Annotated in this window: 52 protein-coding genes; 18 read left to right on the top strand and 34 right to left on the bottom strand. The window is 70.7% G+C overall.

Annotated elements, in window-relative coordinates:
• The first annotated feature begins 41 nt into the window (after positions 1-41).
• Entirely contained in the window at positions 42-983 is a 942-nt protein-coding gene (locus AB0H62_RS24830; RefSeq protein WP_360588439.1) for a D-2-hydroxyacid dehydrogenase family protein, read from the top strand.
• A gap of 2 nt (positions 984-985) precedes the next feature.
• On the opposite strand, the gene AB0H62_RS24825 is transcribed toward AB0H62_RS24830, so the two are convergent.
• On the bottom strand, positions 986-1,867 hold the full coding sequence (locus tag AB0H62_RS24825) for a tryptophan 2,3-dioxygenase family protein (protein ID WP_360588437.1): 882 nt from the start codon (positions 1,865-1,867) through the stop codon (positions 986-988).
• Between the two features lie 67 nt (positions 1,868-1,934).
• On the opposite strand from AB0H62_RS24825, the gene AB0H62_RS24820 reads away from it, so the two are divergent.
• Positions 1,935-3,089 carry a TetR/AcrR family transcriptional regulator gene (locus AB0H62_RS24820; protein WP_220246746.1) on the top strand — a complete coding sequence of 385 codons (1,155 nt, stop codon included), beginning with the start codon at positions 1,935-1,937 and terminating at the stop codon, positions 3,087-3,089.
• Here the strand turns inward: AB0H62_RS24820 and AB0H62_RS24815 are convergent.
• Positions 3,050-3,628 carry a DUF6518 family protein gene (locus AB0H62_RS24815; RefSeq protein ID WP_360588434.1) on the bottom strand — a complete coding sequence of 193 codons (579 nt, stop codon included), beginning with the start codon at positions 3,626-3,628 and terminating at the stop codon, positions 3,050-3,052. The two genes, AB0H62_RS24820 and AB0H62_RS24815, sit on opposite strands and share 40 nt — an antisense overlap.
• On the bottom strand, positions 3,628-3,993 hold the full coding sequence (locus AB0H62_RS24810) for a glyoxalase (protein ID WP_220246743.1): 366 nt from the start codon (positions 3,991-3,993) through the stop codon (positions 3,628-3,630). Before AB0H62_RS24810 ends, AB0H62_RS24815 begins: the two co-directional genes overlap by 1 nt.
• A gap of 323 nt (positions 3,994-4,316) precedes the next feature.
• On the opposite strand from AB0H62_RS24810, the gene AB0H62_RS24805 reads away from it, so the two are divergent.
• Positions 4,317-5,321 carry a YdcF family protein gene (locus tag AB0H62_RS24805; protein ID WP_220246741.1) on the top strand — a complete coding sequence of 335 codons (1,005 nt, stop codon included), beginning with the start codon at positions 4,317-4,319 and terminating at the stop codon, positions 5,319-5,321.
• A gap of 61 nt (positions 5,322-5,382) precedes the next feature.
• Here the strand turns inward: AB0H62_RS24805 and AB0H62_RS24800 are convergent, their stop codons facing one another.
• Positions 5,383-6,009 (bottom strand): 3-oxoacid CoA-transferase subunit B, encoded by a 627-nt coding sequence (locus AB0H62_RS24800; RefSeq protein WP_220246740.1) that lies wholly within the window; start codon positions 6,007-6,009, stop codon positions 5,383-5,385.
• Positions 6,006-6,716, bottom strand: a complete 711-nt coding sequence (locus AB0H62_RS24795) for a CoA transferase subunit A (RefSeq protein ID WP_360588632.1) — start codon at positions 6,714-6,716, stop codon at positions 6,006-6,008. The genes AB0H62_RS24800 and AB0H62_RS24795 overlap by 4 nt, the downstream gene beginning before the upstream one ends.
• Before the next feature lie 151 nt (positions 6,717-6,867).
• On the opposite strand from AB0H62_RS24795, the gene AB0H62_RS24790 reads away from it, so the two are divergent.
• Together AB0H62_RS24790 and AB0H62_RS24785 are read left to right on the top strand one after the other, a co-directional pair.
• A complete protein-coding gene (locus AB0H62_RS24790) occupies positions 6,868-7,626 on the top strand; it encodes an IclR family transcriptional regulator (protein WP_360588431.1) in 759 nt (252 codons plus the stop codon).
• 52 nt (positions 7,627-7,678) lie between these two features.
• Complete coding sequence (locus AB0H62_RS24785; protein ID WP_360588429.1) at positions 7,679-8,728, top strand: class I SAM-dependent methyltransferase; 1,050 nt, start codon at positions 7,679-7,681, stop codon at positions 8,726-8,728.
• 3 nt (positions 8,729-8,731) lie between these two features.
• On the opposite strand, the gene AB0H62_RS24780 is transcribed toward AB0H62_RS24785, so the two are convergent.
• Both AB0H62_RS24780 and AB0H62_RS24775 read right to left on the bottom strand, forming a co-directional pair.
• Positions 8,732-9,871, bottom strand: coding sequence for a hypothetical protein (locus tag AB0H62_RS24780; protein ID WP_360588427.1), 1,140 nt, complete (start codon positions 9,869-9,871; stop codon positions 8,732-8,734).
• A gap of 275 nt (positions 9,872-10,146) precedes the next feature.
• A complete protein-coding gene (locus AB0H62_RS24775; protein WP_220246735.1) occupies positions 10,147-11,598 on the bottom strand; it encodes an aromatic amino acid ammonia-lyase in 1,452 nt (483 codons plus the stop codon).
• Between the two features lie 83 nt (positions 11,599-11,681).
• Here AB0H62_RS24775 and AB0H62_RS24770 point away from each other — a divergent pair, with 83 nt between their 5' ends.
• Positions 11,682-12,506 carry a MurR/RpiR family transcriptional regulator gene (locus tag AB0H62_RS24770; RefSeq protein ID WP_360588424.1) on the top strand — a complete coding sequence of 275 codons (825 nt, stop codon included), beginning with the start codon at positions 11,682-11,684 and terminating at the stop codon, positions 12,504-12,506.
• Positions 12,472-13,830 carry an MFS transporter gene (locus AB0H62_RS24765; RefSeq protein ID WP_360588422.1) on the top strand — a complete coding sequence of 453 codons (1,359 nt, stop codon included), beginning with the start codon at positions 12,472-12,474 and terminating at the stop codon, positions 13,828-13,830. The genes AB0H62_RS24770 and AB0H62_RS24765 overlap by 35 nt, the downstream gene beginning before the upstream one ends.
• A gap of 16 nt (positions 13,831-13,846) precedes the next feature.
• Here AB0H62_RS24765 and wrbA read toward each other — a convergent pair whose 3' ends face one another.
• Complete coding sequence (gene wrbA, locus AB0H62_RS24760) at positions 13,847-14,497, bottom strand: NAD(P)H:quinone oxidoreductase (protein WP_220246732.1); 651 nt, start codon at positions 14,495-14,497, stop codon at positions 13,847-13,849.
• A gap of 174 nt (positions 14,498-14,671) precedes the next feature.
• On the opposite strand from wrbA, the gene AB0H62_RS24755 reads away from it, so the two are divergent.
• Complete coding sequence (locus AB0H62_RS24755) at positions 14,672-15,127, top strand: hypothetical protein (protein ID WP_360588420.1); 456 nt, start codon at positions 14,672-14,674, stop codon at positions 15,125-15,127.
• On the opposite strand, the gene AB0H62_RS24750 is transcribed toward AB0H62_RS24755, so the two are convergent.
• Complete coding sequence (locus tag AB0H62_RS24750; RefSeq protein ID WP_220246730.1) at positions 15,119-15,592, bottom strand: nuclear transport factor 2 family protein; 474 nt, start codon at positions 15,590-15,592, stop codon at positions 15,119-15,121. The genes AB0H62_RS24755 and AB0H62_RS24750 overlap by 9 nt on opposite strands.
• A 64-nt stretch (positions 15,593-15,656) precedes the next feature.
• Here AB0H62_RS24750 and AB0H62_RS24745 point away from each other — a divergent pair, with 64 nt between their 5' ends.
• Positions 15,657-16,514 carry a sigma-70 family RNA polymerase sigma factor gene (locus tag AB0H62_RS24745; protein WP_360588417.1) on the top strand — a complete coding sequence of 286 codons (858 nt, stop codon included), beginning with the start codon at positions 15,657-15,659 and terminating at the stop codon, positions 16,512-16,514.
• A gap of 4 nt (positions 16,515-16,518) precedes the next feature.
• Here the strand turns inward: AB0H62_RS24745 and AB0H62_RS24740 are convergent, their stop codons facing one another.
• From AB0H62_RS24740 to AB0H62_RS24730, 3 genes are all read right to left on the bottom strand, one after another.
• Entirely contained in the window at positions 16,519-17,064 is a 546-nt protein-coding gene (locus AB0H62_RS24740; protein WP_360588415.1) for a type VII secretion system-associated protein, read from the bottom strand.
• A 44-nt stretch (positions 17,065-17,108) separates the two neighbouring features.
• Entirely contained in the window at positions 17,109-22,211 is a 5,103-nt protein-coding gene (locus AB0H62_RS24735; protein ID WP_360588413.1) for a DUF6531 domain-containing protein, read from the bottom strand.
• Between the two features lie 121 nt (positions 22,212-22,332).
• The gene (locus AB0H62_RS24730; RefSeq protein WP_255638709.1) at positions 22,333-23,646 is read right to left on the bottom strand and encodes a Bcr/CflA family multidrug efflux MFS transporter; all 1,314 of its coding nucleotides are present in this window, start codon (positions 23,644-23,646) and stop codon (positions 22,333-22,335) included.
• A gap of 224 nt (positions 23,647-23,870) precedes the next feature.
• Here AB0H62_RS24730 and AB0H62_RS24725 point away from each other — a divergent pair, with 224 nt between their 5' ends.
• Positions 23,871-25,004, top strand: a complete 1,134-nt coding sequence (locus AB0H62_RS24725) for a hypothetical protein (RefSeq protein ID WP_360588411.1) — start codon at positions 23,871-23,873, stop codon at positions 25,002-25,004.
• On the opposite strand, the gene AB0H62_RS24720 is transcribed toward AB0H62_RS24725, so the two are convergent.
• Entirely contained in the window at positions 24,970-25,848 is an 879-nt protein-coding gene (locus tag AB0H62_RS24720) for a helix-turn-helix domain-containing protein (RefSeq protein WP_360588409.1), read from the bottom strand. The two genes, AB0H62_RS24725 and AB0H62_RS24720, sit on opposite strands and share 35 nt — an antisense overlap.
• A 251-nt stretch (positions 25,849-26,099) precedes the next feature.
• Between AB0H62_RS24720 and AB0H62_RS24715 the strand changes: the two genes are divergently transcribed.
• The 4 genes from AB0H62_RS24715 (at position 26,100) to AB0H62_RS24700 (ending at position 29,030) form a co-directional block, all read left to right on the top strand.
• Complete coding sequence (locus AB0H62_RS24715; RefSeq protein ID WP_220246724.1) at positions 26,100-26,537, top strand: VOC family protein; 438 nt, start codon at positions 26,100-26,102, stop codon at positions 26,535-26,537.
• A 114-nt stretch (positions 26,538-26,651) separates the two neighbouring features.
• Positions 26,652-27,704, top strand: a complete 1,053-nt coding sequence (locus AB0H62_RS24710) for a zinc-binding dehydrogenase (protein WP_255638708.1) — start codon at positions 26,652-26,654, stop codon at positions 27,702-27,704.
• A gap of 34 nt (positions 27,705-27,738) precedes the next feature.
• On the top strand, positions 27,739-28,227 hold the full coding sequence (locus AB0H62_RS24705; RefSeq protein WP_255638707.1) for a VOC family protein: 489 nt from the start codon (positions 27,739-27,741) through the stop codon (positions 28,225-28,227).
• Between the two features lie 14 nt (positions 28,228-28,241).
• Positions 28,242-29,030: a MerR family transcriptional regulator gene (locus tag AB0H62_RS24700; RefSeq protein ID WP_220246723.1), complete on the top strand. Its 789-nt coding sequence runs from the start codon at positions 28,242-28,244 to the stop codon at positions 29,028-29,030.
• A 166-nt stretch (positions 29,031-29,196) separates the two neighbouring features.
• On the opposite strand, the gene AB0H62_RS24695 is transcribed toward AB0H62_RS24700, so the two are convergent.
• From AB0H62_RS24695 to AB0H62_RS24670, 6 genes are all read right to left on the bottom strand, one after another.
• Entirely contained in the window at positions 29,197-30,171 is a 975-nt protein-coding gene (locus AB0H62_RS24695) for an NmrA/HSCARG family protein (protein ID WP_360588405.1), read from the bottom strand.
• A 114-nt stretch (positions 30,172-30,285) separates the two neighbouring features.
• A complete protein-coding gene (locus AB0H62_RS24690; protein ID WP_220246722.1) occupies positions 30,286-30,894 on the bottom strand; it encodes a response regulator transcription factor in 609 nt (202 codons plus the stop codon).
• Positions 30,891-31,997, bottom strand: coding sequence for a sensor histidine kinase (locus AB0H62_RS24685; protein ID WP_255638705.1), 1,107 nt, complete (start codon positions 31,995-31,997; stop codon positions 30,891-30,893). Before AB0H62_RS24685 ends, AB0H62_RS24690 begins: the two co-directional genes overlap by 4 nt.
• 25 nt (positions 31,998-32,022) lie before the next feature.
• On the bottom strand, positions 32,023-32,457 hold the full coding sequence (locus AB0H62_RS24680) for a hypothetical protein (protein WP_255638704.1): 435 nt from the start codon (positions 32,455-32,457) through the stop codon (positions 32,023-32,025).
• A gap of 109 nt (positions 32,458-32,566) precedes the next feature.
• A complete protein-coding gene (locus AB0H62_RS24675) occupies positions 32,567-34,186 on the bottom strand; it encodes an ABC-F family ATP-binding cassette domain-containing protein (protein ID WP_266118319.1) in 1,620 nt (539 codons plus the stop codon).
• A gap of 305 nt (positions 34,187-34,491) precedes the next feature.
• Positions 34,492-35,979 carry an alkaline phosphatase family protein gene (locus AB0H62_RS24670; RefSeq protein WP_220246719.1) on the bottom strand — a complete coding sequence of 496 codons (1,488 nt, stop codon included), beginning with the start codon at positions 35,977-35,979 and terminating at the stop codon, positions 34,492-34,494.
• 227 nt (positions 35,980-36,206) lie between these two features.
• Between AB0H62_RS24670 and AB0H62_RS24665 the strand changes: the two genes are divergently transcribed.
• Positions 36,207-36,563 carry a hypothetical protein gene (locus AB0H62_RS24665; protein ID WP_360588401.1) on the top strand — a complete coding sequence of 119 codons (357 nt, stop codon included), beginning with the start codon at positions 36,207-36,209 and terminating at the stop codon, positions 36,561-36,563.
• A 186-nt stretch (positions 36,564-36,749) separates the two neighbouring features.
• On the opposite strand, the gene AB0H62_RS24660 is transcribed toward AB0H62_RS24665, so the two are convergent.
• From AB0H62_RS24660 to AB0H62_RS24640, 5 genes are read right to left on the bottom strand one after another with little or no spacing between them, the layout of a single operon-like run.
• A complete protein-coding gene (locus AB0H62_RS24660) occupies positions 36,750-37,727 on the bottom strand; it encodes a hypothetical protein (protein WP_360588399.1) in 978 nt (325 codons plus the stop codon).
• 42 nt (positions 37,728-37,769) lie between these two features.
• On the bottom strand, positions 37,770-39,068 hold the full coding sequence (locus AB0H62_RS24655) for an aldehyde dehydrogenase family protein (protein WP_220246716.1): 1,299 nt from the start codon (positions 39,066-39,068) through the stop codon (positions 37,770-37,772).
• A 2-nt stretch (positions 39,069-39,070) separates the two neighbouring features.
• Positions 39,071-40,585 carry a CoA transferase gene (locus tag AB0H62_RS24650; RefSeq protein ID WP_360588397.1) on the bottom strand — a complete coding sequence of 505 codons (1,515 nt, stop codon included), beginning with the start codon at positions 40,583-40,585 and terminating at the stop codon, positions 39,071-39,073.
• Positions 40,582-41,502 (bottom strand): 3-hydroxyacyl-CoA dehydrogenase NAD-binding domain-containing protein, encoded by a 921-nt coding sequence (locus AB0H62_RS24645; protein ID WP_360588395.1) that lies wholly within the window; start codon positions 41,500-41,502, stop codon positions 40,582-40,584. Before AB0H62_RS24645 ends, AB0H62_RS24650 begins: the two co-directional genes overlap by 4 nt.
• A gap of 9 nt (positions 41,503-41,511) precedes the next feature.
• Entirely contained in the window at positions 41,512-42,246 is a 735-nt protein-coding gene (locus AB0H62_RS24640) for an acetoacetate decarboxylase (protein WP_220246713.1), read from the bottom strand.
• A gap of 83 nt (positions 42,247-42,329) precedes the next feature.
• On the opposite strand from AB0H62_RS24640, the gene AB0H62_RS24635 reads away from it, so the two are divergent.
• Positions 42,330-43,100 (top strand): class I SAM-dependent methyltransferase, encoded by a 771-nt coding sequence (locus AB0H62_RS24635; protein ID WP_220246712.1) that lies wholly within the window; start codon positions 42,330-42,332, stop codon positions 43,098-43,100.
• Here AB0H62_RS24635 and AB0H62_RS24630 read toward each other — a convergent pair.
• The 6 genes from AB0H62_RS24630 to AB0H62_RS24605 form a co-directional block, all read right to left on the bottom strand.
• A complete protein-coding gene (locus AB0H62_RS24630; RefSeq protein ID WP_360588392.1) occupies positions 43,075-43,800 on the bottom strand; it encodes an alpha/beta hydrolase in 726 nt (241 codons plus the stop codon). The genes AB0H62_RS24635 and AB0H62_RS24630 overlap by 26 nt on opposite strands.
• A 177-nt stretch (positions 43,801-43,977) precedes the next feature.
• A complete protein-coding gene (locus AB0H62_RS24625; RefSeq protein ID WP_360588390.1) occupies positions 43,978-45,108 on the bottom strand; it encodes a S8 family serine peptidase in 1,131 nt (376 codons plus the stop codon).
• A gap of 14 nt (positions 45,109-45,122) precedes the next feature.
• The gene (locus AB0H62_RS24620; protein ID WP_360588388.1) at positions 45,123-47,270 is read right to left on the bottom strand and encodes a hypothetical protein; all 2,148 of its coding nucleotides are present in this window, start codon (positions 47,268-47,270) and stop codon (positions 45,123-45,125) included.
• A 96-nt stretch (positions 47,271-47,366) separates the two neighbouring features.
• Positions 47,367-48,821, bottom strand: coding sequence for an NAD(P)/FAD-dependent oxidoreductase (locus AB0H62_RS24615; RefSeq protein ID WP_220246708.1), 1,455 nt, complete (start codon positions 48,819-48,821; stop codon positions 47,367-47,369).
• On the bottom strand, positions 48,811-50,277 hold the full coding sequence (locus AB0H62_RS24610) for an AMP-binding protein (protein ID WP_360588386.1): 1,467 nt from the start codon (positions 50,275-50,277) through the stop codon (positions 48,811-48,813). Before AB0H62_RS24610 ends, AB0H62_RS24615 begins: the two co-directional genes overlap by 11 nt.
• 52 nt (positions 50,278-50,329) lie before the next feature.
• Positions 50,330-51,073, bottom strand: a complete 744-nt coding sequence (locus AB0H62_RS24605; protein WP_220246706.1) for an SDR family oxidoreductase — start codon at positions 51,071-51,073, stop codon at positions 50,330-50,332.
• 127 nt (positions 51,074-51,200) lie between these two features.
• Between AB0H62_RS24605 and AB0H62_RS24600 the strand changes: the two genes are divergently transcribed.
• Entirely contained in the window at positions 51,201-51,797 is a 597-nt protein-coding gene (locus AB0H62_RS24600) for a TetR/AcrR family transcriptional regulator (RefSeq protein ID WP_360588384.1), read from the top strand.
• A gap of 54 nt (positions 51,798-51,851) precedes the next feature.
• Here the strand turns inward: AB0H62_RS24600 and AB0H62_RS24595 are convergent, their stop codons facing one another.
• Positions 51,852-52,541 (bottom strand): alpha/beta hydrolase, encoded by a 690-nt coding sequence (locus tag AB0H62_RS24595; protein WP_255638793.1) that lies wholly within the window; start codon positions 52,539-52,541, stop codon positions 51,852-51,854.
• Positions 52,542-52,942: 401 nt separating this feature from the next.
• Here AB0H62_RS24595 and AB0H62_RS24590 point away from each other — a divergent pair, with 401 nt between their 5' ends.
• A complete protein-coding gene (locus AB0H62_RS24590; protein WP_360588382.1) occupies positions 52,943-54,517 on the top strand; it encodes a hypothetical protein in 1,575 nt (524 codons plus the stop codon).
• Positions 54,518-54,530: 13 nt separating this feature from the next.
• Here AB0H62_RS24590 and AB0H62_RS24585 read toward each other — a convergent pair whose 3' ends face one another.
• The 3 genes from AB0H62_RS24585 to AB0H62_RS24575 form a co-directional block, all read right to left on the bottom strand.
• The gene (locus tag AB0H62_RS24585; RefSeq protein ID WP_220246703.1) at positions 54,531-55,199 is read right to left on the bottom strand and encodes a response regulator transcription factor; all 669 of its coding nucleotides are present in this window, start codon (positions 55,197-55,199) and stop codon (positions 54,531-54,533) included.
• A complete protein-coding gene (locus AB0H62_RS24580) occupies positions 55,196-55,828 on the bottom strand; it encodes a HAMP domain-containing sensor histidine kinase (protein ID WP_220246702.1) in 633 nt (210 codons plus the stop codon). The genes AB0H62_RS24585 and AB0H62_RS24580 overlap by 4 nt, the downstream gene beginning before the upstream one ends.
• Before the next feature lie 103 nt (positions 55,829-55,931).
• Positions 55,932-56,564 carry a hypothetical protein gene (locus AB0H62_RS24575; RefSeq protein WP_360588379.1) on the bottom strand — a complete coding sequence of 211 codons (633 nt, stop codon included), beginning with the start codon at positions 56,562-56,564 and terminating at the stop codon, positions 55,932-55,934.
• Positions 56,565-56,838 lie beyond the last annotated feature (274 nt).

The following is a 56,838-nucleotide window of genomic DNA, read 5'->3' as shown; positions in this document are numbered from 1 at the left end:
GCTACGCCCTCTGCGCGCCGCACCCGATGAAGGAGAGCCCGATGAAGATCGCGATCCTCGACGACTACCAGCAGGTCGCGCTGACCTTCGCCGACTGGGACTCCCTCGGCGCAGAAGTGCGGGTCTTCACCCGGCCGTTCACCGGACCGGACGAGGTGGTGGCCGGCCTGGCCGGCTTCGACGTCGTGGTCGCGATGCGCGAGCGGACCCGGTTCCCCGCCGAGGTGCTCGACCGCCTGCCGGACCTGAAACTGCTGGTCAGCACCGGTCTGCGCAACGCCGCCATCGATCTCGCGGCGGCAGAGCGCAACGGCGTGGCCGTGTCCGGCACCGGCTACGACGGGCGTTCGACGGTGGAGCTGACCTGGGCGTTGATCCTCGCCGCCGCGCGCAACCTCCCCGCCGAGTTCCGCTCGACGCGCGAGGGCGGCTGGCAGGTCGGCGTCGGCACGACGCTGCAGGGCAAGACGCTCGGCGTACTCGGGCTCGGCGACGTCGGGTCGGCCGTCGCACGCATCGGCCAGGCGTTCGGCATGAAGATCCTCGCCTGGAGCCGCAGCCTCACGCCGGAGCGCGCCACGGCTCACGGCGCCACGGCCGTGACCAGGGAAGAGCTGCTCGAACGGGCTGACGTCCTGTCGATCCACGTGGTGCTCTCGCGGCAGACGCGCGGCCTCATCGGCGCCGGCGAACTGGCGCGGATGAAGCCGTCCGCGCTGCTGGTGAACACCTCGCGCGGCCCGATCGTCGACGAGGCTGCACTGCTCGACGCGTTGCGCCGCAAGGTGATCGCGGCCGCCGCGCTCGACGTGTTCGACCTCGAGCCGCTGCCCGCCGACCACCCGCTGCGCGGCCTCGACAACGCGATCCTCACGCCGCACATCGGATACGTCGCGAAGGAGCTGTATACGACGTTCTACCGCGACGCCGCGGAGGACATCGCCGCGTTCCAGGCCGGTGAGCCGATCCGGTTGATGGGCTGAGGTCATCCGACGGCCGCCCGGGCCGTCCAGAACTCCGGGAACGGCAGCTCGTCCAGCGTCGGCGACAACCACGTCACGCCGGGTTCGCCGTGGTACGCGGCGCGGTCGCCGAACGTCCGGCGCACGGACATGAGGTGCCGGTACTTCCAGTTCGTGAACTGCTCGGCGACGTCCGCCAGGGCCTCACCCAGCGCGAACAGGTCGCCGCGAGGTTTCTCGTAGACCTCGCGCCAGACCTCGACGACGGCCGCGTCGGGGACATACGGCTCGGCGAAGTCGCGCTGCTCATCCGGCACGGGATGGCCGCGGCGGGCGAGGTAAGCCAGCACGTCGTCGTACAGGCTGGGCTCACTGAGCGCGGCCCGCAGCTGGTGTTGACGGGTGGGCGTGGCGTCGAACGGTGTGAGGTCGTCGCGCGTCTTGAGGCCCAGCAGGAAGACCAGCCGGCGGTACATCCACGACTGCAGGGCGCTGTCCTTGCCGTGGCGTTCGGCGAGGCCGCGCAGCACGGGCAGGAGGTCGGCCGGCGTCAGCCAGGCGAGCGAGTCCCACATCCCGCTCAACGCGCGCAGGTGAGCGGCGGCGCGGCGGAGGGTGGCCAGCGTGCGGGTGAGGTCGTCGGCGCGCAGCTCGACCTGGGCGGTGCGCAGCTCGTGGACGACGAGACCGAAGTACAGCTCCATGACCTGCGCGTTCACCAGGAACGCGGGCTCGGCCGGACTGTCGCTGACCAGGTCCTGGAGGGTGTGCAGCTCCTCGTTGCGGACGTAGGCGGCGTACGGCGTGCGCTCGCCGGGCGCGTCCGGGCCCAGCTCGTTGAGCATCGCGTGTTTCCGTCCGACAGCGCCCATGACCAGCTCCTCGTCCCGGATTTCGCGGATCACCTGCGTATAGTGAATACGGAACCTAGCCGGGACCGGCGGGTATAGTCAAGGATTTGGACTAACAGCGATGTCTCAGGTAGTGCGGTCGCGCAACTACGACCTCGGCAAGCGCGCCGACGACGTGCTGGTTACCCGCACGCGCATCGCCGAGGCCGCGATGCAGCTGCACGGCAGCCTGGGCCCGGCCCGCACCACGATCTCCGCCGTCGCCGAGCTCGCCGGCGTCCGGCGAAACACGCTGTACCGCCACTTCCCCACCGAGGACGAGCTCTTCGCAGCGTGCTCCGAGCACTTCTGGTCGCTGCATCCGCTGCCCGACCCCGCACGGTGGCGCCAGGTCGATGAACCGCAGTGCCGGTTCGAGGAAGCCCTCAGCGCCGTGTACGCGTACTACGGCGAAACAGCCGACATGCTCGCGAACCTGACCCGCGACGCCGGGTTCATGCCGGTCGTCGAGCGCTCACTGGAGGAGTACCGGGCGCTGCTCGAGGACATCGCGCACATCGCGGGTGAAGACCAGCCGGCTCGTGCGACGGCTCGGCACGCGCTGGACTTCAGCACCTGGCGCTCACTGGTGCCGCGCGGCGGGCTGAGCGACGACGTCGCGGTGGAGCTGATGTCCGCGCTCGCGTTCGGCACCGCCGGACGCCGGGGCGTCGTGGCCGAACCGGCGCCGCAGCAGGGCAAGCGCGACGCCGTGGTGCGCGCGGCCTTCGCGGCGTTCGCCGAGCACGGGTTCCGCGTGAGCCTCGACGAGATCGCCGAGCGCGCCGGCGTGTCGAAAGTGACCATCTACAGCCATTTCACGAGCAAGGAAGCCCTGTTCCGCACGGTGATCACCGAGCAGCTCGACGAGGCAGTCGCGGCGGCGCGCAAGCTGTCGTCGGGCGAGTTCGATCTGCGCGCGCTGTGCGAAGCGTGCGTCGACGTGCTGACGTCACCCGCGATGGTCAACCTGCACTCCGTGCTGGAGGCGGAGGCAAAGCGGTTCCCCGACGACACCGCGGCGTGGCTCGGTCGCGTGCCGGCGGAGCTGCGGCGGGTGCTCGAAACCGCGGTGCGCGCGTTGCCGGGCATCCGGATTCCCGACCCGGCCGCGGCGGTGAGCCAGCTGTACGCGCTGTGCGTGCAGCCCGGTTCGCCAGACGTGATCGAGTCCGGGGTGGCGATGTTCCTGAAGTTCTACGAACCGCCGCCGAACACCAAGCCCAGCAAGGCGTAACCGCCGGCGCCGAGGGCCACGAGCGGCAGGGTGGCCGCGGCGGGCCGCCACGAGTGTCGGCTGAGGACGGCGAGCAGCACCGCGGCCACGACCAGCATCGTCACGCCCGCGCCGGGCGAGCCGAGGACCACGAGCCGGTACAGCCCGTCCACCGCGAAGAGCGCGACCAGCAGCGCGAGGCCGACGGCGCCGGGCCGGCTGTCCGGCCGGTGCCGCCACCACGCCGCGCCGAGGCCGAAGACGATCCCCGCGAGCACCGCACCGACCGCCCACACGGCGGCGGTGACCAGTGCACCGGCGGAGTAGAGGCCGTTCACGGCTTGGGCCACGCCGTACCAGACCACGAGCGCCAGCAGCAGCGAACCCACCGCCGCCGCGGCGACCCGCCACGACGGCCGCCCGCCGGCGCAGCCGACGAGGAAGGCGAGCGCGGACCAGGTCGCGATCGAGTTGGTCGTCCAGCCGAACGGCGTCAGCTGTGTCAGGTAAGTGCCGGCGCCCAGCACCACGCCACCGGCCAACGCGAAGATTTTCTGCATCAGCCTTCCAGGAACTCGAGACGGTTGCCCACCGCGTCGAACGTGTGGAACCGGCGCCGTCCGGGGATCTCCGCCGGATCCGCCCACACCACCCGGTGCCCGGCGGCCGCCACCGCCTCCGCCGTGGCGTCCACGTCGACCACGAACGCCGGGTGCGCCTTTCCCGCGGGCCGGAAGTCTTGTTCGACGCCGACGTGCAGCTCCCCGTCCGGCCCGCCGACCCCGGGCACGCGGAACCAGCACCCGCCGCGCCGGGCGAGCAGCGGCGGTTTCGGCAGCTCGGGCCACCCGAGCACCCCGGTGTAGAAGGCGCGCTGCGCGTCCTCCGCCCCGGCCGGGCAGGCCACTTGCACGTGGTGGATCACGGCATCGAGGCTACCCGGCAGCGAAGGCGACGACCATCGGCTTCAGGCCGGGCGTCGCCATGACCACCACGGCCTACGTTGATGCCCAGAACGGCGCGGGCGGCTACGACAGCGGCAATTTCTCCCACTACGCCAGCGACTACGTCTCCGCGCCGGGCTCGTTGTGTCATGTTCGGCGGCTACATCTACAGCCGTGCGAACAGCGGTGGCACCTACGCCTACGTCCACAGCGACTGGGGCTGGTGCGGCTGACCCGCCCGGTTCACTCGAACGGGAAGCCACTCGGGCCGCCTGCCCGGCCATGATCGCCTTATCTTCGGAGCGTGGCCTACCTGCTCACGTCGATCCCGTTCTTCGCCGGCTTCGCGATCAGCTTCCGCTTCGAGCGGCGGCGGCTGCTGAACGGCGTGTTGTTACTGGCCGGACTGTTGTTCCTCGCGATCGGCGTGATCTTCGCGCTGCTGGACATCCCCGCGGTACACGACGTGGTCGACGGCAGCGTGCTGGCGATCGCGTTCTTCCTCGTGGTCGCGGTGCTGCTGCCGGCGTTCCTGGTGCTCAACGGACTGCAGATGGTGCGCCGCGAGGGGCGGCGGCTGGGGAACCTGCTGTCGCTGCTCGCGGGGCTGGCGATGTTCGCCTTCGCGCCCGCGTTGCTGGTGCTGGGGAAGAACGCGGTGCCGCGCGCGGTGGAGGTGGTGATCATCAGTGTGTCCATTGTGCTCGGTTACCTCAGCCTCGCGTTCGCCGCGTTCGTGCTGTGTTCGGTGGGGTACGGGCTGCTGCGGCCGCCGAAGGGCGCGGACTTCATCGTGGTGCACGGGTCGCGGCTGATCCGCGGTGCGGTGCCGCCGCTGCTGGCCAGCCGGCTCGACCGGGGGCGGGCGTTGTACGACGCGGGAGTCGCGCGAGGAGCGGCGCCCACGCTCGTCACGTCCGGCGGTCAAGGTGCCGACGAGACGCAGCCGGAAGCCGAGGCGATGGCCGATTACCTGGTGGCGCAAGGCATTCCGCGCGAGGAGATCGTGCTGGAGGACCGTTCCACGACCACGCGCGAGAACCTGATCTACAGCCGCGAGCTCATGACCGAACGCAAACCCGGCTACCACTGCCTGCTCATCACCAACAACTTCCACGCCTTCCGCACCGCGATGCTGGCGCGACGCCTCAAGGTCAACGGCCAGGTCGTCGGCTCCCACACCGCCTGGTACTACGTGCCGAGCGCCACGATCCGCGAGTTCATCGGCATCCTGCGCGACTACCGGATCCTCAACGGCGTGGTGATCGTGCTCCTCGCGGGGGCATACCCGGTGTCGCTGGCCTTCTGAGCCGCTGGGACACCGGGTCGGCGCCGGGGAATCGGCCGCGATGAATCTGCCGAAGACACTCTCACACCACCGGGGCACCGGTCCGCGCCCGAACACCGGCCGCGTCCTCCCCTGGCGCCACTTCCACCAGCCGCAGGCCGTCCGGGGTGATGTCGAGGACGGCGAGGTCGGTGATGATGCGGTCGACCACGCCGGTACCGGTCAGTGGAAGCGTGCAGCGCGACACCAGCTTCGGCTCGCCGTCCTTCGTGACGTGATCGGTCAGCACGACCACGCGTTTCGTGCCGGCGACCAGGTCCATCGCGCCGCCCATGCCCTTGACCAGCGTGCCGGGGACGCTCCAGTTGGCGAGGTCCCCGTTGGCGGCGACCTGCAACGCACCCAGCAACGCCAGGTCGATGTGGCCGCCACGGATCATGGCGAACGACGTGGCCGAGTCGAAGAAGCTCGCGCCGGGGGCCACGGTGACGGTCTGCTTGCCGGCGTTGATGAGGTCGGCGTCCTCCTCGCCCTCGACCGGGAACGGGCCCAGGCCGAGGATGCCGTTTTCGCTCTGCAGCGTGACGTGGACGCCGTCGGGCACGTGGTTCGCGACCAGCGTCGGGATGCCGATGCCGAGGTTCACGTAGTCGCCGTCGCGTAGTTCGCGGGCGGCGATGGCGGCCATTTCGTCGCGGGTCCAGCTCATGCGCGGGCCACCTCCTTCGGGCGGACGGTGCGTTTCTCGATGGCCTTTTCCCGTTGCCTCGCAAGGACGAGCCGCTGGACGAACACGCCCGGCGTCATCACGCTTTCCGGGTCGACGAAGTCGTCCAGCAGGATCTCCGCTTCGGTGAGGCAGACCCGTCCGCAGGAAGCGACGAGCGGGTTGAAGTTGCGTGCCGCCAAGCGGTATGTGAGGTTGCCGGCGCGGTCGGCCGTGTGGGCGTGGACCAGCGACACGTCGGCGACGATGCCGCGTTCGAGCACGTAGGTCCGGCCGTCGAAGTCCGCGTGGGGCTTGCCGTCGGCCACCGGGGTGCCGACGCCCGTCGGCGTGTAGAACGCGGGAATGCCGGAGCCGCCGGCACGCAGGCGTTCGGCGAGGGTGCCCTGCGGGACGAGCTCCACGTCGAGCTCGCCGTCGAGGAACTGGCGGGCGAAAAGCTTGTTCTCACCGACGTAGGAAGCGACCACTTTGGACACTTGATGGTTCTCGAGCAGGATCCCGAGGCCCTGGCCGTCGACGCCCATGTTGTTGGACACCACGGTCAGGTCGCGCGCACCGGAGTCGCGCACGGCCTCGATGAGGTCCGTCGGGTTGCCGCTCAGGCCGAACCCGCCCACGGCGAGGGTCGCGCCGTCGGTGAGCACGCCGGCGAGTGCTTCGGCGGCGCTGGGGTAGATCGTCGGCAAGGTGTTCCTTCCGTCCACTGAATGATCGGACGGCGTCACTCAAGAGCATGGGTTTGCGCCTGGTCAACGACGTCGCCTGGGCCTCTCACTCGATGGTCGCCGGTCGAGAGCGGCGTTCACTCAGTGAACGCGTGAACGTATGCTGCAGAGCATGAGCAACGCCCCGGACCACCTCGTCGGCCGCGCGGCCGCGGTGCTGCGCGCGCTTTCTCACGGCCAGGGCTCCACGACCACCGAAGTCGCGCGCGCCGCCGGTCTGGCCCGCCCGACCGCGCACCGACTGCTTACCGCGCTGGGCGACGAGGGGTTCGTGGACCGTGACCAGCGCACCGGGCAGTGGCACCTGGGCCCGGAGCTGTACCTGCTCGGCGAGGTCGCCGCCCAGCGCTACGACGTGACCGAGCACGCGCGCGCGAGCGTCCACCGCCTGGCCGAGGCCACGGGCGAGAGCGCGTTCTTCTCCGCCCGCCGGGGCGACGAAACCGTGTGTCTCCTCCGCGAGGACGGCAGCTTCCCGATCCGCTCCTTCGTCCTGTACGAGGGCGCGCGCTTTCCCCTCGGCGTCGTCTCGGCGGGACTCGTCGTGCTGTCCTTCCTGCCCGACCGCGACATCGACGAGTACTTCGGCCGCGTCGACCTGACGCAGAAGTGGGGCGCGGCGCACAGCGCGGACGAGCTCCGCGCCCGCATCGCGCGCACCCGCGAGACGGGCTATTCGCTCAACCCGGGCCTCGTCGTCGAGGGCAGCTGGGGGTTGGCGGCCGCGGTGTTCGGCCGCTCGGGCGCGCCCGCGTGGGCGCTTTCGCTGACGGGCGTGCAGTTCCGCTTCCCGCCGGAGCGGCTCACCGAGCTGGGCGCGCTGCTGCTGCGTGAAGCCCATGCGCTGACCCGGAAACTGTCCTCGGCGTAGGCTCGCCACGAGACTTTCGTCCACAGTGGACCACGGCAAGAGGAGCGCAGCAGTGACCGAGACACCGGCCTTCGCCGAGCGCATGAAAACGATGCTCAACGAGGCGTGCCTCGCCCTGCAGGTGAGCGTCGGGCACCAGACCGGCCTGTTCGACGTGCTGGCCGGCCTGGCCCCGTCGACGAGCGAGCAGATCGCCGGGGCCGCCGCCCTGAACGAGCGTTATGTCCGGGAATGGCTCGCCGCGATGACAGTCAGCGGCATCGTCTCCTACGACCCTGAGACTCGTCGCTACACGCTGCCGGCCGAGCACGCCGCGTCGCTCACCCGCGCCGCGGGCCTGGGCAACCAGGCCTCGATGCTGCAGTACCTCGCGATGATGGGCGAGGTCGAGCAGCAGGTGGTGGCCGCGTTCAAGGACGGCGGCGGCGTGCCGTACTCGGCGTACCCGCGGTTCCAGAAGCTGCAGGGCGAAGAGTCCGCGCGCACCTTCGACGCCGAGCTGCTCACCACCGTCCTGCCGCTCGCGCCCGGCCTGGCAGAGCGGCTGACCCGCGGGATCGCGGTGCTCGACGTCGGCACCGGCCAGGGCCACGCCGTCAACCTACTGGCACGCGCGTTCCCCGCCAGCACCTTCACCGGCGTGGACGTCTCCGAAGCCGGCATCGCCGCCGCGCGGGAAGAAGCACGGGACTGGGGGCTGACGAACGCTTCGTTCGCCGTCTCCGACGCCACCCGTCTCGAAGGCGAGTACGACCTCGTCACCACCTTCGACGTGATCCACGACTCCGCGGCGCCCGACGACGTCCTCGCGGCCATCCACCGCGTGCTGCGCCCCGGCGGCACCTACCTCATGCAGGACACCGCGTGCTCGACGCGGCTCGAGGACAACATCGCGCACCCGCTCGCGCCCGCGTTGTACACGTTCTCCGTCTTCTACTGCATGAGCGTCTCCCTCGCCCAAGGCGGCGTCGGCCTCGGCACGATGTGGGGCGAGCAGGACGCGCTGGCGCGCCTCGCGAAGGCGGGCTTCACCGACGTGACCACCGGCAAGCGTCCCGACGACGTGATGGACCTCTACTACGTCGCGCGCAAACCCGCCTAGCTCTCAGTTCTTGCGCGCGAGCGGCCAGCGGCGGCCGATCGCGACGTGCAGGATCACCGACACGCCGATGGCGTTGAGGGTGACGTGGCCGACCCAGCCGATCGGCGTGCCGCGGTTCCAGTGCAGTTCTTCGGCCAGCGCCAGCAGGGCCACGTGCAGCACCGCGGCGAGGGCCAGCGTCAGGAGCAGGGACACGGTTCGTTCGAGCCATGCGGGCCAGCGCGCCGGCAGGGCGTCTTCGAAGAGCATGCCGACCACGAGCCCCGCGGCCACGAAGTCGCCGGCGAGCGCGGACAACGTCGGGACGGGCAACCATCGCAGCACCACGTAGGTGAGGATGCCGGCGCCAATCGTCGCGACGTTCGCGCAGACGAACCGCACCCACTGCTTGCGCACGTAGTGGAACGGCCAGCCGCGCCACATCACGAACAGCAGCACCTGCCACACGCCGATGAACGTGAGCACCGCGCCGAACACGCCGGGATCGAGCAGCCCCTGGCCGCCGCCCTTGAACGGGGTTCCGCCGAGCAGCAACACGTACAGCAGGATCGAGATCGCCCACGACAGCACCACCGCGCAGATCCCGCCCGGGATGGGCTTGAGCCACAGACGCAGCGGCCAGTGTTCGCTCACCAGCGTCAGTTCGAGCATCACCACGAACGCCGCGCCCGCGAGCGGCATCGTCACGGGGAACGTGCTCAGCTCGAGGTTCTCCGGCGTCGGGTCGAAGATCGCGGCGAACGACAGGTGGCCCACCACGGCCTCGCCGAAGAGCGTGAGCCCGATCCCGGCGACCACGATGAGCGCCGTGTCCGCCCACCCGGCCCAATCCGGCCCGAGCCGCGTGCCCGGCCAGTCCTCCCACCAGAACGCGATCATCGACACCACCGGCAGCGCGAACGTCACGATCGGCGCGAGCACCAGCAACGACGACTCCGCACCCCCGGCCCCGATGGCGATCAGCACCGCGACGACGACCACCGGCAGGAGGCCCGCCACGCCGAGCCCGGGCTGCCGCGCCCAGCGCGAGGTGCCGGGCCCGGTCGGGTCGGTTCGGCAGTGCCGTTCGCGACGGGTGATCGTAGGGTGGGGTGTCGGTTCCGTGGTCGCTGTTTGGTCGGCGCCTTCCGCTCTGCCGCTCACCGTGAGCCGTACCCTCCGTCGGTCACGAGCCCGCACGCCTGTCGCCTTGGCTGCAGTTCCATGCTCGTCCTCCGCGGTACCGCGCTTGTCCTCGACGTTCCAGTCCCAAGAACGCCGCACCGCGAACACCGACGGGCCGCCCACGTGACTCGGGTGCGGCCAGGCTAACCAGCGCCTCAGGTCATCTCAAGAACGCCGCTACCGGCGATGACGTTCGGGCATGAACCGGCCCCCGCGCCAACTCGCGACGGCAATGCCGTCCGGGAGGCGAAACATCACAGCACAGCGAGCCGGTCCAACAACCGCTCCGCCAGGCTGATCTCGGCGCTCAGCGGGTGGTCCTCCGCGAGGTACGGCAGGGTCCCCTCCGCGAGGCGGAAGGCTTCGCGCAGCGGGGTGTTCGGCAGGGCGACCCCGGAGAGGCGCAGGGCGCGCACGGCGGCGAGGAGTTCGCAGGCCAGGACGGTGCGGTAGGCGGCGGTCGCGGCGACCGTGCTGCGGACGGCGTGCGTGGAGAAGCTCGCGTGGTCCTCGAGGCCGCGGGAGATGACCGCGGTGCCGAGTGTCACGGGGGACGAGGCGTGGCGGAGGGTGCCCAGGGCGTCGTGGGCGACGTATTCCAGGATCATGATTCCGGAGCTTCCGGCGGGGCCCTGGGCGAGAAAAGGGGGCAAGCCGCTGAGATCCGGCTCGACCAGGTCGCCGAGGCGGGCGGTGGACAGCTCGGCGACGTGGTGCAGAGCGGCACGCAGGTGGTCGAAAGCCAGCGCGACGTGGGCCGTCGAGAACTGGCCGTGGTGGTAGGCCTGCTGGGTTTCCACGTCGATCAGCGGGTTCTCGGCCGCGGCGTTGATGTCGATGTCCAGGACGCGCTCCACCGAGGCCGCCGCGTCGAGGGCCGGGCCCTGGACCTGGGGGAAAGCGCGCAGGCCGAACGGGTCCTGCAGGCGGCGGCCCTCCACGACCTCGTCGCCTTCGAACAGCAGCCGGCGGAGTTCGGCGGCGCAGAACACGGCGCCGGGATGGGGGCGGGCGGCGTGGACGCGCGCCGAATAGGCCTCGGCAGAGCCGCCGAGAGCGCAGAAGGTCAGAGCCGTCACCACATGCGACGCGGACAGCAAGCGGCGCAGGTCGTGCCAGGCCAGGACGGCCTCGGCGAGAGTGGCGGCGTTGCTGGAGATGAACGCGAGCGCGTCGCCGGGGCTGATCGGCAGCGGGTCGAGGTCGCCGGCGGCCCACGGGAGCTCGCCGGCCAGCGTCAGGGCGACCTCGGCCAACGCGGTCAGGTCGCCGGTGCCGATGGCGCCGCGCGAGTGCACCAGGGGCAGAGCCCCGACCCGCAACGCCGTCTCCAAAGCACGCAGCAGCCGCGGGTGCACGCCGCTGCCGCCGGCCGCCAGCTGGTTGAGCCGGACCGCCATCACGGCGCGCACGACCTCGTCCGCCAGCGGCTCGCCCGTCCCGCCGGCGTGGCTGCGCAGCAAGCGCAACCCGTGGTGGTCAGCCGACTCCGGGTCGACGACCGTGTGCCGGTTCGCGCCGACGCCGGTCGTGCGGCCGTAGACCGCGCGCTTGGCGCCCAGCTCCACCGCCAGCTCGTAGCTCGCCGCGGCGCCGGTCACGGCTTCGGGCGCCAGCTCCGTCCACGCGCTGCGACGAGCCACGCGGACCACGTCGGCACAGCGGAGGCCGGACCCGCTGATCTCGATGCGGCTGGAGTCGGTCATCGCCACCCCTCTTGACAAGTTTTCATTCATTCCTATGGTGACATGAAACTATTCATTCGCTCCGCTGGCAAGGGAGGCCCGGGTTGTCCCGGTCGCTGCACGAGCTGCTCACCGCCCATCGGCTGACCCCGGCGCAGCGGCGCATCGCCAGCTACCTCACCGACCACGCCGCAGAGGCGGCAGCGCTCACCAGCGGCGAGCTCGCGGAGTACGCGCAGGTCAGCCAGCCGTCGGTCACGCGGTTCGTCGCGCTGCTCGGGTTCGACGGCTACGCCGGGTTCCGCCGCTACCTGCGCGAGGCCGCGGCCGAGCCCGAGCCCGAGTGCGGCGGCAACAAGTTCCAGGACGCCATCGACGCCGACCTGCGCAACCTCACCGCCCTGCGCGCGCAGCTGGCCGACGACACCCGCCTCAGAACGATCGCCGCGAACCTCATGGACTCCGTGCCGCTCGTCGTCGCCGGCTACCGCGTCTCGGCCGCGCAGGCCGCGTCGTTCGCCTACCTCGCCACCAAGATCCACCCGGACGTCCGCCTGCTCACGGACCCCGGCAGCGTCTTCGGCGACGCCCTGCGCCACGCCCACCGGTGTGGCGCTCGGACGCTCGTCCTCGTCTCGCTCCCCCGCTACCCCCGGGAGAGCGCCGCGGCCCTCGAGCAGGCTCGCGCACTGGGCCTGCGCACGCTCCTGATCACGGACCGGCCCGTCTCGGCGCTCACTCCGCTCGCCGACGACGTGCTGCACGCGGGCGTCGCCTCCGAGTTCGTGTTCGACTCCCACGCCGCGGTCACCTCCCTGACCGTGGCGCTCGTCGAGGCGATGGCCGACGCGGCCGGCGCCCTGGCCCGGCAACGACTGGAAGGCTTCGAAGACTATGCCGCAGAGCAAGACCTCTTCCTCCCCGAGTAAAGAGGGAGGAGGGTCCGCAGCGTCAAATTCTTCAGGGTTCGACGACGTCCCGCTCAACCGCTTCCACCTCCGCATCACCGCGCTGACCTTCTGCGCCAACTACTCCGACGGCTACGAGCTCGGCATCATCAGCATCGCCCTGCCGTTGATCGCGGCGCAGCTCGGATTCGGCACGGTGTGGGAGGGGCTACTCGGCGCGTCGGCGCTGATCGGGATCTTCCTCGGCAGCATCGTCGTCGGCTGGGCGGCGGACAAGATCGGCCGCCAGCGGCTATACACAGTGGACTTCCTGCTGATTGCTGTGGCGTCGGCCGCCGAGTTCTTCGTGACCAGCCCGACGCAGCTGTTCATCCTGAGACTGTTGATCGGCATCGGCATCGGCGCCGACTACGCGCTCGGGCCGACACTCGTCGCGGAGTTCGTGCCCCGCAAGTACCGCGGCGGGCTGCTGGCTTCGCTCACCGTGCTGTGGACGGTCGGTTACGTCGCGGCGTTCTTCCTCGGCAACTACGTCGTGAGCCTCGGCGGCGAGTCGTGGCGCTGGCTGCTCGCGTCGAGCAGCATCCCCGCGATCGCCGTGGTGCTGCTGCGCATCGGCGTGCCGGAGTCGCCGCGGTGGTTGCTGTCGCAGGGCCGCGTCGACCAGGCGCGGGCGGTCGTCGAGCGGCTGCGCGGCGACGTCGAGGCGTTCGAAGACCTGGTGCGCAACCACGTCTCGGCGCGGCGCGTGCGCTACCGCGAGCTGTTCGGCAAGAAGTACTGGCGCAACACGGCGTTCGGCACGATCTTCTACAACGCCCAGGTGGTGCCGTACTTCGCCATCTACACGTTCCTGCCGCTGGTCCTGCTGAAGATGGGCGTCGGCGAGGAGGACACGACCAGCGACGGCCTGCTGAACCTGTTCCTGCTCGCCGGCAGTCTCGGCGGTCTGTGGCTGGTGGCGAAGATGTCGCGGCGCGGGCTCACGATCTGGTCGTTCGTGGTCCTCATCGCGACGATGGCGCCGATGGCGATCTGGCCCGACGCGCCCACCGCGTTGGTCTTCCCGCTGTTCCTGGTCTTCACGTTCACCATGTCCGCCGCCGTGAACCTCGACCAGGTCTACCCGCCGGAGCTGTTCCCCACCGACCTGCGCAGCTCCGGCGTCGGCCTGCTCAACGGCCTCAGCCGCGTCGGCTCGGCCATCGGCACTTTCCTGCTGCCTCTGGCCCTCGACGGCATCGGCTTCTCCCCCACCATGCTGATCCTCACGCTGGTACTTGTGGGCGGCCTGGTCGTCTCGCTGCTGTGGGCGCCGGAGACGAAGAACTCGACGATGGATTGACCCACCGCGGACTGATCTACCGCGCAGCCTCGGCCGCGAGCCGGGGCTGCGCGAGGCCGGTTTTCAACGCCGCGGCCATCGTCGCCACGCGGTGGCCCTGTGCGCGGGCCGCGGCCAGCGCCGGTTCGTCGACCGCGATCGAGCCGTCCTCGCCCGTGCTGTGGCTTGCGCCGTAAGGGTTTCCGCCCGAGTCGTTGGCGTGGCCCTTGAAACCGGGCGGCACGAGCACGCCACCGAAGTGGTAAACGGAGTTGTACAGCGCGAGCAACGTCGTCTCCTGCCCGCCGTGGGCCGAGGCGCTCGAGGTGAACCCGCTGTAGACCTTGTCCACGAGCAGGTCGCGCGCCCACAGCCCGGTCAGCGTGTCGAAGAACTGCTTGAGCTGGCTGGCAACGTTGCCGAACCGCGCGGGCGTGCCGAACACGATCCCGTCGGCCCAGAGCAGATCTTCTTGCGTGGCAACGGGAACGTGCCCGGTCGCGGCCAGGTGCTCACGCCAGTCGCGGTTACGGGCGATCGCGCTCGCCGGCGCGATCTCCTCGACGCGCCGCAGCCGCACCTGGGCCCCCGCCGCCACCGCACCTTCGCGCACGGCCTCCGCCAGCGTGAACACGGTCCCGGTCGCGGAGTAGTAGACGACAGCGATCCTGCAGCACCCTTCGGACATGACCCGCTCCCCTCGCTGTTCCGGCACGCAAGATCGTATCATTAGATACAGTTGACACTTGAAACATTGACCGAAACTAACCAACGCGACGCCCACCTCATCCCGCACGGGCGAGGACTCCCACGCGTGGCCGGTCCACCGTGGGGCGACGGGAAACCGACGAGAGGCACCGCTATGTCTGACTACATCCGGATGCAGGGAACGGACCCGCGGGCGATGGACTCGACGCGGCCGGGCTTCGCCGAACCGCGCGCGGCGAACGGGTGGACCGCGTTCGCAGCCACGATCGCGATGCTCGCCGGCTTCTTCAACATCATCATCGGGCTCGTGGCGCTGTTCAAGAACAACTACTACGTGGCCGCGCCGGGCGGCTACCTCGTGCTGAACCTCACCGGCTGGGGCTGGCTGCACCTCATCGTCGGCGCGCTCGCGGCCGCCGCCGGCGCCGCCCTGTTCAGCGGCGCCGGCTGGGCCAAGGTCGTCGTGGTGGTGCTCGCCGGGTTCAACGCGCTGGCGATGCTCGCGTTCCTCTCGGCCGCCCCGGCGTGGGGGCTGATCGTGATCGTGCTCGACGTCCTCGTGATCTGGGCCGTGATCGCCCACTCCTCGCAACCCGAAACTTCAGTCTGAGAGCTTCCCGGGCAAGACCTCACCCAGCGCGGGTGAGGCCTTTCCCGTGAGCGGGGTGCTGTCGACGTAGTGCATCTCGTACGCGCGTTCGGTGAACTTCCAGCCGTCGGCCGTGCGCCGGTAGCTGTCGTGGTACACGGAGTGGTTGAGGTGTGAGGTGCCGTCGCGCAGCCGCCCGAACTCCACGATGTACGCGCGTCCGGTGGCGGTGTCGCCGTCGAGGCGGATCGAGCCCGGGTGCACGGTCTGCAGGAAGTACTCCCACATCTGCCGCGAGCGCTCGATCCCGTGGCGGATCCCGTCTCTACCGGCGAGCTCGATGCCGGCCTCGGGAATGCGCCAGATGCCGTCCTCGTCGAAGAGCGAGGCGAGGCGGTCGAAGTCGCGCATCATCCCGGCGTCGGTGAACTCCGCGCACAGCGCGCCGAGCTCGACGCGGTCGGCGATGGCCTGGAAGTCGGTCATGGTTCTCCTGTCACATCCTTCGTCCGTGGTCCGTCAACCCTCTGACGGACCACGACGGAGGAACATGACAGTGGACGCAGTTCTGGTGGAGCAGTTCGAAGCGCACCGCGACCACCTTCGTGGGGTCGCCTATCGGATGCTGGGCTCGGTGACCGAGGCCGAGGACGCCGTGCAGGAGGCCTGGCTGCGGCTTTCGCGCGCCGACACGAGCGGCGTGGCGAACCTCGGCGGCTGGCTGACCACGGTCGTCAGCCGCGTGTGCCTCGACGTACTGCGCTCGCGCAAGTCCCGTCGCGAGGAACCGCTGGAGACGCACGTGCCGGACACGATCGTCGCCGCGGCGGACCCGGATCCGGCGGACGAGGCTGTGCTCGCCGATTCCGTCGGGCTCGCGCTGCTCGTGGTGCTGGAGACGCTGTCGCCGGCCGAGCGGCTCGCGTTCGTGCTGCACGACCTGTTCGGTGTGCCCTTCGCGGACATCGCGCCGATCGTCGGCCGCACTCCCGCCACCGCGGCGCAGCTGGCCAGCCGCGCGCGCCGCCGCGTCCGGGGCGCTGCCCTGCCGGACGCCGACGTCGCCGCGCAACGCGAGGTGATCGACGCGTTCCTGGCCGCCTCCCGCTCGGGCGACTTCGACGCGCTGCTCGCGGTCCTCGACCCGGATGTCGTGCTCCGCGCCGACGCCGGCGTCGCCGGTGGCTCGCGGCTCGTTCGCGGTGCCGCCGCGGTGGCCAACCAGGCCGTGCTGTTCGAGCAGCTCGGCGCCGAAAGCCGGCCCGTGCTCGTCAACGGCGCGGCCGGCCTGGTCGCGCTCGTGGACGGCAAGCCGATGTCGGTGTTCTGCCCGACCGTGCGCGCCGGGCGGATCGTCGAGATCAACATCCTCGCCGACCCGGAACGGCTCGCGCAGCTGAACTTGTGACGCGTCAGCCGGCCAGGCTGGCTCCCGGCACCTGCACCTTGAGCGCGCTGCCCGGGTTGAGCAGCAGATCCCGGGTGGCCAGCTCGGCCGCGAGCTCACGCACCGCCACCGCGCGGAACTCCTGGCCGGGCCGCGGTTCGGGCAGGTAACCCTCGGACGTGAAGGCCGGCACGACCTCACCGTTCTCGGACGGCGTCGCGACCACCGGGCGGTCCGGTTCGGTCACCACGTAGACCGTGGCGTCGACCAGTGCCGAGTGGACGCCCGCGTTGTCGCCGGTGCCGGTGACGACCGCCTGCAGCGCGGCCTCGAGCTCGTTGGTGGGCTGGGGAATGCCCAGCGCCAGCGGGCTCGGGCGGTAGTCCGGGTTGGGGACGAACTCACCCGCGATCTCGCCGTGCTCGTCGACCCGGTAGGCGCCGGCGATCGCGGCGCCCGGCACGTTCTCGGCGCCCTCCATCGCGGGGTCCACCACGTAGAGCCAGCTGTCCGGCGACTGCCGCGCACGCTCACGCAGCTCCGCGGGCAGCGGGTCCGGGGCGGTATCCACAACTTTCTCCGATCCGTCGTCAGACTCAGGCTAGCTCGGTGTGCTCAGTCCTTGGGCGGCACGGGCGGAGGCGGCGTGTCCTTGGGCACCGGCCTCGGGACGAAGCCGGGATTCTCCTGGTACTGCAGCTGGGGCACGAGCTTGTGATCGTTCGGATAGATGATGTTCGGGTGCGCGCCCGGCTGCCCGGCGCCGACGTTGTAGTACCCGTCCACCTTGTACGCGCCGGAGATCTGCGAGCCCGGGATGTGGTCAACCGCGGCCCATTCGTTCTGACCGTCCATGGTGGGCACGTGGTCCGGGTGCGAGGGCAGGTGGACCATTTTTCCGGGATCGGTTTCGATCTCGTAGATGTAACCCTCGTGCTTGAAAAACATCGTGTCGTCGGACTTGCCCCAGAACCCGGTCTTGGTCGACTGCGTGATTTCCCCGCCGACCTTCTGCGGCACGAACTGGTATCCGGTCTCGACGTCGCCCGACGTGGACACGTACCCACTCCCGGAACCGTACGACCGGTGCTGGTGCCCGGCGATGTCGTAGTTCGGACCCTTCGGGCCCGCGCCTTGCCTGATCGCGTCGGACGTGAGGCCGTCCTTGAAGATGGTCTCCGGCGGCGCGCCCGAACCGTGGTAGACGTACTTCGGCGTCTTGTCCGGTCCCGGGTTGTGCGAAAAGTCCGGCGCGTCCTGGTGCTTCTTCCCGTCGGCCGCGGAGTTCGACGGACCGGCATCGGCCGAGGTGTCCGCGTCACCCGACTTGTGCGACGGCCCGGGCTCCGGCGACGGCTCGCGCGACGGGTTCGGCGTGCTGCCTGTGTCGCCGACGTGGGCGGGTTCGTCCGTGCTGCCCGCCCGGCTCGACGTGGTGCCGGTGCCGCCTCCCGACTTGCAGCTCGTCGGTGCCAGCCCCAGCGGGTCGGCGATGCGGAGCGGGTTGCTCACGTACGCCGCCGGGTTGGGCGCGGGCGCGAGGCCCAGCGGGTCCTGGCTGACGTAGCGGCCCGAAGCGGGGTCGTAGTAGCGGTAGAGGTTGTAGTGCAGCCCGGTTTCCGCGTCGAGGTACTGCCCAGGGAAACGCAGTGGGGTGGCCGTCGCGCCACCGTTGCCCGGCAGGTCGCGGCCCCACACCGTGGTGCGGCCCGACCAGACCGGCCGGCCCTCGGCGTCGAGCAGCTCGGCGGGCCGTCCGACGGGGTCGGTCACGATGGTGTGGAACAGCCGGACGCCGCCGGTGCTCTCGTGCTGGGCCACCGGGGCGTCGGTGTCCGGGTCGTAGTCCCACGTGCGCACGCGGGTGGTGCCGTCGGCGAGCCGATGCGACTCCTCCACGAGTTTCCCGCCGTCCCACACGAACTCGACCTGTTCGGCGATCTCGCCGCCCGGCCCGAACCGCTGCTTCGCGATGCGCCGGCCGACGGGGTCGTAGCGGTAGCGCCACCGCGTGCCGTCCGGAGTCGTCACGCCCGTCAGGCGGTCCTGACCATCCCAGCCGTAGCTCCACACGAGCTCGCCGACGCGGCGCTGGACGACCCGGCCCTGTGCGTCGTGGCGGTAGGAGATCGCGCCCGCCGAGGTGAGGGTGTTGCCCAGGTAGGCCCGCGGGCCGCTTTCGGGCGCCGCCTGTCCCGCCACGCCGCTGAAGACGATGTTGCCCGCCACGTCGTAGCGGAAGCCCTCACGCCGGTCGGCCGCGATCGCTTCGACGACGCGGCCGGCCGGGTCGAGCCGGAAGTCCGCGGTGCCGGAGAGGCTGTCGGAGGTGCGGACGAGGTGACCGTCGGCCCGGTAGTCGTAGCGCCGGCGCAGGCTCGGGCCCTCCTGCGCGGTGAGCCGCTGCTCGGCGTCGTACGCCTGGGTCAGCACGACCGTGCCGTCCAGCGAACGGCCCGTCTCCTTGCCCGCCGGGTCACGGTCGAAGGCGAGCACGTGTCCCCCGCCGGCGAGGCCGACCGGAGCGCCCCGCTCGCCGAACGACCACGAACTGTCCACTCCGGACGGTGTCCGCCGGGTGACCAGGGTGCCGTCCGGCGCGTAGGAGAACGTGGTGGTGCGGCCGTTGGTCGTCTGGGCGATGACGCGACCCCGGTCGTCGCGTTCGTACTCGATGACCGCGTCGGCGTTCTCCGCGCGGCGGAGCCGCCCGACCGGGTCGTAGGAGTACGTGGTGAGCCCGTGGGGCGCGCGCCGCGCGACGACGTTGCCCAGCGTGTCGTAGGTGAGCTCGGTGAGCTCGCCGAGGCCGTTGAACGCGCGGGCGAGCTGTCCGGCGGCGTCGTACTCGAACCGCAGCGTGCGGCCGTCGAAGTCGCGCTCTTCGGTGACGCGGCCCGCGTGGTCGTAGACGTAGCGCCAGGTCAGGCCGAGCGGGTTGGTCACTGCCAGCAGGCGCAGCTCGGTGTCGTACGCGTACGTCGTGCGCCCGCCGGCCTCGTCGACCTCGGCCACGACCACGTCGAATGGGCCGTACTCGCGCCGCGTGACGGCGCCCGTCTCGCTGACGTGGGCGACGTCGTTGCCTTCGCCGTCGTACGACCACTGCTCGCGTCCGCCGGCGGGGCCGGTGCGCGCGGCCCGCAGGCCCTCGACCGTCCAGTCGAGCCGCACCTGCCCGCCGGGCGTGTCGACGAGCGCCGGCCGGCCGAACAAGTCGGGGACGTAGCCCTTGGTGGTCCGCTCGGCCTCCGCGACCGCGTCGGGCAGCACGGCCGCGCTGCCGACACCCTCGGGACGGAACTCCCCCGCCACGCCGAGGCGCGCCGAGAACGGGTCAAGCGGTTCGTCGTACGTGCGGGTCCAGGTGCGCTCGCCGTCGCGAACGGCGATGGCCGCGACGAGTCCGCCGCGCAACGCGACCTGCACGACGCTGCCGTCGGGCCGGACCACGCGGCTCAGCGCGCCGGCGTCGTCGTACTCGAAGGACGTGGTGCGCCCGAGCTTGTCGCTGCGCATGAGCAGCCGGTCGTAACGGTCCCAAGTGGACTCCGTGGCGTGGCCCGCCGCGTCGACCTCCCGCACGACCTGGTTGGCCTCGTTGAGGTGGTACTCGGTGCGGTGGCCGAGCGAGTCGGAGTAGACGGTGACGAGGCGCTCGCGGTCGTAGGCGAAGGTGCCGTCGCGGAAACCCTTGTCCCCCACCGTCTTCACGCACCGGCCGGCCGCGTCGTAAACGTAGCGGTACCAGGTGCCGGTGCGGTCCTGCCAGCCCGTGACGCGGCCCTGGGTGTCGTAGTCGAACAGCATCGGGCGGCCCGAGGAGTTCACGACCTGGGTGAGCCGGCCGTCGGTGTCGTAGCCGTAGCGGGTGACCAGCACACTCTCACCCGAGGCGGGGTTCACGACCGACATCGCGGTGATCCGGTCGCGGGTCACGGTGAAGGCGACCTCGTACCCGTCGGAGTGGCGGATCCGCGCCGGGCGCCCCGTCCGGTCGTAGTCGACGTCGAAGCGCTGCCCGGCCCCGGCCACCGCCGTGAGCGGCAGCACGCCGGGAGCTTCTCCCACCACCGGGTCGAAGCGGAGACTGGTGCCACGCAACGGTTCTTCCAGCACGTAGCCGCCGTCGAGCCGCCGGGTCAGCGGTAGCCGCGGCCCCTCCACCGGCAGGCCCGTGGCGCCCGGCGCCGGCAGCGGGTACACGAGCACCATGCCGTCGGGCGAGAAGTAGCAGACGTCCTCGTCGTCGACCTCCAGGCGCTGGTCCACTGTGGACGCCCAGGAGCGGCCGAACCATCGCCCGGCGCGGTACGAGGAGACGTGCGTGCGCTCGAGCGAGAGCTCGAGGTCCAGCGGCAGCACCAGATCGGTCTGGTCGAGGATCATCTCGCCCGTGGCGACGTCGACGGGGTCCGACGCACAGAAGCGGCTGTCCTTGTCGACTGAGGTGTCGCGCGGGTTGTCCGGTTTGTTCGACGGCGGAGCGCTCTTGGGCGTGCCGCCCTTCGGGGTGCCGCCACCGCCGGCGCCCGCCGGCACCGGGTCCGGATCGGTCTTGAGCGGGGGCGGGTCGCTCTTCACCGGCGGCGGAGTTCCACCACCACCTCCGGAAGAGCCACCGCCGCCCGAGCTTGATGCGTGGGTGGAGTCGTCGCCACCCTTCGACGCCGGCGGCGGGGTGTAGTCCTTGGCGTCGCCGCTGAAGCCCGAGGCCGACGTGCTGTCGTCGCCGCTGGATTTGCCGGGCGGCGGCGTGTAGTCCTTCGGCGTGCCCTCGTAGCCGGAGCTTTTCGTGGAGTCGTCCGCACCGGACTTGCCCGGGGGTGGGGTGTAGTCCTTCGGCGTGCCCTCGTAGCCGCCGCCCTTGGGCGTGCCGCCACCGTCGCCGCCGGGGGTCTTCACCGGCGGGGCCTTCGGGGTGCCGGAGAGGTCCTTCGTCTTCGGCGGCGGAGTGACCTTGCCGCCCTTGAGGCCCTTGAACGCCTTGCCCGCGTCCTCGAACAGCGTCCCGGCCTTCTTCAGCAACGGCACCAGCGCCTTGAGCGCCTTCACCAGCTTCGTCACGAGGCCGGTGATCTGCGACGCCGTCTTCGCCACCGCGCTCACGACCTGCGGCACCACCCAGGCCAGACCGATGCCCAGGGTGAACACGACCTGCAGCGCCCAGCTGATCATGTGCCCGATCAGCTCGGAAATGATGTCGCGCACCAGCGTGCGGACCGCGGCCACCACCTCGCCCGCGGTCTTCACCCCGGACGAGGCGCCTTCACAGCCCTTCTGCGCCGCCTGCAACGACGTCGCCAGATCCTGCCCCCGCTGCCGGTACGCGTCCGACGCCGAACCGGACCACGACTGCAGATCCGCGTTGATCGCGTCGTTGAGGTCGGAGGCGACGCTGCCCAGCTCCTTGGCGACGTTGCCCCACGTCTCCGACTGCGCCTTGATCTGATCCGCGTTGCCGGTCAACCCGTTGAGCGCGTCCTTGAGCGGACCGACGTGCTCCATCAACCACGACACACCGGCCGCCAGGATCGCGCCGAACGGGTCCATCGCCATCGACAACGCATCCAGCGCCGTCCCGACCGCACCCATCGCCACCGACGCCCAGTCACCCGACTCGATGGCCGTCGACAAGTCATTCGCGGATTCCAGCAGCGAAATACCCGAATACGCCTTGGTGGAGTCTTGCGTCGGCGCGATCAGCGGATTACTCACCGCGTCAAGCTAGCAGCGCCGAACGGGCTGATCGCTTGCGCGATGGGCTATTGACTCGTTGGTGCCCCTTTGATACAGCCTGCCTGGCAGGGAGGGCAGAATGCCCGCAATCGTGAGGCGGTCAGACCGCGTCGGCGCAGGCGACGGCCTTGGGCTCGGGCTGGGCCGAGGGCTCGGTCACCCGCTCGTCGCCGGCCGACTCGTCCGGGACCGTGAGCTCCCACGGCCGGGCAACAACCCACAGGACGACGCCGGCCAGCAGGATGCCGCTGAACATCACGATCCCCATGGCGGCGGCGTTGTTGCCGATCAGGCCCACGACCGGCGACACGGCCGCGCCGATGCCGAACTGCACGGCACCCAGCAGCGAGGCCGCGGTGCCGGCGTTGTCACCGTGGGAGTTGAGGGCGACCGCGGGCGCGTTGGGCAGGATCAGGCCGGCGAAGAACAGCACCGCCCACACGGGCACCGCGACGCCGAACATCCCGCCGAAGCCGGTGAGCGCCGTGACCAGCAGGACCGCCGCGGCCACGACGGCCGCCACGCTCGCGACGACCAGCACCTGAGCCGGCTCGTATCGGTTCATCAGCCGCGCGTTGACCTGCGTCGCGGCGATCAGCCAGATCGCGCTGGCGCCGAAGAGCAGGCCGAACTGCTGCTGGTTGAGACCGAACTCCTGCTGGAACACGAACGAGCCGCCGCTGATGAACGCGAACAGCCCGGCCATCGCGAGGCCGGCCACGATCACCAGGCCGATGAACGAGCGGTCGGTGAGCAGCCCGCGGTACGAGCGGACCGTCGCCTTGAGCTCCCACGGCTGGCGGCGCTGCTTCGGCAGCGTCTCCGGCAGGGCCAGCGCCGCGGCGATCGCACTTGCGAGCCCGATCACGGCGAGCACCACGAACACGCCACGCCACTCGGTCCAGCTCAGCAGGGCACTGCCGAGCGTCGGCGCGAGCACCGGCGACACACCCATCACCAGGATCAGGCGCGACAGCAGCTTCGCCGCGTTGCGGTCGGTGTAGAGGTCACGCACCACGGCCAGCGCCAGCACCGCGCCCGCGGAGGCGCCGAGGCCCTGCAGGATGCGCGCGCCGGTGAGCAGCTCGACGTTCGGCGCCACCAGGCAGAGCAGCGAGGCGGCGACGTGGATCAAGCTGCCGGTGATGAGCGGGATCCGCCGGCCGAACGCGTCGGACAGCGGCCCGACCAGCAGCTGCCCGAGCGCCAGCCCGAGCACGGTGCCGGTCAGCGTGAGCTGGATGGTGGACTCGGACGTGAGCAGGTCCTGCGCGATGGTCGGCAGCGCGGGCAGGTACATGTCGATGGACAGCGGGCCGAGTGCCACGAGGACACCCAGGATCAGCACCAGCTTGAGCTGTCCGCCCCCAGCGGACACTCCTGCGCCGGGTGCGGCTTCCAGCCTGTTCGTCACAGCATCTCCCTCAGTCGGTAGCCACCTCACTCCTACGACGAACGGGGCTCGCCTATTCCGACATCCTTCCCAGATCACACCGCGCCTTTCTCCGCGTGACGCCTCGTGGTTGCACCACTACGACAAGGTAATCCGGGATTCACCCGCCAGAAATGTCCACAATAGACAGTTCGCATACGACAGATCACCCACGCGGGGAGCCTCTGTCGTGGCAAGGTGGCGCGGTGGTGGAATCACTGCCCTCGGGGCCGGGAATGGCGGTGCGTCGGATCGCCGCGGGAGTGCTGGTGCTCGTGGGGCTCCTGGGGCCGTTCGCGGCGTTCGGGTGGAGCACGACACCCGGGCTGGACGCGCTGGCGGTGCTGCGGGGCTTGAGCCCGTACGTGCTGCTGGTGCTGGGCTTCGTGCTCGTATACCACCGGCGCCCGACGGTGTGGCCGGTGGCGCTCGGGTGGTGCGGGCTGCTGCTCGGGTTCGAGCTGCTCTCCGCCGGGGCGATCCAGATGGCCGTCGGCTTCGGCGGGGGCTGGCGAGGGCTCGTCGCGGCGCCGGTCGCCGTGGTCGTGGCGTACGGGTGCGGTCGCCTCGCGCAGCTCGTGCTCAACCGGCCGCTCGGGCGCGACCTGGCCGGCGCCCGCACGGAGGTGGTGGTGCGCCTGACCGACGGCCGACTGCTCGTCCAGCGGGACCGGCTCGTGCACGGCAGCACCGGCAAGCTCGGCAACGCGCGCGCCAACGGTCCCGGCCTGCTCTACAGCGAGCTCGCCTACGCCCAACTCGGCCAGGTCGGCGACCAGACGGTGCTGCGCGTGGCCGGTGAAGGGCGGCAGTGGCTGCTGCACCTGGAGCACGCGAACCCGCAGCAGGTGCTCGACCTCGTCGTCGCCCGGGCCGAGCAGGCGCGGAAGGACCCGAAGCTCGCCGGCCAGAACAACGCCGACCGCGCGGTGGCGGTGCAGCGCCACGGCGAGGCCGTCGCCGACGTCCGCGCCGGCGCCACCGCGATGGCCGGCGGCAGCCCCGGGTTCAAGGCACCGGTGTTCGTGCTCGTGGTCGCCATCGCGTGCCTGACGATCGCGGTGATGTCCTTCTTCCCCGCGCTGCCCGACCTCGTGTTGACCGGCCCCGCGTCGCACACCAACGTCGCGGGCGGGATCGTGTTCGGGCTCGTCGGGCTGATCGCCGCGCGCACCTACCGCCGCTTCCGCCGGGGCCTGCGGTACCTGCGGAACCACTCGGGCGAAGGGCTCGGGCAGCACCTCGAACCGCAGGTCGCGCCGGTGCCGGGATGGGGCGCCCTCGGCCCGGCCGTGATGATGCCGGTCAGTCCGGCGAAGGCACCGGCAGCGGAGCACTGAGCCACGGCGAGCCTGAGCCACGCACCTCGCCGACGCTCAGACCACGCCGGCGGCGGATCAGCGTCCGCAGCGTGCCGCCGTTGAGGTAACCGACGCGGGCGGCCACGGCGTCGACGGTCAAGCCGGTGGTGCGCAGCAGGTGAATCGCGCGCTGCAGCCGGATCTCTGTGATCAACTCGCGCGGCGACATCCCCAGCTCGGCCTGCAGGGTGCGTTGCAGGCTGCGTTCGGTCACGCCGAGCTCGCCCGCCAACGCCGCCACCTGCAACGACTCCCCCAGCCGCGACCGCACGCGGCGTTCGAACGCGGCGGCCAGCGGGTTGCCGCGCGCGAGGATCTCCGTGGCCGCGAAGTCCTGTTGCGTGGTGCGCTTGCCGATGAGCAGGTAGCGGCTCACGAGGTCGGCCAGCGCCGGGCTGGAGGCCGCGACCAGCGACAACGCCAGATCCAGGTGCGCGAGCGCCCCGCCCGCGGTGATCACGTCCTCACCGACGCAGAGCGTGCGCGTCTCGTCGACCTCGACGCGCGGGTAGCGACGGCGCAGCATCGGGCCGAGCCACCAGCTGGTGGTGGCGCGCACACCGTCGAGCACGCCGGCCTCGGCTAGGTAGAACGTGGCCGTGCAGGCCGCGGCCACGCGGACGCCGGCTTCGCGCGCGGCGTTGAGGGCGTGCACCACGGTGCGGCCCGAGGCCCCGCTGACCTCGCGCACGAGCGCTTCGGGCTGCGGGATTTCGACGGCGGGCACCAGCAGCAGGTCGGGACCTTCGGCCAACACGGTTTTCACGGGTTCCGCGGGGATCGTGTACCCGTGGGCCGAGCGGACGGCGCCACCGGCGGACACCGTGCGGATGCCGAACGGACGCGGCGGATCCGGCAGGTCAGAGGCGAGTCAGTTGGCCGTCCGGAGCACTTCCAGCACCGCGGTGAGGCCGAAATCAGCCACGCCATCGACGACGAACACCGCGACGTCCATGTCGGGAACGGTTCCGAACGCGTCGGAACCGACACTTCCGACGTGACCACTGTGGACCTAGCGTTCGAACCAGGCACCGTCCCCGAGGGGGTGGCGGGCCGAACCGGAAGGCGGCCACCATGCCGATCCTCAGCGCCCTGGGCGGCGTCCACCACCTGCGGCTCACCGTGACCGACCTCGACCGCTCGCGCGCCTTCTACACCGAGGTGCTCGGCTTCGGCGTCGCGGCCGAATCGCCGGGCAGCCCGGACGACCCGGCCATCCGGGCCGACCGCGACGCGCTCTACGGCGGAGTCGTGCTCGCCAACGAGAACCTGATCCTCGGCCTGCGTCCGGTGGCCGAGAAGGCCGACCGGTTCGAGTCCGAACGTGTCGGCCTCGACCACCTGAGCTTCCAGCTCGGCTCGATGGCCCGGCTGCGGGAAGCGCAGGAGCGCCTCGACGCCACGGACGTCGTGCATGGCACGATCCGCGAGCTGCCCGCGTTCGGCATCGCGATCCTGTCGGTCAACGATCCCGACGGCATCCACCTGGAGCTCACCGCGGCGCTCGAATAGTCCGCTCAGGACAGTCCGGTGCACGGATGCCGGTACGGACGGTCAGCGGTCGTTGATCTTGGCGGCCGCTGATCATTAGTGTCGGCGCATAAGCCGACCAGAAGAGGAGTTCCCATGAGCGGCCTGCCGGCCACGATGCGAGCGGCGCGGTTCGACGCGGCGTCGAAGAAGCTGAGCGTGGAGACGGTGCCCGTGCCGGCCCCGGGGCGCGGTGAGGTCGTGGTCAAGGTCGCGGCGTGCGGGATCTGCCACTCGGACCTGACCCAGCTCGACGGGCACTTCACCCCGAAACTGCCGGTGATCACGCCTGGACACGAGACGGCCGGAACTGTCGCCGCCGTCGGCGAGGAGGTCGGCTTCTGGTCGCCGGGCGACCGCGTGGTCGTGGCCGCGGGCCGCCCGTGCGGCACGTGCCGCGAATGCCGCCAGGGCGGCGGGATCGACGTGTGCGAAAAGCTCGAGATCATGGCCTTCGACTACGACGGCGCCTGGGCCGAGTACGTGGTCACGCCCGCGACGACGCTGGTCGGCGTGCCGGAGCACGTGCCGCTGGAGCAGGCCGCGGTGCTGGCCGACGCGGTCTCGACCCCGTACGGCGCCGTCGACACGGCCGGGCTGCGCCCCGCGGAGGCCGTGGGGATCTGGGGTCTCGGCGGGCTGGGCACGCACCTGGTGCAGCTCGCGCGCCTCTGCGGCGCGTCGCCGATCGTGGCGCTCGACCCACTGCCGGCGGCCCGCGAACGCGCGCTCGGCCTCGGCGCCGACTTCGCGCTCGACCCGCTCGACGAAGCGACTCCCGACAAGCTCGCCGAGATCACCGGTGGTCACGGGCTCGACGTCGCGTTCGACTGCGTCGGCCGGGGTGCCAGCGTCAAGCAGGCCGACCGCGCGCTCGGCCACCGCGGCCGGCTGGTGCTCGTCGGGATGTCGCCCGACCACCTGGACCTGGGGGCCGAGCTGAACTTCGTGCGGCGGCGCCACACCGTCGTCGGGCACCTCGGTTATCGCATGAAGCACCTGTCCGACCTGGTGGAGCTGGTCGCCCGCGGGCGGCTGGACGTGTCGGGCTCCGTGAGCGCGATCCTGCCGCTGGAGGAGGCCGCCGAAGGGGTGCGGCGCCTGCGCGAACACGAAGGCGACCCGATCCGGATCCTGCTTCGGCCTTGACCCTGACGTCACAGGAGGGTCGAGCATCGAAGGCGTGAACGAATACACCAGCCCCGTCCCGATGCCGGCCCTCGACGCGATCGCGCCGGAGCCCTACCGCGGCATCTACGGCATGCCCATGTTCCCGATGATCCCGACGGCCGACCTCGAGGAGTCCAAGGACTTCTGGTTGCGCGGCCTCGGGTTCATCGACCTTTTCTCCATTCCCGGCCGGCTCACCCACCTGCGGCGGTGGGCGTTCCAGGACGTGCTGCTCGTGCCGGGTGAAGTCACGCCCGGCTCCGCGTTGGCCATCAGCTTCTCGTGCGTCCTCTCCCAGATCGACGAGGTCGCCGCGCGGTGCGAACAGCTGCGGCCGGGCTGCACGAGTGGCCCGGAGGAGAAGCCGTGGAACTCCGTCGAGCTCACGGTGGAGACACCCGAACGGGTGCGGATCGTGCTCACCGCCGCCCGGCCGATCGACCCGGACGGCGCCCAGGCCGACGAACTGCGGGCCGTCGGATTCGACATTCCGCGCGGGTGAGCCACACTGGCCTGATGAGCGAAGGCCTCACTGTCGGCCGGGCAGCGGCGCTCGTCGGGGTCAGCGTGAAGACGCTGCACCACTGGGACGCGATCGGTCTCGTGCGCCCGAGCGAGCGCACGTCTGCGGGGTACCGGGTGTACTCGGGCGACGACATCGCCCGGGTGCACCGGGTCCTCGTCTACCGCGAGCTGGGTTTCCCGCTCGCCGAGATCGGCCGCCTGCTCGACGACCCGGCCGTCGACGCCCGTGCGCATCTTCGGCGCCAGCGCACCGAGCTCGTCGACCGGATTTCCCGTCTGGAGACGATGGTGTCGGCCGTCGATCGCATGCTGGCCGCCGCGAAGACCGGCATTCGGCTCACCCCGGAACAACAGGTGGAGATCTTCGGCTCCGACTGGCGCCCGGAATGGGTCGGTGAAGCCGAAACCCGCTGGGGCGACAGTCCTCAGTGGACCCAGTACACCGAACGCGCCGCCAAGCTGAGCCCCGCCGACTGGCAGGAAGTGGTGGCGCGCGTCGAAAAGCTGAACGCCGACCTGGCGACCGCCCACCAGACCGGCGTCACCCCGGGCTCGGCCGAGGCCAACGATCTGGCCGAACGCCACCGCGCGTCCATGACGACGTACTTCGACTGCCCCCACGCCCGCCACGTCTGCCTCGGCCGGCTCCTGGCGGAGGACGAGGGGTTCGCGGGCTACTACAGCGGGTTCTCGCCGGACCTGGCGCCGTGGCTGCGCGAGGTGATCAACGCGAACGCCGCGGCCCACGGCGTCGACCCGGAGACCGCCACCTGGGACTGACGTTTTCGCCCGGCGAACCCGGAAGTGCTCGCCGGCGGCACAGCGCGACCAGCCCCGCCGGCGAGCGTTCCGGGTTTCGTGCGGCGGCGCCTCACCGCCACCGCACGAAACCCGGACCACCGCGCACCGTCCCCCGACGACGTCGCACGGTGGCCCGGAGCGGGCTTCAGTCGGTCACCAACTCCGACTTGTGCTCCCGCAGCCACTCCTCCAGCGACTTCAGCCGCGGGTTGATGCGGCGCACGCGCTCGAGGTCGCGGGACTCGACGAACGAGTCGGCGGCGTCTGCGTAGAACTGGTACATGTTGCCGACTTCGACCGCACCCGGGTAGCCGGCGGCGCGGGCCTCGTCGTGGGTCTGGGGCCGGTAGACGACCTCCTCGCCCAGCACGTTCGTGAACAGCTCCGCCAGCTGGACGCCCGTGTAGTGCGCGCCGGCGAGGCCGACCGTGCGGCCGATGTACGTCGGGCCCGCCAGGAAGATGCCGTAGGCCGTGCGGCCGATGTCCTCCGACGCGACGAGCGCCATCACGGAGTCGCCCATCGGGTTGGTCAGCGCGAGCTTGCCGTCGGCGCCGCGGTGCACGCCCTGGCCCTGCAGGAGCGACTCGTAGTAGAACGTCGTCTCCAGGAACGTGGTCGGCACGCCGTGCTCGGTGAAGAACCGGTTGCCCTCGCCCTTGGCGTCGAAGTGGGGCACCGTGTACTTCTCGAGCAGCGTCGGCAGCTCGAGGCCCTGGTGTTCGAAGTGCGGGCGGGTGTCCTCCAGCGTGGACCAGACCACGTGCTTCAGACCGGTCTTCTTCGCGGCGCGCGCGGCGATCTCCGCCTGGTCGAGCTCCATCTGCGCCCGCGTGCGCGCCGCTTCCTCCTCGGGGGTGCGCTGGACCCAGAAGTTCGTGACCACGTACGCGCCATACGCGCCTTCGAACGCGCGCAGCACACTCGTCTCGTCGTCGAGATCGGCCGCCACGACCTCCGCCCCGCGCGCCGCCAGCTCCTTCGCCGCCGGGGACTCGACGTCACGGGTCAGCGCACGAAGGCTGAACGGTCCCTGCGGGTCGTCGAGGATCGCACGGGCCAGACCACCGCCCTGCGAACCGGTCGCCCCCACCACGGCAATGATCTTCTTGTCGGTCATCGGGTTCCTGCCTCTCTCGTCGGATGTTTCCCGAACGAGTTCCAGGTTGTCCCTCTTTTCCGGACGGCACCTCGCCACACCGTGGGTACCCACGGCGGGGGACGGCACAGGCTGTCACAGCCAGCCGCGCTCGTCGGCGACCCGCAGCGCTTCCATCCGGTTGCGCGTGCCCGTCTTGGCGATCGCCGCCGACAGGTAGTTGCGCACCGTGCCCTCCGACAGGTACAGCGTGGCCGCCATCTCGGCGACCGAGACCCCTGACCGGGCGGCGATCAGCACGTCGCGCTCGCGCGCAGTGAGCGGCGACTCCCCCGCCGCCAGCGTCGCGACGGCCAGCGCCGGATCCACCACGCGCTCACCGGCGACCACGCGGCGGATCGCGTCGGCCAGCGTCTCGGCCGGAGCGTCCTTCACCACGAACCCGACGGCACCCGCCTCCATCGCGCGCCGCAGGTAGCCCGCGCGCCCGAACGTGGTCAGCATGACCACGCGGCAGCCCGGCGCTTTCTTGGCGAGCACGGCCGCCGCGGCCAGGCCGTCGAGGCCCGGCATCTCGATGTCCAGCAACGCGACGTCCGGCTGCTCCGCCAGCGCCGCGTCCACCACCTGGTCACCGCGGCCGACCGACGCGACGACCGCGAAGTCGTCCTCCAGCTCCAGCAGGGCGCACAACGCCTGGCGCACCAGGGCCTGGTCGTCGGCGAGCAGCAGGCGGATGGTCATGCCGCCGCTCCGTTCTTCGAACGCGGAGCCTGCATCGACACGCACAGCCGCCACCCCCGCGGCTGCGCCGGCCCGGCCTCCATCCGCCCACCCGCCTCGGCGACGCGTGAGCGCAACCCGTCCAGACCGTTGCCCGAAGAAGCCACCGCGCCCACCCCGTCGTCACGCACTTCCACCTCCGAAGCCGAAAGCCGGACGGTGCAGCTCGTCGCACGAGCGTGGCGCGCGACGTTGGTCAGCCCCTCCCGCACGACCCAGCCGAACAGCTCCTGGTGGGCGCCGTCGACCACGTCCGTCGCGGTGGGCAGGTCGGCCGTGACCCCGGACGCGCGCAGCAGCTCCCGGCCGCGCGCCAGCTCCCCGGCCAGCGTCACGTCGCGGCTGCCCGAAACGGCCGCGCGCACGTCGGCGAGTGCCTGCCGGGAGAGGCGTTCGACCTCGCCGATCTCCTCGAACGCGCGTTCCGTGTCCGTCTCCCCGAGGCGGCGGGCGAGATTGCTCTTCACCGTGATCGCGGTGAGCGAGTGGCCGAGCAGGTCGTGAAGGTCGCGGGCGATGCGGGTGCGCTCGGCTTCGGCCGCGAGCCGCTCGACCTCCGCGCGAGCCTCGACCAGCGCCCGGTTGGTACGGACCGCCTCGGAGAAGGCGTAGACCATCAGCGCGGTGAACACGAGTGCGATGGCCTGCGCCCACGCCGGCCCGGAGTGCCACGGCCGCACGGCCGGCGGCACCACGATCGCCGCCAGCCCGGCCCCCAGGAGCACCACCACCGCCACCCTGCCGCGCAGCAGCCGCATCAGAAACGCCACGACGACCGCGGCCAGGAAAAAAGCGTCGGCCTGCGCAAAGGGCAACACGGCGAGGAACAGCACCGCCTGGGCGCCCAGTGACCACCAGAACACCCGCGGGGCCACGCGGTCCGCGGCGATCGCGGCCACCACGTAGCAGCAGCTGAACAACCCCACGAGCACGCAGCCCACCACAGCGGTGGTGCCGCCGCGCGGCACCAGGCCGGCCACGGTCACCGCCGGGTACACGAGCATGCCGGCGTCGAGCACGAACCGGCGCCGCCCGAGCACCCAGCGATCGACGTTGTCGTCCACGTCGGGCACGCTACCGGGATCCTGGTCAGGCCCGCGCGAACAACGAGCGGACGTGCCGCCCGTTGGCGATCAGCACGACACCCAGCAGCAGCAGCGCGCACACGCCTTGCTCGGCTCGCAGCCACACCGGGAACGCGCCGGGCAGCGCCGCGATGACGACCAGCGCCACCAGCATGATCGCGGTGACCAACCGCAGCCGCAGGTAGGCGCGGCGCGAGCCCTTGCTCGTCCGGAGGGTGAAGGACAACGTGAGCAGGGCGCTGGCCACCACGATGACCGTGCGCACCCACACGGCGTCAGTGACCATCGTGGCGTTGTTCCGCAGCAGGACCACCGCTCCGACGGTGAGCACGCTGAGCGTGAGGTAGGCGATGACGAGCGCTCTCGTGGTGCGGAAGGCCGAGAGGCTGCGCGGGTGGTTGAGGCTTTCGTGGGACACGGCGGCGGAGCTGGCGTTCATGACTGTCCTTTCCGGACGGTGTGGAGTTCTCCCCTTGTTCTCCACCCATGCTGGGCGAGTGCGCCGGCCCACAGCAGTGAGCCGGCGCATGAACCGCCCATGACATTTGTCAGAAATCCGACGGCGGCCCCGTTTCCGTCAGCTTGCCCTCGGCGAGCGTGAGCCAGCGGCTGATGCCCAGCTCGGCGAGGAAGCGGTCGTCGTGGCTCACGACCACGAACGCGCCCTGGTATGCGTTGAGCGCGCCGGTGAGCTGCTCCACGCTCGCGAGGTCGAGGTTGTTCGTGGGCTCGTCGAGCAGGAGCAGCTGCGGCGCCGGCTCCGCGCACAGCACGCACACCAGCGTCGCCCGTAGCCGTTCGCCACCCGAGAGCACCCGGACCGGCAGGTGCGCCCGCGGCCCGCGGAACAGGAAGCGCGCGAGCAGGTTCATCAGGTCGGCCTCGGGCAGCTGAGGCGCGGCCGCCCGCAGGTTCTCCGCCACGGTGCGGTCGTCGTCGAGCAGGTCCAGACGCTGCGAGAGGTACGCGACGCGGCCGTCGGCCCTGGTCAGCAGCCCGCTGTCGGGTTCGAGCAGGCCCGCGGCGAGCCGCATCAATGTCGACTTGCCGACTCCGTTGGCGCCGATCAACGCGATCCGTTCCGGCCCGCGGATCGCCAGCGTCGCACCTTCGCCGGCGAACAGCTCCCGCACGTGCAGGCGCTCGCCGTGGAACACCGTGCGCCCGGCGGGCACGGCGGTGTCGGGCAGCTCCAGCACGATCGTGTCGTCTTCGCGCGCGGCGCGGTCGGCCTCGTCGAGCCGGGCTTTGGCGGCGCCGAGCCGTTGCGAGTGCATGTCGTTGGCCTTGCCGGCCGACGATTCCGCGCGGCGCTTGATGTTGCCGAGCGCGATGCGCGGGATGTCGGAGCCGGTGCGGGCGCCGGTGGACGCCCGCCGCGCCGCGCGTTCGCGGGCCTGCTGAAGCTCGCGTTTCTCGCGCTTGACCTCCTGTTCGGCGGTGCGCACGTTCTTCTCCGCGACCTCGCGCGCGGCTTTCTTCGCGGCCTCGTACTCGGTGAAGCTGCCGCCGAACAGCCGCAGCGAACCGTGGTCCAGCTCCGCGATCCGGTCCATGCGGTCGAGCAGGTCGCGGTCGTGGCTGACCAGCAGCAGCGTGCCCTTCCAGTCGCCGAGCACGGTGTGCAGGCGGCGCCGGGAGTCGCGGTCGAGGTTGTTGGTGGGCTCGTCGAGCAGCAGCACGTCGGGCTGTTTCAGCAGCTGCGCGGCCAGGCCGAGCGACACGATCTGGCCGCCGCTGAGCGTGTCGAGCCGGCGGTCGAGCGCGACGTCGCCGAGCCCGAGCCGGTCCAGCTCCGCGCGGGCGCGTTCTTCGATGTCCCAGTCGCTGCCGACTTTCGCGAAGTGCTCCTCGCCCGCGTCACCACCTTCGATGGCCGCGAGCGCGCGCACGATCGGCTCGATCTCCAGCACCTCGGCCACGGTCGGTTCGCCGGCGAGCGGCAACGTCTGCGGCAGGTAGCCGAGCACACCGTCGGTGGTCACCGAACCGGCGAGCGGGTGGAGCTCGCCGGCGATGAGCTTGAGCAGGGTGCTCTTGCCGGCGCCGTTGGGCGCGACGAGACCGGTGCGACCCGGCCCGAGCGTGAAGGACAGGTCTTCGAAGACGGGGGTGCCGTCGGTCCAGGAAAAGGACAGGCCGGAACAGACGACGGAGGACTTGGACATGGCAGGACTCTCAGGGTGGAGCGGGCGTGCGTGAGCCGCCCGGAGAACGACAGGGCAGGGTTTCAGGAAACGACAAGATGCGGTGTCGCTGTGGTTGCAAAAAGCACCGAGCGCACCGCTGTCGTCGCCGGATTCACCCGGAGATGTCGTCCTCAGCCACCATTTCGGTGGTCAACTCCCTGATCCTTCGCGTTCACGATCACCACGACCTTATCAGCCACGCCTGTCCACGCGCCGCTCAAATTCGGTCGCCGGTGCCGCCACCCGTCCGTCGCGAATGGACGGACGGGTGACGAACGCCGAGGTCAGGAGGTCTTCGGCCGGTGGCCGGGCTCCTGGTGGGGGAAGCTCTGCTGCGTGGTCGGGATGGGCGGCAGCTTGAACTGGCTGACCTCGTACTGCGCGAGGTTGTACTGGCCCGTGGTGTCGGGCAGCGTCGGCGCGTGCTTGGTGGCGTCGTGGAAGCGGAACGCCGAGGTGAGGTCGCCCACACTGCGGCGCCGCCAGTCGGTGATGTTCGGCTCGCGCACGCCGGTCACCTGCTCCAGCAGCCGCAGCTGCGACGTGTGGTCGGAGGTCTCCGAGCACACCCAGCCGCCGACGGTCCACGGCGACACGATGATGCACGGCACGCGGAAGCCGAGACCGGTGGGCAGGCCGGCGCCGTCGACGCCGGTCACCGACTTCTTGAACACGAACTCACCCGGGGTGCCGGGCTTCGGGGTCGGCGGCACGACGTGGTCGAACAGGCCGTCGTTCTCGTCGTAGGACAGGATGAACGCCGTCTTGGCCCACACGTCGGGGTTGGCCGCGATGGCGTCGATCTTGCCGGCGACGAAGGTCGCGCCGGCGGCGGGCAGGCCGGCCGGGTGCTCGTCGAAGCCCGAGGGCGGCAGGATCCAGCTCACGGTGGGCAGCTGGTCGTGGGCCGCGTCGTACTCGAACTGGCCGAGCGGCTGCGGGTTCATGCCCTTCTCGAACAGGTCGTCGCCCGGCTTCGCGTTGAAGTACTGGGCGATGTGCGCGAGCGAGGCGAGCCCGGTCGTCCCGCCCGGCGAGTGGTAGATCTTCCAGCTCACGCCGGCCTCGGTGAGGCGCTCGGGGTAGGTCTTGAACGAGTACGCGCCGTTGGGCGCGCTCGTGGTGAGCGAGGGGCCACCGAAGTCGCCCGCGGCGTCGATCGTGCCCGCCATCCACATGTGGCGGTTCGGGCCCGTGGGGCCGAGCACCGAGCAGTGGTAGGAGTCGAGGATCGTGAACGCGTCGGCCAGCGCGTACTGGAACGGGATGTCCTCACGGGTGAAGTAACCCATGGTGTACTGGCCGTTGGTCTCGCCGTCGGCGGCGCGGTGGGCGGGCAGCCACTGGTCGTTCTTGCCACCGTTCCAAGCCGCGTGCTGCACGGCCCACTCGTGGCTCGTCGACGGGATCGCCTGCGCGGCGGTCGACTTCGTGTCCAGGTGGTACGGCAGCAGGTAACCCTTGGGGTTCTTCGCGTCCTTCTGGTAGAAGACCGAGCTGCCGTCCGACTGGCGCGCCGCGTGGGGGTCGCCGAAGCCGCGGACGCCGGACAGCGTGCCGTAGTAGTGATCGAAGCTGCGGTTCTCCTGCATCAGCATGACGACGTGCTTGAGGTCGGAGATCCGGCCGTTCTTCGGCGCGGGCGAAGCGATCGCCTTGCGGACGTTCGCCGGCAACGCCATCGCGGCGGCGGCGAGACCGCCCGCGGCGGCCGCTGAACCCAGGAGGCGTCTGCGCGTGAAACCGTTGCCCTGGTCGGTGTTCTCGGTCATCGAGGTCCTTTCGGGGTGGGAGCCACGGGGAACACTCGTCTGCCGCGGTGAGCCGTTCGCCCAGGAGTTGATGAGCAGTGGCTGAACTTCGGCCGAACTCGCCGTGGCGTAGTGACGTGCGCAACTCGATTTCCGGACGAAGCGGCGGAACCGGACGTAGGATGCGTCCACTGTGGAGTGTCATTTTTCCCGTCAGCGGAACGGCCGGCGGTTGCTAGGGTGCCGGTGTGAATCGCACGATCGCGGTGAACTACCCCGCGCCGATCCCGGTGGGCCACGTCGTCGAGGTGACCGAGTTCGCCGACACTCGCCAGGAGAAGAAGCGCCGCGGGTTCGACATGAGCGAGGCCTTCCGGCACCCGGTGCTGTTCGACCGCACCACCGGGATCCGGTACATGAACCACGTCCACGCGTCCACGGGCGGCAACGGCGGGAACACGTTCACCCCCGTGCTCTACCCGGTGGTCCCCCGATCGGACCTCGCCGTGTCGGCCGTCTGGCTGGGCACCGTGGTGGCGTGCGCGCTCGTGATGAACGAGGGCTTGAACGGGCAACACACCACTTTGGTGCTCGCGCCGGCCTGACGGCTCAGTTCGCCGGGTCGACCGGCACCGGCCAGCGGCTCGCGCCGAGCTCCCGGGTCGGCGTGCGGGGTGAACGCGAGCACGGCCTTGCCCACGGCTCATGTCGGCAAGTGCGCCCGGGGCTGTGATCGCGCGGGCGCACTCGCCGTTGCGCTGGTCCTGGAGGTGAAGCTCCCTTGTGGAGGGTCAGGGCATAGCCGGGGCCTGGCGTGGGCCCATGGCCGCGCCGGCGAGGACCAGGAGGCCGCCGACCAGGAGAAGGATCGGGCCGAGGCCCAGGGAGGAGAAGTTGCCCCAGTAGAGGATGGCGATGCCGGCGGCGTGGAAGATCAGCATGACGGCCGCGCGGCCGCTGAAGACCGTGCGGTACCACCAGAAGCCGGCGCGGGTGAGTTCGCGGCTGCGGATGCCGCTCAGCAGGAACGCCGAGCGTTTGGCCCGGAGTGCGCCGAGTGTCCAGGGCAGCACCGACCCGGCTGTCGCGGCGGTGATGATGAAGGCGAGGAACTGCACGTACGTCGCCGCGAAGCCGGAGGCGGCCGCGTTGTCGCTGGCGGCCTTGACGAGGTCGAGGAAGGACATCGTCACCGACTGGGTGCCGTTGGTGAAGGTGATCCACGAAACACCGAAGAGGGCGACGAGTTCCAGCACCACACCGAGCACCGCCGGGATCGCGCCGAGGCCGGGCAGGGTCAGCGGGCCGGCTGCTGAGCCCGGCTGCGGCGGGAAGCCCTGTGGCGGCTGGGAGAACTGCTGCTGCGGGGCGCCCCACTGGTGCGGCTGGCCGTGCTGCGGGAGGGGTTGCTGGTAACCGGGCTGCGGGTGGCCGGCCTGGCCCGGCTGACCCTGCTGCGGATAGCCCGACGGAGCCGGTTGCCCTTGCTGCTGCGGATATCCCGGCTGACCAGGCTGACCTTGCGGCTGCGCGTAACCCGGTTGTCCCGCCGGCTGCGGGTAACCCGGTTGGGCCTGCTGCTGCGGATAACCCGGCTGCGGCTGGCCCGCCTGGCCGAAACCCTGCTGCGCCTGGCCGGCCTCGGGGAATCCCGGCTGCGACTGACCCTGCTCCGTAAAGCCCGGCTGACCCGGCGCGGGATACCCCGCCGGATACCCCTGCTGACCTTGCGGATAACCCTGCGGTTGCTGACCCCCTGGGTGGCTCATGATCCAGGATCGTAGCCGCCCCCGGGGGATTCCACCGAGTCCTCAGGACAGTGGCTTGTCGAGCACCGCCTTGAGGTTGCTGAACGTGTCGATGGAGTACTTCCCGTGGTAGCGCCCCATCCCGCTCTCGCCGACGCCGCCGAACGGGAGTTCGGGCGCGACGAGGTGCAGCACCGGCATGCCGAACGTCACCGCGCCCGAGGAGGTTTCGGTGAGGATGCGCTGTTTGACCTCTTCGGACCCGGTGAACGCGTACAGCGCCAACGGTTTGTCGCGGCCCGTGATGAATGCGATGGCGTCGTCCAAAGACGACACGGGCAGCACCGGCAGGATCGGCCCGAAGATCTCCTCGCCCATCACGGGTGCGTCCGGCGCGACCTCGGCGAGCACGGTCGGTGCGATGAACTTGGCGTCGCGGTCGGTCTGGCCGCCGGTGACCACGCGGCCACTGGTCAGGAGGTGAGACAGGCGATCGAAGTGCCGGGTGTTCACGATACGCCCGTAGTCGGGGCTCGAAGCCGCGTCGTCGCCGAACTTCGCCTGCAGCGCCTCAGTCAGCAGCGGTTCGAGGCGGGCCGCGGTGTCGCCGATGGCGAGCACGTAGTCGGGCGCGACGCACGTCTGGCCGGCGTTCATGAACTTCGTGTCCACGATCCGCTGCGCCACCACCTGAAGATCGACGTCCGTGTCCACGATCACCGGGCTCTTGCCGCCCAGCTCCAGCGCCACGGGCGTGAGGTGCTTCGCCGCGGCCGTCATCACGATCCGCCCGACGACGCCGTTGCCCGTGTAGAAGATGTGGTCGAAGTGCTGCTCCAGCAGCTCCGTCGTCTCCGGGATGGCGCCCTCCACCACGGCCACGGCCTCGGGGTCGAGGTACGCCGGCACGTGGCGCGCGATGGCGGCCGACACCGTCGGCGAAAGCTCGCTCGGCTTCACGACGGCGGCGTTGCCCGCGGCCAGCACCCCCACCAGCGGCGCCAGGGCGAGGTGCAGCGGGTAGTTCCACGGCCCGATGATCAGCGCGACACCCAGCGGCTCGCGCACCACGCGGCCCTCGGCGGGCAGCAAGCGTTCCGGCAAGCCCGCGGGCTGCGGCGCGAGCCACTCGTCGAGGTGCTCGAGGGTGTCGTCGACCTCGTTGACGATGAACATCAGCTCGGTGCGGCGCGCCTCGGTGGCGTTCTTCGCGAGGTCGGTGTGCAAGGCGGCGAGGAAGTCGTCCTCCTGCTCCAGCAGCATGCGCTTCAACGCGCCGAGCTGCTCGCGCCGCCAGGACAGCGGCTTGGTGCGGCCGGCGGCGAACGACTTGCGCAGGCGGGAAACGAGGTCCGGGATCATGATCACGACAGTAGCCCGGCCGGCCGCGGCAGCCACTCGGCGCGCCCGGACCCGCGCGGCACGAGGATCGTCGAGAACTCACCCGGCGTCTCCGACATCCGCACCTGGTCGGTCACGCCCTGGTAGAGCCCCAGCGGCGTCTCGGCCGTGAACGTCTCCGGGTCGACGTACGCGTGCTGTTCACCGGTGCCCGCGACCGTGCGCGCGTACTCCTTGTCGAACACGCCCAGGCTGATGATCCACAACGCGATGCGCGTCAGCGAGATGTGCACGCGGTAGCTGCCGCCTTCGGTCGCCCGGCGCATCAACGCCGCGCAGATCCCAGTGGTGGCAAGCCAGGGCACGAGGTAGTCGTTGACCACGCCGATGTGCGGCAGCGCGGGCTGGTCCGGCGAGCCCTCCAGCGTCATCATCCCGGCGACGCACCCCGCCGTCTGGTCGAAGCCCACGCGCTGCGCCCACGGCCCACGTTCGCCGTGCAGCGACACGGTGGTGTGGATGATCCCGGGTCGCAGCTGCGCGGCACGCTGGGCGGACAACCCGAGCCCGGCGACGAGACCCGGCCGGCGGTTGGCGTAGAACACATCCGCGCCCCGCACCAGCTCGTGGACCTTCGCCAGCGCCGTCTTGTCCCGCAGGTAGTCCACTGTGGCCGATCGGACGCCGACGTTCGCCGTCGAGTACGTCACCGGGTTTTCCCACTCGGTCGGGCGCCAGAGGTTCAGCGCGTCGGCTCCGTGCTGCGCCAGCGCACGGCCGATGGCGGCGCCGGCGATCACGTGTCCCATCCCGAGCGCGCGAACGCCGTCGAGCGGCTGGCGAGCACCCTCGGGCAGCGGCTCCGGATCGGAATCGCCGATCTTCTCGATCTCGATGAGCGGCAGGCCGGCCAGCACGTCGCGGTATTGGCTGGTCTCGAGGAACTCCTCCGTGCTGCGCACCATCGGCATCACGAGCCCCGCGTCGGCGCCGGCCTCCTCCAGGTCGAGCGCGCTCCAGCGGGCGACGGCGTTGGCCACGGCGGTCTCGTCGTCGTAGGTGCGAAGAAGCTTGAGCGCGGCGGACTTCAGCTTGGGGTAGATGTTGAGCGGCATCACCCAGCGGCCGTCGCCGGCGCGGTAGAACTTGAGCGTGAACGGGCTGCCCGGGTCGGCCGTGTTGGTGGGCGGCAGGCCGTTGATCAGCTCCCACTTCTTGTCGTAGAACGGGCACAGCCGGTGCGGCGCCGTGCGCACGTCCATGCTGATGTCCTGCCCCGGCCCACCGCGGTGGCGCCACAACGCGGACAGCGCCACGGACTTGGCGACGAGCCCGATCGCCGGCGCCGCGCCCAGCCGCACCGCGCTCGGCACGATCGGGTCTGCACCGAGGAACTCGACAGAGCCACCACAGTCCTTTTCGGACAAGCCAGCGTCGGCGAGCACTTCGGCCAGCGCGGCGTGGATGTCGAACCGGTCGTCCGCTTCGAAACGAATGGGGTTGGCGAGCGCTTCGCGGATCCGGTCGGTGACGGTCATCGCTGCTCCTGTCCCGGTGTGGTCCCCAGCGCCCTCATCACGGCGATCTGCTTCTCGTCGCGAGCCTTGGCCAGCTCGTCGATCGTGCCGCCGAAGTCCTCCGACTGGGCACTCAGCAGCGCGACGGTCGGTTCGTCGAGGTCCGGCGTACCCAGCTGGCCCCAGCGTTTCCGCAGGCCCGGGCCCAGGTGTTCGAGGAAGTGCGGCAGCCCGCCGGCCCCGCCCCCGAGGTGGAAGCTCAGGAACGGCCCGCTCACCGCCCACCGCTGCCCGAGCGAGGACGTGACCACTTCGTCAAGCTGCTGCTCTGTCACCACACCCTCGGCGACGAGGTGCACGCACTCGCGGAAGATCGCGGCCTGCAGCCGGTTCGCGACGAACCCGGGCACCTCCTTCGCCAGCACAATCGGCTTCTTGCCCAGGCTTTCGTAGAACGCGACGGCCCGCGCCACGTTCTCCGCCGACGTCTTCTCCCCCGCCACGACCTCCACCAGCGGAATCAGGTGCGGCGGGTTGAACGGGTGCCCCACCACAAGCCGTTCCGGCTGCTTCATAGCCGTGGCGATGTCGGTCGCGGGAATGCCCGACGTGGATGTGAGCAGCAACGCGTGCGCCGGAGCGTGGGCCTCGATGGTGCTGAAGATCCGATGCTTCAGGTCGAGCCGTTCGGGGCCGTTCTCCTGCACCACGTCCGCCTCGGCAACGGCCGTCGCCAGGTCCGGCTCGAAGCTCACCGCCAAGTCACGACCGGGCAAGCCGAGCTCCCGCAACGCCGGCTCCAGCTCCGCCAGCCCGGCGCGCACGGTGTCCTCGATGCCCGGCGCCGGGTCGCTGACCGTCACGTCGAGGCCGCGCGAGGCCATCAGCCCGGCCCACGACACGCCGATGACGCCGCCGCCGACGATGGTCGCCTTCATGGTTTCCCCTCAAGCCAGGTAGTCGTGCACGACCGCGAGCCGGCCGAGTGTGAGGTCGGTCAGAAGGTGGCGAGCCGACACGATCTCCAGCACCGGCAGGTCGGCCAGCGGCGCCAGCGCGTGGGCCACGAGGTGCAGCCGCGCCGGGCCGGTCCACGCGCCCTTGATCGTGACGTCGCTGATCCGGCTGCGCGCGAGCTCGCAGATGCGCGGACGGCCGTCGTAGCCGGGCACGATCTTGAGCATGAACGTCGGCGCGGTCAGCTCTGCCCGAGCCTGGGCTTCGTCGAGCGCGCGGTGCTTGTAGCCCATCGTGGCCAGCGCGACCTGGATCGAGCCGTAGTCGAGCGTGCCCACGAGCGTGTCGGAATCCGTGTACAGCCTGGGTTTGCCGAGCTTCTTCGGGTACGCGGCGACCTCGCGGCCGCTCGCGATGGCGGGCAGGCTGTCCACGTACATGCCCAGGGTGAACTCACCGACCTCGTCGCCGTGGCGCACCATCGCGACCTGGCCGGACTCCGTGTAGTCGCCGAGGCCGGTCACGTCGGGCATTCGCATCACCTCGAACCGCACCAGCGGCTCGTCCACGACCAGTGGTTCCGGGACGAGCGCCCGCAGCGCCGCGGGATCCGTCCGGTAGGTGATGTTCAGGTATTCGCGGTCGGTGAACCGGTAGGGCCCGCGCGGGAACGCCGGCGCGGCCAGGGGCGTGGTGAGCTGGGCGAGGACCTCGTCCTCACGCATGAGCGACTTCCCGCAAGATCACGAACCGCAATCTACCTGCGACTTTCCGCTGCCGCATCTCGGTGACGAGGCATGATGGCGCCATGGCCAGGCCATCCTTCGACTACGACGCCGAGCTGCGCCGCTATCAGCCGTGGCTGCGCGAGGCCGTCGCCGTGGGTCCCGGCGACACCGTGCTCGACATCGGGTGCGGTGCCGGGACGACGACGTGTGAAGCCGCGCGCCTCGCGGTCCGCGGAAGTGCGCTCGGCGTGGACGTTTCCCCGGCTCGGCTGGAGCCGGCGCGCCGCCTGGCCACTGCCGGGAACGTCACCAATGTGGAGTTTGAGCAGGCCGATGCGCAGACGTACCCGTTCCCGCCCGAGCAGTTCAGCCTCGCCTTCAGCCGCTTCGGCACGATGTTCTTCACCGACCCGGTCGCGGCGTTCACCAACGTCGGACGCGCGATGCGGCCGGGCGCGCGGCTGGTGCAGCTCGTGTGGCAGACCGGGGACCGCCAGGAGTGGGTGTCCGAAATCGGCCGCGCCGTCGGAAACCCCCCGGTGCCGGACGACAGCCCGTTTTCGCTCGGCGACCCCGCGGTGGTCAGCGAGGTGCTGACCACGGCGGGGTTCACCGACCTCCGCCTCACCGACGTGTCCGAACCCCTGTGGTACGGGCCGGATCCCGCCACCGCCGTTTCCGCGGTACTGCCCTTACGCCTGGTCGGTGACGTGCTCGCTCAGCTCGGCGACGACGAGATCGAGCGGGCACTCGGCCGGCTGCGCGAGGTCATGGCCACCCACCAGCGTGCCGACGGTGTGTGGTTGGACTCCCGCGCGTGGCTCGTCACGGCGTGCCGAGGTGCCGGGTGAAGAAGCGGACCGCGCTGGCGGCCTCGAACCGCGGGAGCTGCTTGTGCTTGCCCGCGTTGGCGTGCAACGTCTTCTCCGGCGAGGCGAAGGCATCGAACAGCGCGAGCGCGCCTTCCCGGGGAATGTGCTCGTCGTCCCACTGCATGGCGAACTCGATCGGGATGGTGATCTGCTTCGCCAGGTCGACCAGCGTCGAAGGCCAGAACTGACCCAGGGCCGCGGCCGTGATGCGGGGTTCGACCGCGATCAGCGGCACGCCGATCGCGGTGCCCATGTTGATCCCCCAGTAGCCGACCGGGCCGTGGATCTCCGGCAGTGCCTGCAGGGCGTCGAGTGCCGCCTGCCATTCGGGCACCGCGCGAGCGGCGATGTCGCCGTTGTAGCGCTCGACGATCGGGCCGACGGGCTCGCCCGTCGCCATCGCCTGCTGCATCACGGCGACCTCGCGTTCGTCGGCTTCCGTACGAGGTCGATCGCCGTGACCGGGCGCGTCGAGCACGGCGACGGAGAACCCGGCGGCGATGAGCAGCCCGCCCCGGCCGGTCATGGCCGGGTGCTTCTTGTGATTGCCACCGCCGTGCCCGAGGAGCACGAGCGGGCCGGGGCCCGCCGTGGGGGTCCAGAGAACGCCGGGGACATCGCCGACGGTGAACTCGCGTTCGACGAGACCGTCCGCCGAGGTTTCGGAAGTGAAGTACATGGCATGCCGCCTTTCGGAAGTGCTCATGGCGCTCCCGGCGACACCTACCGCCCGACCACGAAACTGAGGGGGAGCACCCACATCGATCCACAGAACATGGGTCCCACCTCCTCGAGCCGAATCGCGGTCGGAGGCAAGCTACCGGCCCCGGCGTCCGCTGGGCAAGTCGTTTTCGCGCTACAGGCCGGCGAGCCCGTCCGGCGTGCCGACGCCCGTCGGGGCGTCGTAGCCCGCGGTGGCGACGCAGAGGTAGTCACCGCCGCACTTGGCCCCGCCCGAGACCTGGTCGTTGGAGCCGTCGGTGACATCGAAGAAGTGCCCCGCACCGGCGTACACGGTGGCGGCCGTCGTGGTGCCCGCGTGCCCGGCCCGCGCGATCAGACCGGCGACGAACGGTGCCGAGGCGCTCGTGCCGTTCGCCGTCGCCCAGCCACCCGCATCGGTGAAGTAGATCGACAACTGCTCGGCGACCGCCGAGACATCGGCGACCGTCCGGTTGCGACAGTGCGGATCCCGCTGCCATGCCGGTTTCGCGACGTACGCCGAGCAGCCGCTGCCTCCGGAGAGCCACGCCGACTCCGCGAAGGCGCGGTCGGACGAATCGCGGCTCAGCGTCGTGCCACCGACGGCCACCGCGTCCGGCAGCACCGCCGGATAGCTGGCGGCGGTGAACCCGTCGTCACCCGAGGACACGACGGTGGTCACGCCGGGGTGCTGGTAGCTGCTCGCGTAGGAAAGCGAGTACCCGTTCTCCCGCCCGCCGTAGCTGTTGGTCACGATCTTCGCACCCAGTCGCACGGCGGTATCCTCCGTGGCGGCCAGATCCGGGAACAGCGGACTGTCGCCCTCCACCACGAGGATCCGGCACGACGGGCACGCCGCCGAAACCATCGACACGTCCAGTGTGGACTCCAGATTCCAACCAAAGCTCTGGCCGGGCAAGGGCGCCGCGTCGCCGCGCTGGTTCACCTTGTGGAAGCAGCCGGTGTCCGAAGTGCACAGTGGCAGCCCGTATTGGGCGCGGTAGGTGTTGAGGTCCTGCTCGAGGGTCGGCGAGTCGTAGGCGATGGAGATCGCCACGAGGTCACCTGGCCCCGGTTCGGCGGGCAGGCGGTAGGCGGCGGCGAGGTCGGTCGCACCCCAGCCGTCCGGGGCAACGGCCGTGGCGTAGCTGGTGAGGCAGCGCGCCATGGTCGGCCCGACGGCTCCGCAAGCCGCTCGGGGAGCGGTCGCGGCACCCGCCGTGCCGGTGACGGCGGTGAACGCCGCCCCGACGATCACCGCGGCAGTGAAGACTTTACTGAACACAGTGGACACTCCCCTCAGAAGTTCACGCGGTAGGCGGCGGTGATCGTCTCGGCGACGGTGCTGCCACCGGCGTCGGCGGCGGTGACACGCAGGGCCACGGCCATTCCCCGGAAATCGTCGGGGACCACGGAGTAGGCCGCGTGGAACGTGCCGTCCGCGCCCGGCGTGACGGTGGCGTCCTGCCACGTCGCCCCGCCGTCGGTGGAGAACTGCACCGTCGCCGCGGAGACCGCACTCACAGCGGACGTCTGCACGTGGGCGAAGGTGACGTCGAGCGACTGCGGACCGGAGGCCGTGGAACCGTCGAGGCCGAGGCCGCCGATGTCGTAGCCCGGCATGAGCAGGGGTTCTGCCTGGCACAACGCGCCGGGGTCGGCCCCGCGCACCACTGAGCATTGCAGCGGCGCCGGCAGGGCAGCGCCCTCGACGTGCTGCGAGCGCCACGTCCACTCGGTGTGGGCCGCGGTCGACAAGGAGAACATCGGCCCGCTGCGCGCGGCGTCCACGGTGAGCCCGAGCGTCGCCGGCTCGGGGCTCACAGCCTGCGTGAACTGGACGTCGTCACCCGGCACGCCCTGCGCCACGATCGTGCCGTCCTGCGTCAGCGTGTAGTGACCGGACACGGTGTCGTTCGGCCCACCGCGCAATCCGCCGCTGTGACCGGGCTGGTTGTCGGACAACGGGATGAGGCTGATCGAAACGTCGTCGCCGGCGCGCACCGCACCCGGAGCCACGTGGGTGGAGCCCTTGATCGGCGTCCCGACCGCGACGGCCTCGGCGGTGTGCAGCGGGAACTTGCCGTAGCCCTCCGTCGCGGTCTGGCCGCCGCGGTAGACCTCGCCGGTCATGAACTGACCGCCGACCCAGCTGCCGGGCTGGCTCACGAACTTGGCCGTCCCGCCGAACCACAGCAGGTCGGGAGCGGCGGAAACGTACTCGATCTGGTGCCGCGGCAGGTCGATCGGCACGCCGGGCCGGCCGCCGCCGTCCTCGAAAGCGAACAGGCCGCTGCGCTGCACGCGGCCGATCGACTCCTGTTCGGCGTAGTAGGAGGTGTCGAGCGTGGCGAGGTCGGCGCTGGTCACGGTGTAGCGCTGCTTCGGGATGGAGCCGATGCTCGCCTTCTGCAGCCAGTACTCGTACGGCGTGCCGGAGCTGGGCGGCGACACGAGCCGCGCGTAGGGGTAGGTCTGCAGCGCACCGGTCTGCACGGGCTTCGCCACCGGCGAGATCCACAGGGGCACGCCAGGCCCGGCGTCGTAGTCGAGGCTGAAGGCGGGGCCGGTCTTCGCGGCGCGGCGGACGAGGAAGCCGTTGTCGTCGAGCAGCGCCGGGCGCGGCGTGACCCAGGTGACCTTGCTCGACGCCTTCGCGGCGTCCATGCGCACGGTCTTGTCGCCCTTCACGGCGAACTCGGGGTCCACCACCTCACGCACCCCGGAGACCGTGCCGTCGGCCGCGGTGGTGAAGAAAACACTGATGGCGCTGTAGTTCCCGGCCGGCACGCTGTATTTGGCGGTGCCGTCGTAGAAGTAGTTGACCGATTCGTTGCTGTCGAGCAAGGTCGAGTCGTCGGTGTTCGTGAGGAACGCGACCCCGGTGTCGGACGGCGTGCCATCCGCCTCGTTCGCCGCGAACGTCAGGGTGTTCAGCACTGTGCGCGGCTGTTTCTTCGCCGGCGCCGAAGTGCCGTAGGTCGCGCCGCCGGCGAACAGGCCACGACCGCCGAAAGTGCCGCGGGCGCGGTCCGCTGTGTACTGCTTCGCCAGCTGCGCGCCGAAGTTCTGCGCGGCCGCGCGGTCGAACGTGCGCGTCGGCGTGGTCACGTGGTCGCTCGCGGCTTTGTCGACGTCGAACAGACCGAGGTCCAAGCCGTTGCCCAGGTAAGGCACCGCGGTGGCGGGGATCTCGTAGTTGCGCCCGCCGAGGCCGAGGTGCACCAACGATCTAGCCGGGCCCTTGGCTGCGGCCGGGGCCACGTCGTACGTCTCGCGCCCGCCGCCGACGTCGTGCACTGTGACGACATCGCCCGTGATGAGCAACGCCGTTCTGTCGTGCGGCTGATCTGCTTGCTGTTGTGCCACTTGCGGCGCTGCGGCCGCGACCCCTGCCCCTGTCGCGACGAGCGCCACGACCCCCAGCACGGTCAAAGGTTTACGCACACACACCTCCAGTAGGGAACGGATCACCCGCTACCTACGTGAAGGATCCGGCGGAGGTTCCACCGCCGTTCCGAATTGCTCCGTTCGGCCCAACGATCAGGTCACCGCGTAGTCCGACGCGCGGAAGCGCCGGGTCCGCCGCCAGAACTCCACGGTCCCCGCCGGCCACAGCACGGTGTTGCGGCCGGACTTCGGGTCCTGGTACCAGCTGCGGCACCCGCCCGTCTGCCAGACGGTGGCGGCCATCCGCGAGTCGAGCCAGTCGTTGAACGCGTCCTGCACCTCGGCTCGCACCTCGAACGCCTTGGCGCGGCGCAGCCGGCGCAGCGCGGCGACCACATAGGACGCTTGCGCCTCGATCATGAACACCTGGGAGTTGTGGCCCAGCCCCGTGTTCGGGCCGACCATGAGGAACAGGTTGGGGAACCCGGCGACGGTCGTGCCGAGGTAGGCCTCGTTGCCCTTGCTCCACGCGTCGGCGAGCGTGCGGCCGTCGCGGCCTTCGACCTCGAACCGGATAGTCTGCTGCGTGTCGAACCCCGTGCCGTAGATGATCACGTCGGCGGGCACCGCCACACCGTCGGCGCCGACCACCGCGTCCGGCCGCACGGACGCGACCCCGCCGGAGCGGACGTCGACGTGCGGCTTCGTCAGCGCCGGGTACCACGTGCTGGAGATGAGCAGCCGTTTGCAGCCGATGGTGTAGTCGGGTGTGAGCCGCGCGCGCAGGTCCTCGTCGGGCACCTGCTTGCGCAGCAAGCGCTTCGCGAGGCCGGCCGTCTGCTCCATCGCGGCCGGGTCGGCGACGAACCCGACCGCGCGGCGTTCGTGGATCCAGTACAGCCGGTCGCGCACGTACCAGCGGAACGGCGGGAACCAGCGCGCCCAGAACTTGTGCCGGGCGTCGAAGGCGCGGTCGGCCTTCGGCACGATCCACGGCGGCGTCCGCTGGAAAACCGTGAGCGCGGCAACCTGGTCGACGATCGCCGGCACGAACTGGATCGCGCTCGCTCCCGTGCCGATCACCGCCACGCGCTTGCCCGTCAGGTCCACGTCGTGGCGCCACTGCGCGGAGTGGAACACCGCGCCGCGGAAAGACTCCACGCCCGGCAGTTCCGGGTACGCCGGGTGGTGCAGCGGACCGACGGCCGACACGACGAACCGCGCGCGGTAGGTCTCCCCCGTCGCCGTGGTCACGTCCCACCGCCCGGCGGCCTCGTCCCACGCGGCGCGCGTGACGCGTTGCCCGAAGCGCAGCCGGTCGAGCAGCCCGCGCCGGCGCGCGACGTCGTGCAGGTACTCCAGGATCTCCGGCTGACCGGCGAACAACCGGCTCCAGTCGGGTTTCTGCGCGAACGAGTACGAGTACAGCGGCGACGGGATGTCGCAGCCACAGCCGGGATAGGTGTTGTCGCGCCAGGTGCCGCCGAGGTCGTCGGCCGCTTCGAGGACGCGGAACGAGCGGAACCCGGCCTTGTCCAGCCGCGCCGCGATGCCGAGGCCGCTGAAGCCCGCGCCGATCACGACGACGTCGACGGATTCAGCCGGCATCCGAGAGCTCCCGCTTGAGGACCTTGCCGGACGGGTTGCGCGGCAGCTCGGTGACGAACCGCCACTCCACGGGCACCTTGAAGTCGGCCAGCAGCTTCACCGCGTGCTCGCGCAGGCTTTCCTCGCTCGGCGTCCGCCCGGGCCGCGGCACGACCACTGCCCGCACGCGCTCGTCGAAGATCGGGTCGGGCACACCGACCACGGCGACCTCGGCCACGTCGGGGTGCTGCGCGAGCGCACTCTCCACCTCGAGGCTGTAGATGTTCTCGCCGCCGCGGATGATCATGTCCTTGAGCCGGTCGAGCACGCGGACGAACCCGTCGCCGTCGATCGAGCCGACGTCACCCGTGTGCAGCCAACCGTCCACAAAGGTCGACGCGGTGGCCTCCGGGTTGCCCCAGTACCCGGCGGCCACCACGGGTCCGCGCACGCACAGCTCGCCGACGGTGTCGCGCAGGTCGCGCGGCGGCTCGCCCGGCAGGGCGATCGCGACCTCGACGCCCTCGACAACCGGGCCGACGCTCCACGCGTGGCTCAGGTACTCCGCGCCGGCGGTGAACGTGACGATCGACGTGCCTTCCGTGAGGCCCCAGACGTTGCCCAGCACCAGATCCGGCAGCTGCTCCTTCACCAACGCGGGGAACGACTCCGGCACCGGCGAGCCGCCCATCACGAACAGCCGCAGCGACGACAGGTCCGCGCCCGCGTCTTCCGCCTTCAGCAGGATCAGCCGCAGCATGGCGGCGACGCCCGCGAAGAACGTGATGCGCTCGGACGCCATGAGCGCCACCGTGGTCTCCGCCTTGAACGCGGGCGTGAACACGCAGCACGCGCCGTTGGCGAGGAAGCCGATGAACTGCGACACGATCGCGGTGGCGTGGAACATCGGCGCGGCCACGAGCGTGCGTTCGCCGGGGCCGGCGCCGAGGCGCTCGCGCACGGTGCCGGCGTTGAACATCAGGTTGGCGTGCGTCTGCATCGCGCCTTTGGGGCGGCCGGTGGTGCCGGACGTGTAGAGCAGGTGCGCGACATCGCCCGGTTCACTCCGCTGACCCGGTTGCACGGCGGGGTCGACGGTTTCGCCGGTGTCGGCCGTGAGCACGGCCGAGTCGACGGCGCCGGGCAGGTCGCGGTCGGTGATCACGAGTTTCGCGCCGGAATCGGTGAGCACGTGCTCGATCTCGGGCTGGGCGAAGCGCGTATTCACGAGCACGCCGATGGCGCCGGCGAGCTGCACGCCGAAGTAGCTCACGGCGTACTGCCAGCCGTTGGGCAGCAGGATCGCGACGCGGTCGCCAGGCTCCACGCCGAGCTCGCGCAGCCGCGTGGCGACCACGGCGGAGCGGCGCACCATGTCGGCGTGGGAGATGCGGGTCTCGCCGTCGACGAGGGCTTCGGCCGGGCCGTGTCTTCCGGCGACGTCGAGCAGCATGGCGGGCAGGGTTCTGGCGGGCACGGGGATCTCCTGGGTGCTCAGCGGTACTGGATGCTCAGCGGTGACGGGGTGCTCAGCGGTAGAAGCCGCCGCGGGTGAGCCCGGAGCCGCCGTCGAGGCGAAGCGCCTGGCCCGTGGTGTAGCCCGCGGCCGGGGACAGCAGGTAGAGGACCGAGCCGACGACTTCGCCCAGCGTCGCGACGCGGCCCATCGGCACGCCGGCGAGCAGCCGCTCACGAGCCGATTCGGGCATCGCGAGCACCTTGGGCGTCGCGAAGAGACCGGGTTCGACAGCGTTCACGCGCACGCCGTCGCCGCCCCACTCCGCGGCGAGCGAGCGCGTCAGGCCGAGCACGCCGGCCTTGGCCGCCGCGTATGCCGCCTGGCCCGGCAGGCCGTCTTCCGCCGCGACGGAGGAGAGGAACACGATCGCGCCGGCGGATTCCTTCAACGCCGGATAGGCCGCGCGGGCGAGGACGAACTGCGCGACGAGGTTGGCGTCCACATCGGACCGGAAGGCGTCGAGCGGGAACCTGCTCGCGCGGTGGACGGTGTCGACGATCCCGGCGGCGCCGATCACGGCGTCGAGGCCGCCGAGCCGTTCGACGGCTTCGGCGACGGCCTGCGCGGCGGCGGTTTCGTCGGTGAGGTCGGCGACGAGGTGCTCGGGTTCGGCGGCAACGCGGTCTATGCCGACCACGCGGGCGTCGACCTGCGTCAACGCGGCGACGAGCGCCCGGCCGAGACCGCCTGCGGCGCCGGTGACCACCACGCGGCTGCCCGGCCGCGGCAGGGGCGACCAGTCGTGTTCGGTCATGAGATCCTTGTCCCCGTGTCGATCGATTGATCGACACCAAGGCTAACCAGGTGGAGTTCGCCTCGTCAACGTGTCGATCGTACGATCGCCACGTTCACACCCCCACCTCTAAACCGGAAGGAGGGCCGTGGCCAGGAAGAAGTCGCTCGACGAGGGGCCCGATCTCCGGGTCCTGATCCTCGAACGCGCGAGTGAGCTGTTTCACGAGCGCGGCTACAGCGCCACGTCGATCCGCGACCTGGCCGACGCGGTGGGCATCTCGTCCTCGACGATGTACCACCACTTCACGAACAAACAGGAAGTGCTGCACGCGATCGTTTCGCGGTTCATGACCGACTTCGTGGACGCGACCGTGCCCGTGCTGCGCGACGAGTCCCTTTCGCCCGGCGAACGCGTGCGGCGGGTCGTGCGTCTGCACCTCGAACTGAGCGACGACCGGCGCCCGGAGCTACTGGTAGGCAACCCCATCCGGTACGCGCTCGACCCCGCCCAGCAGGCCGAGGGGATCAAGCTGCAGACCGCGTACCACGACGCTTTCCACGATGTCCTTGCCGAGGGCGTCGCCGCCGGCGAGTTCCGGATCGAGGACGTCACCGTGACCACGATGGCGCTGCTCGACATGCTCAACGGCGTGCGCGAGTGGTTCGCCCCCGCCGGCCGGCTGACGCGTGACGTGATCGTGGCGCAGTACACCGCGCTGGTCGAGCGGCTGATCGGACGATGAAAACAGCCCCGGCCGATGCGGCCGGGGCTGTGTTTTCAGGTTTTCAGCTATGAGTCACTTGGTGGTCGCGTTCGCGGCACTCACGATGATGTCGGTGACCTTGTCGGGGCGCGAGACCAGCACGGCGTGCGAGGCACCCGGCACGACGACGGTGTGGGCGTGGGCGCGCTCGGCCATCCACTTCTGCGCGGCCGGCGGGATGTTCTTGTCACCGGTCGGGATCAGGTCCCACACCGGGATGTTCTTCCACGCGGGCGCACCCGACGGCTCGCTCAGCGCGGACGCGGCGACCGGGCGCTGACCGGCGGCCATCTGGCGGGCCTGCGACAGCGGGACGTCGGCGGCGAACTGGTTCGGGAAGAGGTCCTGCTTCACGTAGAGGTCGGTCTCCCCGCCGGGGAGGGTGACCTGCTGCAGCGTGTCGCCGAGCGTGCTGCCCGGGAACTTGTTGGTCAGGTCGAGCGCGGACTCGCCCTGGTCCGGGATGAAGCCCGCGATGTAGACGAGCGCCTGCACCTTGGGGTCGTTCAGCGCGGCGCTGGTGATCACCGAGCCGCCGTAGGAGTGCCCGACCAGCACGACCGGTCCGTCGACGCTGTCGACCAGGGCCTTGATGTAGGCGCCGTCGGACGCGACCCCGCGCAGCGGGTTGGCGGCGGCGACCACCTTGTAGCCGCGCTGCTCGAGCCGCGTGACCTCGCCGTTCCAGCTCGACGTGTCGGCGAACGCCCCGTGCACCAGCACGATCGTCGGCTTCGCCTTCGCCGGTGCGTGGTGGTCGGCCTGCTGCGGCGCCGCAGACGACGGCACCGCCACGAACACGGCGGCCGCGGCCAACGCTGCGGTCGCGGCGGCGATCCGGGCCAGGCGAGTACGTGTGCGCATCTCTTGCTCCTCGGGAAGTTCGGGCTTCGCTTGTCCTGAACACTACAACTTAATTGTGTGCAATCAAGTTGTGCGCAGTGCGTGAAAGATCATCGTAAGAATCGGAATATCGAAGCCGCCGGCTGACGACGGGGGCTGCGCACGGATCCGGACGGGTGAGACGAGCCCGACACGGGGGCCCATCGTGGGACCATTCGGGCAACTCGGCTAAAGTTGCCGCTCCGTCGGGGTCTCAGGTTCGTCCAGCCACGGGGTTCGTCATGACCATCACGTCCACATCCGAAGCAACCGGCAGCGTCGAAGCCGCCAGACCGCGCCGCCGCGCCCTGGTGTTCACCGGCCTCGGGCTGCTCGTGCTGTTCCTCGCCGGCGCCTGGTCGGCGTGGTTCTTCACCATCGACGACGCGTTCATCAGCTTCCGCTACGCCGCCAACCTCGCCGCCGGCCACGGCCCGGTGTGGAACGTGACCGGCCCGCGCGTGGAGGGCTTCACCGACTTCTCCTGGGTGCTGTGGTCGGGGCTCGGTTCGTGGCTGGGGCTCGCGTTGCCGCTGTTCACGAAGGTGACGTCGCTGGTCTTCGGCGTGCTCACGCTGCTGATGCTGGTGACGACCGGCCACCGCCGGGGCGGCCTCGCCGGCGCGCTCGTGGCGGGCGGCGCGTATGTGGTCTTCCTGCCGACGTACTTCCACATCACGAGCGGCCTCGAAACGGCCGTGTTCGCGGCCGTGCTCCTGCGCGCGGTGGTGCTGGGCCTGCGCGCGCTCGACGGTGAGCGCGTGCACCCGTGGGAACCGCCGTTGCTGCTGCTCGTGCTCGGCACGCTGCGGCCGGACGGCGTGCTGGCCGCGCTGCCGACCGTAGCCGTCTGGCTGTGGACGACGCGACGCAGCCGGGCGACGTGGTGGTGGACGGCGGGCGCGGCCGTGGTCGGCGCCGGGTATTTCGGGTGGCGCTGGCAGTACTACGGGCAACTCCTGCCGAACACCTTTTACGTCAAGTTCGGCGACCTCGCGTCCGGGCGGATGTGGACGGAGCACACGTTCTGGCTCCTACTCCCCCTGCTCGTGCTGACGCTGTCGCTCCTGCTGCGCCGCGCCACCCGCGCGACGGGCGGACTACTGGTGGCCACCGTCGTGCTGACGTACGTGACCTACGCCGTGTCCGGGCCGACCATGGACTACCTCGACCGCTTCGCGGACCACGGCGTGCCCGTGCTGTGCCTGGGCGCGGGTCTCGGTGCGGCCGCGCTGGGCGGGCGGTGGCTGACGGCGCTGACCGGGGTCGTCGCCGTGGGCTGGTCGGCCGTGGCCGGCGCGACGGCACCCGACCTGGGCACGATCGCGAACTACGGACCCGACCTGCAGCGCGCGCACGTGGCGATCGGCAAGGGCCTCGGCGCGGCCGACGTGCCGGAGCACCAGCGCACTCTGGCCGTCGGCGACGCCGGCGCCATCCCGTACTACAGCGGCTGGCAGGCCATCGACTACATCGGCCTCAACGACGCGCAGATCTCCCGCGGCGCGGATCCGACCGAGGTCATCCTGAAGGCGCGCCCGACCGTCTTGATCATCACGTCGGGCGCGCCGCAGATCCCCGAATCCCGTTACGGGGTGCGCAACCGGGAGGTCATCGCCGGGTACCAGGAAGTCGCCGCCGTGCGGATGCGCGCCGACTACTTCCAGACCGTGTGGGTGCTGCCCGAGTGGGCCGACACGGTGCGCGACCACGTGAACGCCGCCGTCGCCGAGGCCGCGCCGTCGAACGACCCCGGGCGGTACGAGCTCACCGTCGACCGGTGGCTCGACCGGCTCCGGAGCCAGCTGCTCGGCTGAGTCCACAAAGGACTTACCCGAGCCGCGCCTCGAACCCGGAAGTCACCGACGCGGCCGGCACCAGCGCGTGCCGCACCGCCAGCGCCGCGGCCTCCAGCCGCGAGTGGACCCCGAGTTTCACCAGTACCCCCTGCACGTGGCTGCGCACCGTCGCCGTGGACACGCCAAGGCGGCGCGCCATCGTCTCCGTCGTGTTGCCGTCGATGAGCATCGCGAGGCACTGGCGTTCGCGGCCGGTGAGGAAGCGTTCGCGCAGGTCGACCTCGCGCGAGCGGTCCGCGGTGGGCGCGGAGGTGCGCACGGGGACGTCGACGAGGGTTTCACCGGCGATCACGCGGTCGATGGCGTTGATGAGGTGTTCCACGCCGCACGTCTTGTGCACGTAGCCGGCCGCGCCGGAGCGGAGGGCGTCGGCGACCGCGCCGTTGCCGGGGCTGGCGGTGAGCATGATGACCTTGGTGCCCGGGCTCGCCGCGAGCGTCGCCGCGACGCCGTCTTCCACGGGACCGGTCCCGAAGTTGCGGTCGAGCAGGCAGACGTCCGGGCGTGTTTCGCGCACGGTCTCCACCACGTCCGCGAGCGTGAGGGCGGTGCCCACCACCCGCATCCCGTGCCGTTCCAGCAGCCCGGCCAATGCTTCGAGAAAGACCTTATGGTCGTCACCCAGGACGATGCTCGTCATTCGTGCTCCCCTTCACTCAGGTGGCTGGGGAAGACGATCCGCACGCACGTGCCCTCCGGTTCACCCGGACCGACCAGGGCCTGCGCACCCGACGCCTCGGCGAGGTGCGCGACCGTGACCAGGCCGAGCGACGCCGTACCCGGCGGGATGCGCCCGAACCCGGGCCCGTCGTCCGTGATCGACACGGTGACCGGCGAGTTCGCCGTGAGCTCCACGCGTACATGACCGTCGGGCCCCGCGGCGCGTACCGCGTTGCCCAGCACGTTGGCGAGGATCCGCCACAGCACCGTGCCGTCCACGCGGACGGCAGCGGCCGCTCCGTCCGCGAGCACCACCGAAGGCTCACTGACCCGATCGGCCAGCTTCACCAGCTGCGCCAGCAACGGCCGCAGCGGCACGATCTCCTCGTGCGTCTCGGCTGCCAGCGCGTGGGAGACCAGAGTGCGCAACCGCGAAACCTGCTCACCGATCAGCTCCACGCCGGCCACGTCCTTGAGCTCCGACTCGACCAGGTAGGCCAACGTCGTGATCTCGTGGCCGAGATCGTGCAACACTCCCCACAGAGCTTGAACGGTCCGATCCTCGCTGCGGCGCCCGGTGGCCGCCCGGCGTTCCGGCACGGTTTCCATGGCTTTTTCCCTCGCCTTTACCTTTTCCCCGACCGAAGGGAGTCGTCCGCGATCTTGGGGACGTTACTGGCGCATAACCCAAGCGTCGGCGAATAGGCGGGGATCAGCTCTCGTGCGTGACACCGCTCGTGGTGACGATGATCTTCCAGGGCCCCGGCGGCACCGCGGAGTCGTCGACGAACTGCCAGTCGATCCGATCGTTCTCCCCATCGAGCTCGGCGAATCCGAGGCATCCGTTCAACGCAGGTGAGACGTCCATTCCGGCTCCGTTGAAACGATCATTCGCCGGCCGGGCATCGTCGGTGCCGAACACGTACTTCGCATCGTCGTACTGACCTGGGCCCGCGTCCTGGATCTGTCCGTAACAGACCTTGCCCGCATGCCGGATGCGTACCCAGCGATTTTTCAGAAGACTGAAGCCAGGGTCGAAAACCCGTGCGGAATAGCGTTCGTCAGATGCCCACGGAACCACGGCGGCGCGTTGGCGATTTGCCACCTCGTCTCCCACATCGTCGAAAGGGACGTCGAGGTAGAACGGATTCTCCCGCGGTGTCATGCGCGTGGGAAAGAATCCGTTGGCCACCGTGCGCGGTTCGGTCTCGCAGTTCCCGCGCGTGACCACTCCGTCGCAGCCGCCGAAGTGGTCGAGCCACCGGTCGTCGTAGGCGGACTCCACTTGGCTGCCGTCCTCGGCGTTCGGGTCGAAGATCTCGCCGACCCAGAACGTCGTCGCCACGATGTTCGTGTGCCAGGGGTAGGCCGAGGGCGCCGAAGGCGGCACGACCGGTGCGGCCGAGGGCGGGTTCGCCGGCGCGCCCGCCCCAGGGGAGTGGACGGGCGCGCCGGTGCAGGACGCGGTGGTCAGTACGGCCGCCAGACCCCACACCGCGAACCTGATCCGGGTCGGGGGGGGGGGGCCCGGGCGGGGCCCCCCGGCGGGCCGGGGCCCGGCGGTGCCGGGGCGCCAGCCACAGCAGCAACCGCCCCCGCCGGGAGGAGGGGAAAGGGAG

Origin of the sequence: Amycolatopsis sp. NPDC050768 (assembly GCF_040654155.1) — a bacterium.
Classification (GTDB): domain Bacteria; phylum Actinomycetota; class Actinomycetes; order Mycobacteriales; family Pseudonocardiaceae; genus Amycolatopsis.
This window is presented reverse-complemented; position numbering and strand designations above follow the sequence as displayed.

Bases quoted from the DNA above. Each gene is read 5' to 3' on its own strand.
- AB0H62_RS24830 (WP_360588439.1), top strand. From the start codon at position 42: ATGAAGATCGCGATCCTCGACGACTACCAGCAGGTCGCGCTGACCTTC.
- AB0H62_RS24820 (WP_220246746.1), top strand. From the start codon at position 1,935: ATGTCTCAGGTAGTGCGGTCGCGCAACTACGACCTCGGCAAGCGCGCC.
- AB0H62_RS24815 (WP_360588434.1), bottom strand. From the start codon at position 3,628: ATGCAGAAAATCTTCGCGTTGGCCGGTGGCGTGGTGCTGGGCGCCGGC.
- AB0H62_RS24800 (WP_220246740.1), bottom strand. From the start codon at position 6,009: ATGAGCTGGACCCGCGACGAAATGGCCGCCATCGCCGCCCGCGAACTA.
- AB0H62_RS24790 (WP_360588431.1), top strand. From the start codon at position 6,868: ATGAGCAACGCCCCGGACCACCTCGTCGGCCGCGCGGCCGCGGTGCTG.
- AB0H62_RS24775 (WP_220246735.1), bottom strand. From the start codon at position 11,598: ATGACCGACTCCAGCCGCATCGAGATCAGCGGGTCCGGCCTCCGCTGT.
- AB0H62_RS24765 (WP_360588422.1), top strand. From the start codon at position 12,472: ATGCCGCAGAGCAAGACCTCTTCCTCCCCGAGTAAAGAGGGAGGAGGG.
- wrbA (WP_220246732.1), bottom strand. From the start codon at position 14,497: ATGTCCGAAGGGTGCTGCAGGATCGCTGTCGTCTACTACTCCGCGACC.
- AB0H62_RS24755 (WP_360588420.1), top strand. From the start codon at position 14,672: ATGTCTGACTACATCCGGATGCAGGGAACGGACCCGCGGGCGATGGAC.
- AB0H62_RS24750 (WP_220246730.1), bottom strand. From the start codon at position 15,592: ATGACCGACTTCCAGGCCATCGCCGACCGCGTCGAGCTCGGCGCGCTG.
- AB0H62_RS24745 (WP_360588417.1), top strand. From the start codon at position 15,657: ATGACAGTGGACGCAGTTCTGGTGGAGCAGTTCGAAGCGCACCGCGAC.
- AB0H62_RS24715 (WP_220246724.1), top strand. From the start codon at position 26,100: ATGCCGATCCTCAGCGCCCTGGGCGGCGTCCACCACCTGCGGCTCACC.
- AB0H62_RS24710 (WP_255638708.1), top strand. From the start codon at position 26,652: ATGAGCGGCCTGCCGGCCACGATGCGAGCGGCGCGGTTCGACGCGGCG.
- AB0H62_RS24700 (WP_220246723.1), top strand. From the start codon at position 28,242: ATGAGCGAAGGCCTCACTGTCGGCCGGGCAGCGGCGCTCGTCGGGGTC.
- AB0H62_RS24695 (WP_360588405.1), bottom strand. From the start codon at position 30,171: ATGACCGACAAGAAGATCATTGCCGTGGTGGGGGCGACCGGTTCGCAG.
- AB0H62_RS24690 (WP_220246722.1), bottom strand. From the start codon at position 30,894: ATGACCATCCGCCTGCTGCTCGCCGACGACCAGGCCCTGGTGCGCCAG.
- AB0H62_RS24680 (WP_255638704.1), bottom strand. From the start codon at position 32,457: ATGAACGCCAGCTCCGCCGCCGTGTCCCACGAAAGCCTCAACCACCCG.
- AB0H62_RS24675 (WP_266118319.1), bottom strand. From the start codon at position 34,186: ATGTCCAAGTCCTCCGTCGTCTGTTCCGGCCTGTCCTTTTCCTGGACC.
- AB0H62_RS24670 (WP_220246719.1), bottom strand. From the start codon at position 35,979: ATGACCGAGAACACCGACCAGGGCAACGGTTTCACGCGCAGACGCCTC.
- AB0H62_RS24660 (WP_360588399.1), bottom strand. From the start codon at position 37,727: ATGAGCCACCCAGGGGGTCAGCAACCGCAGGGTTATCCGCAAGGTCAG.
- AB0H62_RS24655 (WP_220246716.1), bottom strand. From the start codon at position 39,068: ATGATCCCGGACCTCGTTTCCCGCCTGCGCAAGTCGTTCGCCGCCGGC.
- AB0H62_RS24650 (WP_360588397.1), bottom strand. From the start codon at position 40,585: ATGACCGTCACCGACCGGATCCGCGAAGCGCTCGCCAACCCCATTCGT.
- AB0H62_RS24645 (WP_360588395.1), bottom strand. From the start codon at position 41,502: ATGAAGGCGACCATCGTCGGCGGCGGCGTCATCGGCGTGTCGTGGGCC.
- AB0H62_RS24640 (WP_220246713.1), bottom strand. From the start codon at position 42,246: ATGCGTGAGGACGAGGTCCTCGCCCAGCTCACCACGCCCCTGGCCGCG.
- AB0H62_RS24635 (WP_220246712.1), top strand. From the start codon at position 42,330: ATGGCCAGGCCATCCTTCGACTACGACGCCGAGCTGCGCCGCTATCAG.
- AB0H62_RS24630 (WP_360588392.1), bottom strand. From the start codon at position 43,800: ATGTACTTCACTTCCGAAACCTCGGCGGACGGTCTCGTCGAACGCGAG.
- AB0H62_RS24615 (WP_220246708.1), bottom strand. From the start codon at position 48,821: ATGCCGGCTGAATCCGTCGACGTCGTCGTGATCGGCGCGGGCTTCAGC.
- AB0H62_RS24605 (WP_220246706.1), bottom strand. From the start codon at position 51,073: ATGACCGAACACGACTGGTCGCCCCTGCCGCGGCCGGGCAGCCGCGTG.
- AB0H62_RS24590 (WP_360588382.1), top strand. From the start codon at position 52,943: ATGACCATCACGTCCACATCCGAAGCAACCGGCAGCGTCGAAGCCGCC.
- AB0H62_RS24585 (WP_220246703.1), bottom strand. From the start codon at position 55,199: ATGACGAGCATCGTCCTGGGTGACGACCATAAGGTCTTTCTCGAAGCA.
- AB0H62_RS24580 (WP_220246702.1), bottom strand. From the start codon at position 55,828: ATGGAAACCGTGCCGGAACGCCGGGCGGCCACCGGGCGCCGCAGCGAG.